This is a genomic window from Bradyrhizobium sp. Ken64 (assembly GCF_055807555.1).
In genome coordinates, this window is the sequence record NZ_JBVVPA010000029.1 from 1 (window position 1) to 56,036 (window position 56,036).

51 protein-coding genes and 2 pseudogenes (1 of these 53 running past the window's edge) are annotated in these 56,036 nt (G+C 63.8%); 30 read left to right on the forward strand and 23 right to left on the reverse strand.

Translation table 11 applies throughout. The features are described from left to right. The 3 genes and pseudogenes from AC0L2F_RS31400 to AC0L2F_RS31410 all read right to left on the reverse strand — a co-directional run. Nucleotides 1–527, reverse strand: a 527-nt coding sequence (locus AC0L2F_RS31400; protein WP_473251028.1) for an outer membrane protein, incomplete at its 3' end; no start/stop codon positions are given. 309 nt (nt 528–836) lie between these two features. Beyond that, nucleotides 837–1,265 (reverse strand): hypothetical protein, encoded by a 429-nt coding sequence (locus AC0L2F_RS31405; protein WP_473251029.1) that lies wholly within the window; start codon nt 1,263–1,265, stop codon nt 837–839. An 865-nt stretch (nt 1,266–2,130) separates the two neighbouring features. Next, nucleotides 2,131–2,571, reverse strand: a pseudogene (locus AC0L2F_RS31410) (ATP-binding protein); the annotation flags it as partial. A 312-nt stretch (nt 2,572–2,883) separates the two neighbouring features. On the opposite strand from AC0L2F_RS31410, the gene AC0L2F_RS31415 reads away from it, so the two are divergent. Together AC0L2F_RS31415 and AC0L2F_RS31420 are read left to right on the forward strand one after the other, a co-directional pair. Next, nucleotides 2,884–3,084, forward strand: a complete 201-nt coding sequence (locus AC0L2F_RS31415) for a hypothetical protein (RefSeq protein WP_157234033.1) — start codon at nt 2,884–2,886, stop codon at nt 3,082–3,084. After that, a complete protein-coding gene (locus tag AC0L2F_RS31420) occupies nt 3,065–5,134 on the forward strand; it encodes a recombinase family protein (protein WP_007606256.1) in 2,070 nt (689 codons plus the stop codon). Before AC0L2F_RS31415 ends, AC0L2F_RS31420 begins: the two co-directional genes overlap by 20 nt. 19 nt (nt 5,135–5,153) lie before the next feature. Here AC0L2F_RS31420 and AC0L2F_RS31425 read toward each other — a convergent pair whose 3' ends face one another. Beyond that, nucleotides 5,154–5,492, reverse strand: a complete 339-nt coding sequence (locus AC0L2F_RS31425) for an ATP-binding protein (RefSeq protein ID WP_473251030.1) — start codon at nt 5,490–5,492, stop codon at nt 5,154–5,156. Between the two features lie 18 nt (nt 5,493–5,510). Further along, nucleotides 5,511–7,052, reverse strand: a complete 1,542-nt coding sequence (gene istA / locus AC0L2F_RS31430; protein WP_473251031.1) for an IS21 family transposase — start codon at nt 7,050–7,052, stop codon at nt 5,511–5,513. Nucleotides 7,053–7,238: 186 nt separating this feature from the next. Between istA and AC0L2F_RS31435 the strand changes: the two genes are divergently transcribed. From AC0L2F_RS31435 to AC0L2F_RS31445, 3 genes are all read left to right on the forward strand, one after another. Continuing rightward, the gene (locus tag AC0L2F_RS31435) at nt 7,239–7,616 is read left to right on the forward strand and encodes a hypothetical protein (protein ID WP_473251032.1); all 378 of its coding nucleotides are present in this window, start codon (nt 7,239–7,241) and stop codon (nt 7,614–7,616) included. Nucleotides 7,617–7,696: 80 nt separating this feature from the next. Continuing rightward, on the forward strand, nt 7,697–7,861 hold the full coding sequence (locus AC0L2F_RS31440; RefSeq protein ID WP_473251033.1) for a hypothetical protein: 165 nt from the start codon (nt 7,697–7,699) through the stop codon (nt 7,859–7,861). Beyond that, the gene (locus AC0L2F_RS31445; protein WP_473251034.1) at nt 7,858–8,412 is read left to right on the forward strand and encodes a hypothetical protein; all 555 of its coding nucleotides are present in this window, start codon (nt 7,858–7,860) and stop codon (nt 8,410–8,412) included. Before AC0L2F_RS31440 ends, AC0L2F_RS31445 begins: the two co-directional genes overlap by 4 nt. A 242-nt stretch (nt 8,413–8,654) precedes the next feature. On the opposite strand, the gene AC0L2F_RS31450 is transcribed toward AC0L2F_RS31445, so the two are convergent. Further along, complete coding sequence (locus tag AC0L2F_RS31450; RefSeq protein ID WP_473251035.1) at nt 8,655–9,881, reverse strand: phenylacetate--CoA ligase family protein; 1,227 nt, start codon at nt 9,879–9,881, stop codon at nt 8,655–8,657. A gap of 86 nt (nt 9,882–9,967) precedes the next feature. Between AC0L2F_RS31450 and AC0L2F_RS31455 the strand changes: the two genes are divergently transcribed. Next, nucleotides 9,968–11,119 carry an AGE family epimerase/isomerase gene (locus AC0L2F_RS31455; protein WP_473251037.1) on the forward strand — a complete coding sequence of 384 codons (1,152 nt, stop codon included), beginning with the start codon at nt 9,968–9,970 and terminating at the stop codon, nt 11,117–11,119. 65 nt (nt 11,120–11,184) lie between these two features. Here AC0L2F_RS31455 and AC0L2F_RS31460 read toward each other — a convergent pair whose 3' ends face one another. From AC0L2F_RS31460 to AC0L2F_RS31485, 6 genes are all read right to left on the reverse strand, one after another. Continuing rightward, the gene (locus AC0L2F_RS31460) at nt 11,185–12,024 is read right to left on the reverse strand and encodes an ABC transporter ATP-binding protein (RefSeq protein ID WP_473251038.1); all 840 of its coding nucleotides are present in this window, start codon (nt 12,022–12,024) and stop codon (nt 11,185–11,187) included. A gap of 133 nt (nt 12,025–12,157) precedes the next feature. Continuing rightward, nucleotides 12,158–13,441 (reverse strand): ABC transporter substrate-binding protein, encoded by a 1,284-nt coding sequence (locus AC0L2F_RS31465; protein ID WP_473251039.1) that lies wholly within the window; start codon nt 13,439–13,441, stop codon nt 12,158–12,160. A gap of 46 nt (nt 13,442–13,487) precedes the next feature. Beyond that, nucleotides 13,488–14,561, reverse strand: coding sequence for a branched-chain amino acid ABC transporter permease (locus AC0L2F_RS31470; protein WP_473251040.1), 1,074 nt, complete (start codon nt 14,559–14,561; stop codon nt 13,488–13,490). Nucleotides 14,562–14,564: 3 nt separating this feature from the next. Then, nucleotides 14,565–15,458 carry a branched-chain amino acid ABC transporter permease gene (locus tag AC0L2F_RS31475; protein WP_473251042.1) on the reverse strand — a complete coding sequence of 298 codons (894 nt, stop codon included), beginning with the start codon at nt 15,456–15,458 and terminating at the stop codon, nt 14,565–14,567. A gap of 223 nt (nt 15,459–15,681) precedes the next feature. Then, on the reverse strand, nt 15,682–17,613 hold the full coding sequence (locus tag AC0L2F_RS31480) for an AMP-binding protein (RefSeq protein WP_473251043.1): 1,932 nt from the start codon (nt 17,611–17,613) through the stop codon (nt 15,682–15,684). Continuing rightward, the gene (locus AC0L2F_RS31485; RefSeq protein WP_473251044.1) at nt 17,610–18,431 is read right to left on the reverse strand and encodes an ABC transporter ATP-binding protein; all 822 of its coding nucleotides are present in this window, start codon (nt 18,429–18,431) and stop codon (nt 17,610–17,612) included. Before AC0L2F_RS31485 ends, AC0L2F_RS31480 begins: the two co-directional genes overlap by 4 nt. Before the next feature lie 332 nt (nt 18,432–18,763). On the opposite strand from AC0L2F_RS31485, the gene AC0L2F_RS31490 reads away from it, so the two are divergent. After that, entirely contained in the window at nt 18,764–19,438 is a 675-nt protein-coding gene (locus AC0L2F_RS31490; RefSeq protein ID WP_035975127.1) for a Crp/Fnr family transcriptional regulator, read from the forward strand. Nucleotides 19,439–19,451: 13 nt separating this feature from the next. Here AC0L2F_RS31490 and AC0L2F_RS31495 read toward each other — a convergent pair whose 3' ends face one another. Continuing rightward, the gene (locus AC0L2F_RS31495; RefSeq protein WP_473251045.1) at nt 19,452–20,714 is read right to left on the reverse strand and encodes an MFS transporter; all 1,263 of its coding nucleotides are present in this window, start codon (nt 20,712–20,714) and stop codon (nt 19,452–19,454) included. Nucleotides 20,715–20,837: 123 nt separating this feature from the next. Continuing rightward, nucleotides 20,838–21,680, reverse strand: coding sequence for a uroporphyrinogen-III synthase (locus AC0L2F_RS31500; protein WP_473251046.1), 843 nt, complete (start codon nt 21,678–21,680; stop codon nt 20,838–20,840). A gap of 155 nt (nt 21,681–21,835) precedes the next feature. Between AC0L2F_RS31500 and purU the strand changes: the two genes are divergently transcribed. Then, nucleotides 21,836–22,699, forward strand: coding sequence for a formyltetrahydrofolate deformylase (gene purU, locus AC0L2F_RS31505; RefSeq protein WP_473251047.1), 864 nt, complete (start codon nt 21,836–21,838; stop codon nt 22,697–22,699). Between the two features lie 39 nt (nt 22,700–22,738). Here purU and AC0L2F_RS31510 read toward each other — a convergent pair whose 3' ends face one another. Further along, nucleotides 22,739–23,023 carry a hypothetical protein gene (locus AC0L2F_RS31510; RefSeq protein WP_473251048.1) on the reverse strand — a complete coding sequence of 95 codons (285 nt, stop codon included), beginning with the start codon at nt 23,021–23,023 and terminating at the stop codon, nt 22,739–22,741. Nucleotides 23,024–23,546: 523 nt separating this feature from the next. On the opposite strand from AC0L2F_RS31510, the gene AC0L2F_RS31515 reads away from it, so the two are divergent. The 6 genes from AC0L2F_RS31515 to AC0L2F_RS31540 all read left to right on the forward strand — a co-directional run bounded on the left by AC0L2F_RS31515 (nt 23,547) and on the right by AC0L2F_RS31540 (nt 29,411). Beyond that, on the forward strand, nt 23,547–24,737 hold the full coding sequence (locus tag AC0L2F_RS31515) for an ABC transporter substrate-binding protein (RefSeq protein ID WP_063995649.1): 1,191 nt from the start codon (nt 23,547–23,549) through the stop codon (nt 24,735–24,737). A 166-nt stretch (nt 24,738–24,903) separates the two neighbouring features. Then, on the forward strand, nt 24,904–25,773 hold the full coding sequence (locus tag AC0L2F_RS31520) for a branched-chain amino acid ABC transporter permease (RefSeq protein WP_007612509.1): 870 nt from the start codon (nt 24,904–24,906) through the stop codon (nt 25,771–25,773). A gap of 8 nt (nt 25,774–25,781) precedes the next feature. Then, the gene (locus AC0L2F_RS31525; protein WP_473251049.1) at nt 25,782–26,810 is read left to right on the forward strand and encodes a branched-chain amino acid ABC transporter permease; all 1,029 of its coding nucleotides are present in this window, start codon (nt 25,782–25,784) and stop codon (nt 26,808–26,810) included. After that, nucleotides 26,807–27,562 (forward strand): ABC transporter ATP-binding protein, encoded by a 756-nt coding sequence (locus tag AC0L2F_RS31530; RefSeq protein WP_007612502.1) that lies wholly within the window; start codon nt 26,807–26,809, stop codon nt 27,560–27,562. Before AC0L2F_RS31525 ends, AC0L2F_RS31530 begins: the two co-directional genes overlap by 4 nt. Then, nucleotides 27,555–28,271 carry an ABC transporter ATP-binding protein gene (locus AC0L2F_RS31535; protein ID WP_473251050.1) on the forward strand — a complete coding sequence of 239 codons (717 nt, stop codon included), beginning with the start codon at nt 27,555–27,557 and terminating at the stop codon, nt 28,269–28,271. Before AC0L2F_RS31530 ends, AC0L2F_RS31535 begins: the two co-directional genes overlap by 8 nt. A gap of 21 nt (nt 28,272–28,292) precedes the next feature. Continuing rightward, nucleotides 28,293–29,411, forward strand: coding sequence for a cobalamin-independent methionine synthase II family protein (locus tag AC0L2F_RS31540; RefSeq protein ID WP_473251051.1), 1,119 nt, complete (start codon nt 28,293–28,295; stop codon nt 29,409–29,411). 143 nt (nt 29,412–29,554) lie between these two features. Here the strand turns inward: AC0L2F_RS31540 and AC0L2F_RS31545 are convergent, their stop codons facing one another. Beyond that, complete coding sequence (locus tag AC0L2F_RS31545) at nt 29,555–31,273, reverse strand: caspase family protein (protein WP_473251052.1); 1,719 nt, start codon at nt 31,271–31,273, stop codon at nt 29,555–29,557. A 174-nt stretch (nt 31,274–31,447) separates the two neighbouring features. Between AC0L2F_RS31545 and AC0L2F_RS31550 the strand changes: the two genes are divergently transcribed. The 6 genes and pseudogenes from AC0L2F_RS31550 (at nt 31,448) to AC0L2F_RS31575 (ending at nt 38,835) form a co-directional block, all read left to right on the forward strand. After that, nucleotides 31,448–32,803 (forward strand): hypothetical protein, encoded by a 1,356-nt coding sequence (locus AC0L2F_RS31550; RefSeq protein ID WP_007612489.1) that lies wholly within the window; start codon nt 31,448–31,450, stop codon nt 32,801–32,803. Nucleotides 32,804–32,864: 61 nt separating this feature from the next. After that, nucleotides 32,865–34,061 carry a methionine adenosyltransferase gene (metK, locus tag AC0L2F_RS31555; RefSeq protein ID WP_007612488.1) on the forward strand — a complete coding sequence of 399 codons (1,197 nt, stop codon included), beginning with the start codon at nt 32,865–32,867 and terminating at the stop codon, nt 34,059–34,061. A 202-nt stretch (nt 34,062–34,263) separates the two neighbouring features. Further along, nucleotides 34,264–35,685 carry an adenosylhomocysteinase gene (ahcY, locus tag AC0L2F_RS31560; protein WP_007601979.1) on the forward strand — a complete coding sequence of 474 codons (1,422 nt, stop codon included), beginning with the start codon at nt 34,264–34,266 and terminating at the stop codon, nt 35,683–35,685. Nucleotides 35,686–35,843: 158 nt separating this feature from the next. Next, nucleotides 35,844–37,304, forward strand: coding sequence for a flavin-containing monooxygenase (locus AC0L2F_RS31565; protein WP_473251053.1), 1,461 nt, complete (start codon nt 35,844–35,846; stop codon nt 37,302–37,304). A 313-nt stretch (nt 37,305–37,617) separates the two neighbouring features. Then, a complete protein-coding gene (locus AC0L2F_RS31570; RefSeq protein ID WP_007612486.1) occupies nt 37,618–37,773 on the forward strand; it encodes a hypothetical protein in 156 nt (51 codons plus the stop codon). A 132-nt stretch (nt 37,774–37,905) separates the two neighbouring features. Further along, a pseudogene (locus tag AC0L2F_RS31575) lies at nt 37,906–38,835 on the forward strand (aspartyl/asparaginyl beta-hydroxylase domain-containing protein). A gap of 6 nt (nt 38,836–38,841) precedes the next feature. Here AC0L2F_RS31575 and AC0L2F_RS31580 read toward each other — a convergent pair. Next, the gene (locus tag AC0L2F_RS31580; protein WP_473251054.1) at nt 38,842–39,384 is read right to left on the reverse strand and encodes a Spy/CpxP family protein refolding chaperone; all 543 of its coding nucleotides are present in this window, start codon (nt 39,382–39,384) and stop codon (nt 38,842–38,844) included. 131 nt (nt 39,385–39,515) lie between these two features. Between AC0L2F_RS31580 and AC0L2F_RS31585 the strand changes: the two genes are divergently transcribed. Continuing rightward, on the forward strand, nt 39,516–39,974 hold the full coding sequence (locus AC0L2F_RS31585; RefSeq protein ID WP_473251065.1) for a YybH family protein: 459 nt from the start codon (nt 39,516–39,518) through the stop codon (nt 39,972–39,974). A gap of 74 nt (nt 39,975–40,048) precedes the next feature. On the opposite strand, the gene AC0L2F_RS31590 is transcribed toward AC0L2F_RS31585, so the two are convergent. The 3 genes from AC0L2F_RS31590 to galE form a co-directional block, all read right to left on the reverse strand. After that, nucleotides 40,049–40,750: a fumarylacetoacetate hydrolase family protein gene (locus AC0L2F_RS31590; protein ID WP_007612477.1), complete on the reverse strand. Its 702-nt coding sequence runs from the start codon at nt 40,748–40,750 to the stop codon at nt 40,049–40,051. 35 nt (nt 40,751–40,785) lie between these two features. After that, on the reverse strand, nt 40,786–42,588 hold the full coding sequence (locus tag AC0L2F_RS31595) for an ABC transporter ATP-binding protein (protein ID WP_473251055.1): 1,803 nt from the start codon (nt 42,586–42,588) through the stop codon (nt 40,786–40,788). A gap of 118 nt (nt 42,589–42,706) precedes the next feature. Further along, complete coding sequence (galE, locus tag AC0L2F_RS31600; RefSeq protein ID WP_247290164.1) at nt 42,707–43,720, reverse strand: UDP-glucose 4-epimerase GalE; 1,014 nt, start codon at nt 43,718–43,720, stop codon at nt 42,707–42,709. A 125-nt stretch (nt 43,721–43,845) separates the two neighbouring features. Between galE and AC0L2F_RS31605 the strand changes: the two genes are divergently transcribed. The 3 genes from AC0L2F_RS31605 to AC0L2F_RS31615 all read left to right on the forward strand — a co-directional run bounded on the left by AC0L2F_RS31605 (nt 43,846) and on the right by AC0L2F_RS31615 (nt 45,738). Next, nucleotides 43,846–44,883: a glycosyltransferase family 4 protein gene (locus AC0L2F_RS31605; RefSeq protein WP_473251056.1), complete on the forward strand. Its 1,038-nt coding sequence runs from the start codon at nt 43,846–43,848 to the stop codon at nt 44,881–44,883. Between the two features lie 382 nt (nt 44,884–45,265). Beyond that, nucleotides 45,266–45,547, forward strand: a complete 282-nt coding sequence (locus AC0L2F_RS31610; RefSeq protein WP_007612471.1) for a DUF1902 domain-containing protein — start codon at nt 45,266–45,268, stop codon at nt 45,545–45,547. Further along, entirely contained in the window at nt 45,544–45,738 is a 195-nt protein-coding gene (locus AC0L2F_RS31615; protein WP_007612469.1) for a type II toxin-antitoxin system HicA family toxin, read from the forward strand. The genes AC0L2F_RS31610 and AC0L2F_RS31615 overlap by 4 nt, the downstream gene beginning before the upstream one ends. 9 nt (nt 45,739–45,747) lie before the next feature. Here AC0L2F_RS31615 and waaF read toward each other — a convergent pair whose 3' ends face one another. After that, the gene (gene waaF / locus AC0L2F_RS31620; protein WP_473251057.1) at nt 45,748–46,836 is read right to left on the reverse strand and encodes a lipopolysaccharide heptosyltransferase II; all 1,089 of its coding nucleotides are present in this window, start codon (nt 46,834–46,836) and stop codon (nt 45,748–45,750) included. Between the two features lie 173 nt (nt 46,837–47,009). Here waaF and rfaD point away from each other — a divergent pair, with 173 nt between their 5' ends. The 6 genes from rfaD (at nt 47,010) to AC0L2F_RS31650 (ending at nt 54,961) form a co-directional block, all read left to right on the forward strand. Next, the gene (gene rfaD / locus AC0L2F_RS31625) at nt 47,010–47,990 is read left to right on the forward strand and encodes an ADP-glyceromanno-heptose 6-epimerase (RefSeq protein ID WP_473251058.1); all 981 of its coding nucleotides are present in this window, start codon (nt 47,010–47,012) and stop codon (nt 47,988–47,990) included. A gap of 11 nt (nt 47,991–48,001) precedes the next feature. Next, nucleotides 48,002–49,486, forward strand: coding sequence for a D-glycero-beta-D-manno-heptose-7-phosphate kinase (rfaE1, locus tag AC0L2F_RS31630; protein ID WP_473251059.1), 1,485 nt, complete (start codon nt 48,002–48,004; stop codon nt 49,484–49,486). Then, nucleotides 49,483–50,772 carry an O-antigen ligase family protein gene (locus AC0L2F_RS31635; protein ID WP_473251060.1) on the forward strand — a complete coding sequence of 430 codons (1,290 nt, stop codon included), beginning with the start codon at nt 49,483–49,485 and terminating at the stop codon, nt 50,770–50,772. Before rfaE1 ends, AC0L2F_RS31635 begins: the two co-directional genes overlap by 4 nt. Nucleotides 50,773–50,880: 108 nt before the next feature. Continuing rightward, the gene (locus AC0L2F_RS31640; protein WP_035975124.1) at nt 50,881–52,794 is read left to right on the forward strand and encodes an SDR family NAD(P)-dependent oxidoreductase; all 1,914 of its coding nucleotides are present in this window, start codon (nt 50,881–50,883) and stop codon (nt 52,792–52,794) included. Between the two features lie 2 nt (nt 52,795–52,796). Beyond that, nucleotides 52,797–54,017: a glycosyltransferase family 4 protein gene (locus AC0L2F_RS31645; protein ID WP_473251061.1), complete on the forward strand. Its 1,221-nt coding sequence runs from the start codon at nt 52,797–52,799 to the stop codon at nt 54,015–54,017. Beyond that, nucleotides 54,014–54,961, forward strand: coding sequence for an NAD-dependent epimerase/dehydratase family protein (locus AC0L2F_RS31650; protein WP_473251062.1), 948 nt, complete (start codon nt 54,014–54,016; stop codon nt 54,959–54,961). Before AC0L2F_RS31645 ends, AC0L2F_RS31650 begins: the two co-directional genes overlap by 4 nt. On the opposite strand, the gene AC0L2F_RS31655 is transcribed toward AC0L2F_RS31650, so the two are convergent. Continuing rightward, the gene (locus AC0L2F_RS31655) at nt 54,949–55,968 is read right to left on the reverse strand and encodes an MraY family glycosyltransferase (protein WP_473251063.1); all 1,020 of its coding nucleotides are present in this window, start codon (nt 55,966–55,968) and stop codon (nt 54,949–54,951) included. The genes AC0L2F_RS31650 and AC0L2F_RS31655 overlap by 13 nt on opposite strands. Next, nucleotides 55,965–56,036, reverse strand: partial view of a lysylphosphatidylglycerol synthase transmembrane domain-containing protein gene (locus AC0L2F_RS31660; protein WP_007612458.1) — the 3' end only. The gene runs 888 nt beyond the window's last position; 72 of the gene's 960 nt are visible here — the last part of the coding sequence; its start codon lies off the right edge, out of view — the gene reads right to left on this strand; it ends in the stop codon at nt 55,965–55,967. The genes AC0L2F_RS31655 and AC0L2F_RS31660 overlap by 4 nt, the downstream gene beginning before the upstream one ends.

Consider the following 56,036-nt stretch of genomic DNA (forward strand, 5'->3'; position numbering starts at 1 on the left):
TTCTGGGCGAACATGTATTCGAGACCACCGCCCACGGTGTAGCCGTCGCGACCACCGCCGTTGTTGGTGAAGGTGCCGCCGCCGAAACCGTTCGTAAGGCGGGAGTCAGCCCAGGCATAACCGCCTTTGACGTACACCATCGCCGGACCCCAGGTGTAGCCGAGGCGACCGGTGACCGAACCGAGCCCACGATTGACGAACGGATTGTTATTGGTGTCGAGGAAGCTGTAGTTCGCTTCAATGCCCAGCACCCAGTTCGGTGAGAACTGATGGTCGTAACCGACCTGCGCGCCGCCCATGAACACACCGTCGTTGCTATTGGTACCGGTGAAGCCAGGGGCCAGAATGTTGTTGTCGCCGCCGAATGCGCCGCCGACGTGACCGCCGATGTAAAAGCCGGTCCAGTTGTAAATCGGCGAGGGCTGCATCGCTGGGGCTTTGGTGTAAGGACGCGCGGCCATATCAGCTGCCGATGCTGTACCCGCTAGCGCGGCAAAAGCGACAGTAGTTAGAAGGAACTTTTTCATTTCGAGTCTCTCAGGTTTCAAAGCTGTGCCAAAAGCTACTAACCCAACTCAACGAATTTGCTGTAGCGCGGCAGACACACAGCGGACTAGAATGCTGAAGCAGCACCCGTTTCCCGCACGACCGCAGGCAACGGCGCTTGATTGCGGAACTTCCGCGCTCAATCGCTGTCACTCCGCGCTTGCGAAGATCAAGCGAGTAAGGCTTGACCAGCTGATATTGGAACCTTGCCGTCGCTACGGCAAAGCGGACGTCGCGCTGCCAGGTCTGAAAGGCTACTCGAGGCTTGCGCAACGTGAGACCTCTGCATCTTAGGAACTGGCCGAGGCGCGCTGCGACTCCATAAGGAACCGCACCGTCATGGCCGTGGCAAGACCCGTGGCAATCAAGTACGCGGGGGACATGTTCCACCCGCTACCTGCGAGCACTAAATAGCTCAGCAATCCTCCAGTCGAAACGGTGAAGCCAAGCCAGGCAAGCTTTGGGAAATGAAATCCACATTCGCCGCGCCAAAGATCAAGCACGAGGTAGAACACGAGAAAAGTGTTGCCGAGCGCCGCCGGCAGCAAACCCATGATGATACCGCTCTTGAATTCAAGATAGGATAACACGCCGTCAACCTGAGCAATCACGGCGAACGACAAATAGCGCGGATTGATGCAGGCTGGGGCGATAGACGCGTGCTCAAAGGCATAGAAATAACGCTCATGCATCTTCGGAAGCAAGTAGGGCATGAGCATGAGCGAGACGCACGCGGCGAGCAGAATGAATTCTGGGCCCGTTCGTTTGGAACGCGCGCTGAACATTGACAAGGATGGCGATGCCCATCGCAATTGACCGGTCGATGGCCGGCAGCGTCATCTCTGGCAGTGCCAGAGAGTTTTCCCCAAGACAAGGTTACATTGCGCTTGCGAGCTACACTCGCAGAAGCGGCGTATTACCGGCGCGTCGGCTCTGCGCCACTCTCGGGAGAAAATCGATGAATTCGAGCGCAATGCTGGTTGGGAAGCTGAAGAGGCGGAACCACCGAACCTCACGTCGACAGCAGGTGACGAAATGATGAAGGCCGCGTCGCGTAGGCCTGTGCCCATCGTCGAACTCAATTCGGTTCAGCGACTCCGATACGCTAGCGACTGCGCGAGCGCGCAAAAGGCGACCGCGCCAACTTGATGTTGGTCCTTGCGATGGTGAGACGCGGCGCGACCTGCGCAGCGAAGGCCGCGCCCTACGTTCACCCCAAGCTCGCCTCGATGCCGGGCGCTGTTACCAAGACGGACCGGTGTTCAATGGACCTGACAAATTGACCGAGGAAGAGTTGGCCGCGTTCGAGCGGATGGCCGCAAAAGCGGCGGTGAAAGTGGAAGACCAAGTGGGAGACCTTAGACCTGCGGACGAGTATTTGCCCATCGTGTCGAGGCCGAACTCAAAGAGGACGGGCGCAAGCCGGCCGGCGAGACGGTCGATGAACCCGATGGGAAACGATGTGCGGATTCCGGGGATTGCGGCCAGAGATTCCGATTGAACGCGACCATGCATTCCGATCGAAGGCGGCCACCTGTTCCGACGAAGGCGGCCGGGGTGTCGTTGCCGGCATGAGGAGTTGGGTCAGGTTTTCTTCGCGGCGTCAAGATTGGCGCGTTGGGCAGTTATTTTCCGCATGCTGTCTCCTTTGAGGATGAGGCGGTGAGCGTTGTGGACGAGGCGGTCAAGGACGGCGTCGGCGATGGTCGGGTCGGCGATGATCTCATGCCAATTTTCGATCGGTACCTGGCTGGTGATGATGGTCGATCCGCGCTGGTGACGATCGTCGACGACTTCGAGGAGATCGCGACGCTGCTCGCCGGTAATCGGAGCGAGGCCCCAGTCGTCGAGGATGAGCAAATCGACCCTCGATAACGTCTTGAGGAGCCGCGCATAGCGTCCGTCGCCGCGGGCGAGCGCAAGAGCTTCGAACAGCCTTGGCAGGCGATGGTATAAGACCGATCGATTATCGCGGCATGCCTTGTGACCGAGCGCGCAGGCGATCCAGCTCTTGCCGACGCCGGTCGAGACAGCGTCACAATGCCGGGTGTCTGGCGTTCGAGGTTTTGATCCTCTATCCGTTCCATCCTCGGGCCGGGCAGATGGTGCAGGTCGAGCACCGCAAGCGCTTCGCCGGCGAGGACCATTTGGTCGTGGTGCAGCCCGACGGGACACTCGCCCTAATCCCGGCCTGGATGAGCGAGGATATTGCTCGCTCTGCAACGCTCACAGCAAGCCCGCGGTTGGCTGTCGAAAGGCTCGTCGAGCTGCGGGCGCGAATCGATGTGCTTATCGCCTCTCGAGGCGGGGCGTGGCCCCTGCGTGAAGGAGGGGATCATGCAACCAAGACGCTACTTGCAACGAAGCCTGTTCGAGGAGGATCGCCGGACGCCGGCGATTCCGGCGTCGCAGAGAAGCACTCTCGTCCGCCTGATCGAGAGGCTGCTGGTCGAGGCCCTCGCCGACGGCGCCAATATCGAGACGGGCACACCAACCGCAGAGACGAGGGAGGCCGCTCATGAGCAAGGTCACGCCTGAGCACCTCGCCCGTCAGGCCGTCGTCTACATCCGTCAGTCGACGCCTGATCAGGTCGCCCACAACCTGGAAAGTAAGCGCCGTCAGTACAATTTGCCGGAGCGCGCGCGACAGCTGGGCTGGAGCGATGTTGCCGTCATTGATGACGATCTCGGCCGCTCCGGCGGTGGCGTCGCGAGGCCCGGCTTCGAGAAGCTGCTGGCCGCCATCTGTGAGGTGCGCGTCGGAGTCGTGGTCTCGATCGAAGCGTCGCGGCTCGCACGCAACGGTCGCGACTGGCACACCCTGCTCGAGTTCTGCGGTCTCGTCGGCACACTGATCGCCGACGAGGACGGCGTCTACGATCCGCGACAGCCCAACGATCGCCTACTGCTCGGCATGAAGGGTACCATGAGCGAGATGGAGTTGTCGGTACTGCGCCAGCGTTCGCTCGAAGCGCTGAAGCAGAAGGCGCGCCGGGGCGAGCTGTTCATGACGGTCGCCGTCGGCTACGTGCGGGTCGGCCACAACCGTATCGAGAAGGACCCGGATCGGCGCGTCGGCGAGGCGATTGCGCTCGTCTTTGCCAAGTTCACCGAGATGCAGTCGGTGCGTCAGGTGCACCTCTGGTTCAGACACGAGCGCGTTCCGCTGCCGGCCGTCACCTATGGCGCCGAAGGCCACCTGGTTGATTGGAAGCTGCCGGTCTACAACACGATCCTACACATTCTGACCAACCCGATCTATGCGGGCGCGTATGCATTCGGGCGCACTGGCAGCCGCATCAGCATCGAGGCCGGCCGCAAGAAGGTGGTTCGCGGCTTCAAGAGGGAGCGCAAGGATTGGGAGGTGTTGATTCCGAACCATCATGAGGGTTATCTGAGCTGGGCGGACCATGAGAGGAACCTCGGCCTGATTGCGGATAACGCCAACGGCAAGAACCCGATGAGCCGCGGTGCCCTGCGCCGAGGTGAGGCTCTGCTCGCCGGCCTGCTGCGCTGTGGCCATTGTGGTCGCAAACTTCACGTCGCCTACTCCGGCAAGGACGGCAACACCGGTCGCTACCATTGTCGGGGCGGCGCCAACAATCATGGCGGTGACCCTTGCATCTCGTTCGGCGGCATGCGGATCGATCGTGACGTGGCCGCCGAGGTGGTCGAGCGCCTGCAGCCGCTCGGTATCGAGGCGGCACTCGCCGCGCAGGCTGCGCGCAGCCGTGCGAACGAAGACAAACGCGGCCAAGTCGAACTGGCGCTGGAGCAGGCTCGCTATGAGGTCGGGCGGGCGCGCCGCCAATACGATGCCGTCGATCCCGCCAATCGTCTCGTTGCCGCCGAGCTGGAAAAGCGATGGAATGACCGGCTGGCGGTCGCGCGCAATCTGGAGACCGAGCTGGACGCACTGACGGCTTCGCCCGCTGTTGATCTCACACCCGCCGACCGGGAGCGGCTGATGACGCTAGGCGCCGACCTGGAGCGTGCTTGGTCGAGTGCCAGCGTGGCCCCCGAGACGCGCAAGCGGATCGTGCGAACGCTGATCGACGAGATCGTCGTCCGCGTCGAGGACACCACGCTCGATCTGGTGATCCGCTGGCACGGCGGTGACCACTCCGCTCTCAAGGTCAAGAAGAATCGCTCCGGCCAGCACCGCTGGAGCGCAGCGGGAGAGACAGTCGATCTCGTGCGCGTGCTGGCGCGGCAGATGCCGGACAAAGCGATCGCGTCGGTGCTAAACCGCTCCGGTAAGACCACGGGGCGCGGCAATGGCTGGACCAAGTCGCGAGTGTGCAGCTTGCGCAGCCACAACGACGTCGCAGCCTATCGTGAAGGCGAGCGCCACGACCGCGGCGAGGTCACTCTGGACGAGGCGGCCGCGGCCCTCTCCGTCAGTCCATCAACCGTGCGACGTCTGATCAAGGACGACCAACTCGCGGCGGGCCAGCTTTGCAAAGGGGCACCTTGGATCATCAAAGCAGCCGATCTTGAGCGTGCTGACGTCAAACGAGCCGCCACCGCGCGGTGCCTCAGACGTCCGCCGTCCGGCACTCCGCTACAAAAAGAACTGGAACTCTAACGAGATAGAAAGGTGAGCATTATGAAGCGGGCTCGGTCGGCCCGGTGATGAGCAAATTTTGCTTGCGGCCGATCCAATCGCCATCGACGAGCTTGGCAAAGAAGGCGCGGTCGATGCCGCGCGGAGCGCGCAGATCGACATCTTCGACGATTGCGGCCTGCCGTAGCGAGGCAAACTTCAGGCGTACGATGAGCCTTTTGTTCTCTCGCTCAGTTGCTTCGCGATCGATCATCAGGCCGAGGCGCTGCTCGAAGGTCAGCGCGGTGACGTCCGGTTGGCGTTGCTGATCATCGAAGGCCTTGGCCATTCCGGCGAGCCCGAGAGCGGCGAGACGTTCGTGGGTATGATTGCTGAGCATAATGCCTCCTTGTTGCGGTCAGTGGTAGTAGCCGCGGCCACGGATGTTACCGTGCTGGATGGGATCGGCGTCGGGGGTGGTGTCGGGAAGGAAGGACTTGTCCAGGCCGGTCTTGAGAATCGAGGCAATCGACCGATAGCTCGCTGAGCCGATGCTGATCCCGCGGCGGCAAGCGGCTTCGAGACGTTGCGTCCCATAGGTCTTTTCCAACCGCAGGATGCCGAGACAGGATCGGAAGCCCTGCTCGGGATGCGGCTTTGTCCGCATGATCGCCTCGCACAGCGCGATTGTGGACGGACCGACTTTCTCAGCGGCGGCCAGCAGACGCGCCGGCGTCCAGAAGGCGTATCGGCGATGCGCGCTCGGCATGTGCTCGGGGATCGTGGTGTGGCGGCGCTTCACCCCCGAGCGTGCATGGCTGGCGATGCGGGTGCCGCGATGGAACACCTCGATGGTGGCTTCGGTGGCCCGAACCTCGACAACCTGGCGGATCATGCGGGATGGCACCGAGTAGAAGTGTCCCTGAACTTCGACATGGTAATCCGGCGCCACACGGGCACGACGCCATTCGGCGTACTGATAGGCCTCGGCCGGCAGCGGCATCAGGGCCGGACGATCGATGGTGTCGAAGAACTCGCGGCGGCTGGCACCGAGCTTGCGCATCAGGCGGGCGTTGAGTTGGTCGACCAGGATGCGGATCGCAACATTCAACTCGGCGAGCGAGAAGAAGCGCCGGTTGCGCAGCCGCGCCAAAATCCATCGCTGGACGATAAGAACCGCCGCCTCCACCTTGTCCTTGTCGCGCGGCTTGCGGGGCCGCGCCGGCATAATGGTGGTGCCGTAATGGGCGGCAAGATCTTGGTAGGTCCGGTTGACGCCTGGCTCGTAGCGGCTCACCACCGTCACCCCGGCCTTCAGATTGTCGCAGACGAGCGCCTTCGGCACCCCGCCCAGGAAGGTGAGCGCATCCACATGGGCGCCGATCCAGTCGGGCAGCGCCTCGCTGAACCGGGCTTGGGCAAAGGTGTAATTCGACGCTCCCATGACCGCGACGAAGATCTTGGCGGCGCGCACCTCCCCGGTGAGCCCGTCGAACACCGGCATGGTATCGCCGGCGAAGTCCACGAACAGCTTTTCGCCGGCCGCGTGGGTCTGCCGCATGGTCGCCGTGATGCCGTGGCGCCATTCGACGTAGAGGTCGCAGAACCGGCTGTAGCCGTAGCCGTCGGGATGATGGCCGCGGTATTCCTCCCACAGCAGTGCCAGCGTTACGCTGCGGCGCCGCAACTCGGCATGGACATGCCCCCAATCCGGAAGCGGCTTCGATCGTGGCGGGTTGTAGCCGGCCGGCGCAAACAGCTTGCGCTCCAGGGCTGTGTCGTCGAGCTCCTCCGGGATCGGCCAGGTGATGCCGATCACCGCGGCCCGGCGGACATACTCCGCGATCGCCGTGCGACCGATCCCGACCGATCGGGAGATCACCCGATCGCTCACCCCACAGGCATACTTCAGGCGTAGAACTTCTCGAATCTTCCGCATCGGCAATCTCTCGGCGGGCATCGGACCTCCCATTGCGTCAACCGCAAAAGGAGGGACCTTGCCCCGTTCAGATTGCCGACAACGCCCCCCGTCTCACCCTATCAACAGGGTGGCCGCATTCGTTCGGATCGGGTGGCCGCTTTCGATCGGAATCGGTGGCCGCCTTCCGTCGGAATCGGTGGCCGCTTTGCCCCGGATTCCGCAACGATGACGCAGCAGCGGAAGTTTGAAATGCCTTCACGATCGGAACGTAAGAAGACTGTACTACGCTCCACACCTCCCTTGTTGATCGGTGAATCCGAGCGCGAATTTGGCTGCTTGCACACGGCGCTTGAACTGGAAATCGGGCCGAAAGGAATCATCGAGGAGATCTATCTCGATGATATCACGGTGATCATCTGGGAGATCCGGCGCCTGCGCCTCTGCAAAAGCGCCATCATCAACAATGCTATCCGCAGCGCTTTGCAATCTCTACTCAGAGACCTGATGTGGTCCCCCGAGCAGCCGTATTATGAGAAGGCCGACGCTCTTGCGATCGAATGGTATGATAGTCAACAGGCCAAGGACAGGGTTCAGCAATATTAGGCCGCTTTCAGCTCGATGAGTCCGCTATTGTAGCGCAAGCGATCAGAGCAGTGCTCCCGGAACTTGAAAGGATCGACAGAATGATCGCGTCGTTGGAAGCACGCCGCGACAAGGTGCTTCGATGCGTCGCTGAGTACCGGTATAGCTTGGCTCAGCGGCTGCGGCAGACTTCAGACCGGATGCTTCAAGGCGATCATTTGCTCGGCCTTGAACATAGTGCCAGCAAGAAATCCACGGCAGGTTGACCGTGGCAAGCGAACGGCAACTTGCGGCCAATCGTCGAAATGCGCTCAAGAGCACCGGCCCTCGGTCCTGCGCGGGCAAAAAACGGGCGAGCCATAACGCCTATTACCACGGTCTAAGCTTAAGCATCCCGGTCGCGGCATTTACGAAGCAGCTCGAAGAGCGCGCCCGGAAAATCGCTGGCGACTGCAAGAACGAAATTGTTCTCGAGCACGCCCGCGCCGCTACGCAAGCGGAGTTCGATCTCGCACGCATTCGGCAGCTCAAGGTAGCTCTGATCGAGCGCGGATTCGCCCTTGGCGCAGTTATTTCTGCTCCGGTGCTTGCCCCTGCGGTCGCGGAAAGCCGCTACATTGAAACGATCTTGGCAGGAAAAGCGCCACCAGAACAACCCGAACGGATGGCCGCCTTGGCCATGCCGACCCACCAGCCGGAACGGACGGCTGAAGCCGTTCGGAGAGCGCTCCCGGAGCTTCGTAAGCTTGATCGATATGAATGCCGAGCCGCCGCTCGGCGTGATCGTGCAATCCGGGAGATTGTGAAAAGGCGATAGCGCGGAGCCGCTGATGGAGAAGGCAACTGGTGATCGACGCTGAGCGACGCTCTCTCTGAGGGGCAGGGGGAGAATATGCTCTTATGGGCGAATAGCTGGACGCTGCAACCAAAGATTGCAGTTCGTTTCATTGGTTTCGATCGCGCGGTAATGGCGAAAACAGCCCCAAGCTCAACCTGCCTATGTATTCGCCAGCACGTGAGCAAGAAATCTCGAAGCCGGTTTAGATAGGATTCACGTGATCAGCCCCGCTCGTCCGCGATCACCTTGCCGTCGTTCGGTAGCGCGCCGGGCCCCACCAGTTCAACGTCGCCTCCGAGTTTCGTCACTGCGCGCAAGGTGCCTGCAATCTCCTCGCGTAACGCATCGTTCGCGGCCGCCGTCTCGGCTTTCAGCGTCATCGCATCGGCCTCGCCCTGGCGCGTGACGACGAGGCGTAGTCTTCCGAGGGCGGAATGGCGCTTGCCGATCTCGGCGACCTGCTCGGGGCGGACGAACATGCCCTTGACCTTGGTGGTCTGGTCGGCGCGGCCCATCCAGCCCTTGATGCGCATGTTGGTGCGCCCGCAGGGGCTGGTGCCCGGCAGTGCTGCGGTGAGGTCGCCGAGAGCGAGCCGGATCCAGGGATGGTGCGGGTCGAGCGAGGTCACGACGATCTCGCCGACGTCGCCGGGTGCCACGGGATCGCCGGTGCCGGGCTTGACGATCTCCATGATCAGATCCTCGTTCACAACCATGCCGTCGCGTGCGCTGGTCTCGAAGGCGATGAGGCCGAGATCGGCGGTGCCGAAGGCCTGGTAGGCGTCGATGCCGCGCGCCTTGATCTCCACCTGGAGCGAGGGCGGGAAGGCCGCGCCCGAGACCAGCGCGCGCTTGATCGAGGAGACGTCGCGGCCCGAGTTTGCGGCAGCATCGAGCAGGATCTTCAGGAAGTCCGGCGTGCCGCTGTAGCCCACGGGACGGTAGGCCTCGATCAGCTCGAATTGCTGCTCGGTATTCCCTGGACCTGCCGGGATCACGGCGCAACCGAGCGCGCGGGCCGACGCATCGAAGATGAAGCCGCCGGGGGTGAGATGATAGCTGAAGGTGTTGAGCACGATGTCATCGGGCCGGAACCCGGCCGCGAACAGCGCCCGTGCGCCGCGCCACGGATCGGCCTGCCGCCCCTCCGGCTCGAAAATCGGCCCGGGGGAGGTGAAGAGGCGGGCGAACGAGCCGGGCGCCGCCGCGACGAACCCTCCGAAGGGCGGGGAGGCCTTGTGCAAAGCCGGCAGTTCCGACTTGCGCAGCACCGGCAGGCCCGCCAGTGCCGCCCTGGAGGTCACGGTAGCCGGATCCAGGCCTTTCAGCCGATCAGCATAGGCTGGCGCGGTCATCGCAGAGCGCAGCACGCCGGGCAGGCGGGCGAACAGATCGACCTCGCGCGCGGCTTGCTCGCGCGTCTCGAGGGCGTCGTAATGGGCGGTCATGGCTGATCTTTCCGGGTTGGCATCCGTTGCGCGCCGCCGCCGGCATGGGTATCAGACGGCCATGGACGAGGTTTGAAGGGGACGCGATGGCGGACGAGGGAATCAGTGCGGCGGACGAGGCCGCGGACGTCGTCGCGCGCCTGAAGCGCCGCATGATCGACGAGGCGCTGCCGCTGTGGTCGACGGTCGGCTGGGACCATGGGGCGGGTGGTTTCATGGATCGGCTGCACCGCGACGGCACGGCGGACGTGACCGCGCCGCGCCGGGTGTTCGTGCAGGCCCGCCAGATCTGGTGCTACGCCAAGGCTGCGCAGATGGGCTGGTACCCTGACGGACGCGCCATCGCACTGAAGGGCCTCGAGCATCTGCTCGCCAAAGCAAAGGCGCCCGACGGTCGGCCCGGCTACGTGCACCGGCTGACGCCGGAGGGCGCGGTGCTGGACGCCCGCCGCGATGCTTACGACCACGCCTTCATCCTGTTTGCGCTCGCGGCCGTCTATGCGCTCGACCAGGACGCACAGATTCGCGCCGAGATCGACGCGCTGCTCGCCTTCCTCGATGGCCATCTGCGCTCGCCGCACGGCGGCGTCCACGAAGGGCTTCCGGTCTCGCTGCCGCGCCGGCAGAACCCGCACATGCATCTGTTCGAGGCGATGATCGCGTGCTTCGACGCAACCCACGATTTGTCGTTCCAGAACCGCGCCGGCGAGTTCTTCGCGCTGTTCCTCGCCAATCTCTACGACAAGAAGACGCGTGCGCTCGGCGAATATTTCGAAGAGGACTGGTCGAAGATCGCGCCGGTCAGCGTCGAGCCCGGCCACCAGGCGGAATGGGTCTGGTTGCTGAAGGGTTTCGAACGCATCACGGGCTGCCCGACCGGACAGCGGCGCGCCGAGCTGCTGGAAACCGCGCTGCGCTATCGCGACGAGGCCACCGGCTGCCTGATCGACGAGGGTGACGACGCCGGCAAGATTCGCCGCAGCACGCGCCGGCTGTGGCCGCAGACCGAGATCGCGAAGGCGTGGATCGCGCAGGCCGAATCCGGCGAGGCCGGCGCCGCGGACGAGGCGCGCATGGCGCTGGCGCGGCTCGAACGCCATTATCTCAGCCATCCCGTGCGGGGCGGCTGGTACGACCAGTTCGAGCGCGACGGCAAATCGCTGATCGACACCATTCCTGCGTCGTCGTTCTATCATGTTCTCTGCGCAGTCACGGAAGCGGAACAGGTGCTGGAGTAAGAGTCTGCTGTCTTGACGCGTTTTCGTCACGCGAACCTGTTCCCACTTCGCTCCAAAATGCTAAGTCAAAGCCAACGCTTGCGCCGCTTGAAGCTCTTGAGGTTCTTGAAGCTCTTGCGCTGGTCGCCGGCGCCGCCGAGGTAGAATTCCTTGACGTCCTCGTTGTCGCGCAATTCGTCCGCAGTGCCGTCGAGCACGACCTTGCCCTGCTCCATGATGTAGCCGCGGCTTGCCACCGACAGCGCGGCGCGGGCGTTCTGTTCGACCAGGAGAATGGTGACGCCTAGGTCACGGTTGATCTTGTGGATGATCGAGAACACCTCTTTCACCAGCAGCGGCGACAGGCCCATCGAGGGCTCGTCCATCAGGATCATCTTCGGGCGCGCCATCAGCGCGCGGCCGATCGCGAGCATCTGCTGCTCGCCGCCGGAGAGATAGCCGGCCAGGCCGGTGCGCTCCTTCAGGCGTGGGAAATAGTTGAAGACCCTATCGAGATCGGCGGCGACCTCGCGGTCCCTGCGGGTGAATGCACCGAGCTTGAGGTTTTCCAGCGAGGTCATGTCGGCGACGATGCGCCGGCCTTCCATCACCTGGAAGATGCCGCGGCGGACGATCTTGTCGGGATCGATGCCGTTGATGCGCTCGCCCTCGAACAGGATCTCGCCGCGCGTGACTTCGCCGTCCTCGGTCTTGAGCAGCCCGGAGATTGCCTTTAGGGTCGTCGACTTGCCGGCGCCGTTGGCGCCGAGCAGCGCCACGATCGCGCCCTTGGGCACGTCAAGGCTGAGGCCGCGCAGCACCAGGATGACGTCGTCATAGACGACCTCGATGTTGCGCACGGCAAGGAGGGGCGGCGGGGGTACGATGCCGGGGGAGGGGCGCTCGATGTGAGCCGCTTCACTCATGGTCAGTTACTCTCTCGATGCCGTCACAGCTTTCTCCAGTCATTCCGGGGCGGTCCGCAGGACCGAACCCGGAATCTCCAGGTTCCGGGTTCGATGCTGCGCATCGCCCCGGAACGACGAACTGGCTACATGCTCACCACCCAAGCAATTCCGGCTTGCGCGGAAGCTCGACAGCCTTGACCTTCTCGAGCTTGATCGCGCCCTTGGCCATGAGGTCGTTGAGGTCGCCGTCGGTCGCGCCCGCAATCTTGGTGCGGTAGAGATCGACCTTCAGCGTGCCGCGGTGGTCCTTGTCGGTCCAGGTCGAGGGATTGCAGACGCCCTCCATGCCTGCCGGCACCCAGTCCTTCTTCTGGTAGAAGCCCTTGGCGACGTTCTCGCCGGTGGCGCCGCCGTTCTTGGCGGCCCAATCGATCGCCTCCTTCATGTAGAGCGCCGAGCACACCGCCGCGATGTAGTGCACGGGGCGATAGACCTTGCCGGTAGGATCGGACATCTTCGAGATCTCCATCACCGTTTTCATGCCGGGCGCATCGCCGCCCCAGCTCACCGCGGTGCGCAACGGGAAGATTACGCCATCGGCGGCATCGCCCGCGGTCTTGGCGGCGTTCTCGTCCATGCCCCAGACATTGCCCATGAACTGGATGTCGACGCCGGCAGTCTTGCAGGCCTTCATCACCGAGATGTTGGACGCGGCGGTGTTGCCGAGATAGGCGTAGTTGGCGCCCGAGGATTTCAGGCTCAGGCACTGCGCGCTGTAGTCACCCGGCGCGAGCGCGAACACCAGCGGCGGTAGCACCTCGAAGCCGAGCTCCTGCGCCATGGCTTCGCCGGCGGCCTTCGGCGCGTTCGGATAGGGGTGGTTGGCGCCCATGTGGACGAATCTCGGCTTGCCGGACTTGCCCTTGGCCTTCCAGTCTTCGGCGGCCCACATCAGCATCGCGCGCAGCGAGTCCGAATAGCTCGGACCATAGAAGAAATTGTAGGGCGCGGGCTTGGCCTTGCCGCTGACGCCTTCGGGATCGGTGAGGGCGGCGGCGTAGGAGCCGGAGAGATCAGGGATTTTATCCTGTGCGAGGAAGCCGGTCAGCGCTTCGGTGTCTGCCGTGCCCCAGCCCATGATCGCTGCGACCTTGGAGTCCGGCGCCGACCACTTCTTGTAGAGTGCGATCGCGCGCGGAACCTGGTAGCCATAATCGTTGGTATCGACGTTGAGCTGCTTGCCGCCGACGCCGCCGGTCTTGTTGACCCAGGCGAAGGTGTCGGCGACGGCCTGGCCGTAGGGCGTGCCGACGTCCGACGTGCCGCCGGAATAGTCTGCGAGATGCCCAATCGCGATCTGCGCCTGCGCGCATGACGAGAATGCGGCGATCGCCAGCGCAAGTGACGCGGTGCTCAAAAAGGATTTCGTCTTCATTGGTTGCCTCCTCCTGTTTATTTGTTGGTTAGAGAGTTGCCCGCGCTCAATGCGAGAACGGGTAGAGTTTCCAATACGCCTTGATCTGTCGCCAGCGATGGGCGAGCCCGTCGGGCTCGAACATCAGGAACGCAATAATGATCACCCCGATCGCGATCTCGCGCAGGAAGGTGATGTTGTTGTTGAGCGACAGCGCCTTGTCGATCGCGCCGCCCTTCAGCGCCACGCTGAGGAACTCCATCGTCTCGGGCAGCAGCACCACGAACGCAGTGCCCATCAGCGTGCCCATGATCGAACCGGTGCCGCCGATGATGATCATGGCGAGGAACAGGATCGAACGTTCAATGCCGAAACCCTCTTGCGACACCACGAGCTGGTAGTGCGCATAGAGCGCGCCGGCGATGCCGGCGAAGAACGCGGCGAGGCCAAATGACAGCGTGCGATACTTTGTGAGGTTGATGCCCATGATCTCCGCGGAGAGATAATGGTCGCGGATCGCCACCAGCGCGCGGCCGTCGCGGGTGCGCATCAGATTGGTGACCAGGACGTAGCTTGCAACCACGTAGGCGAGCACGACGTAGAAATATTGCCTGTCGCCGCGCAGCGTGTAGCCGAAGATCGAGAACGGATTGGCGCTGGCCGGCACCGAGCCGCCGGTGAACCACTCCGCGCGGGAGAAGAAGTCGAGCAGGATGTATTGTGCGGCGAGCGTCGCGATGACGAGGTAAAGCCCCTTCAGTCGCGCCGCCGGGATGCCGAAGATCAGCCCGACCAGCGCAGTGACGATTCCCGCGAGAGGGATCGCGAAGAACACCGGGATCGATGCGCTGTTGGAGATGTAGGCCGAGGTGAAGGCGCCGAGCAGGAAGAAGGCGGCGTGACCGATCGAAATTTGGCCTGTGAAGCCGACCAGGATGTTGAGGCCAAGCGCGGCGATCGAGAAGATGCCGATCTGGATCAGGATGCTGAGCCAGTACCCACCAAGGAATTGCGGCACGAGGCAGAGCAGCAGCACGCCGGCGATCGCAAAATTGCGGCTGGTCGTGGTCGGGAAGATCGTGGTGTCGGCCGCGTAAGAGGTGCGGAAATCACCAGCAGGGATGAGGGCGGGGCCGGCCATGGATCAGATCCGTTCGATGTCGTGGGTGCCGAACAGGCCGTAGGGCTTGATCATCAGCACGATGATGAGGACGTAGAACGGCGCGATCTCGTAGAGATTGCCCCAGTGAAGGTATTCGCTGTCGACATATTGCGCGATGTTCTCGAGTAATCCGATGATGATGCCGCCGAGCACGGCACCGCCGACGGAATCGAGCCCGCCAAGGATCGCCGCCGGAAACACTTTTATGCCGTAAGCGGCAAGGCCCGAGGATACGCCGTTCACGACCGCAACGACGACGCCCGCCACCGCCGAGACCGTTGCGGAGATCGCCCAAGCCATCGCGAACACGCTTTTCACGGAAATGCCGAGCGATTGCGCGACCTGCTGGTTGAACGCGGTGGCGCGCATCGCAAGGCCGTACTTTGAGGCGCGGAAGAACCAGGCCATGCCGATCATCATCGCGATCGAGACGACGAGGCTCATGACATAGACGGTCTGGATCTGCAGCCCGAGCAGGCTGACCGACTGGCTCTCGAACACGCGCGGGAATGGCTGCGGATTGACGCCGAACATCCATTTCAGCGTCGCCTGCAGCACGGTGGACAGGCCGATCGTCACCATGATGACCGAGATGATGGGTTCGCCGATCATCGGCCGCAGGATCAGGACCTGCACCGCGATGCCGAACACGAACATGAACACCAGCGTCATCGGCATGCCGATCCAGAACGGCACCTGGTATTTCGCGAGCAAGGTCCAGCACACCCAGGCGCCGACCAGCAAGAGCTCGCCCTGCGCGAAATTGACGACCTGCGTGGCCTTGTAGATCAGCACGAACGACATCGCGACCACGCCATAGAGCGTGCCGACCACGAGGCCGTTGACCAGGAGCTGGATAAGGAAGGCGGTGTTCATGCGGATGTCCGCGTAAAATGCAGAAGCGATGACGGTGCACCCTCTCCCCTTGCGGGAGAGGGTGGCTTCGCGAAGCGAAGCCGGGTGAGGGGTTTTCTCCGCAGCGATGGTGCGGAGAGAGGACCCCTCACCCGAGTGGGGTCTTGGCTAATAGCGGAGATGCCCTCTCCCGCAAGGGGAGAGGGCGCATCGACCCGCATCGCGCTCTCGGTTCGAAGTAGGCTCACTCCGCCGCCTCCGTCATGTGCCCGTGCTCGCCCAGATCCACGACCCTCAGCGTTGTTCGTACGCGCTGCGTGGTGCCGTCCTGGAACCGGATCACGGTGTCCACGGGGATGTCGGCCTGGCCGCGGTAGATCGCGTCGATGATGCCTTCGTATTTCTCGTTGATGACGCTGCGGCGCACTTTCCGCGTGCGGGTGAGCTCGCCGTCGTCGGCGTCGAGTTCCTTGTAGAGCAACAGGAAGCGCGAGATGCGCTGTGCCGGCGGCAGAGTGGCGTTGACGGTCTCGACTTCCTTCTTGAGCAGCGCATAGACCTCGGGCCGCGAGGCGAGGTCGCTGTAGGTCGTGAACGAGAGCCGGTTCTTCTCCGCCCATTTCGAGATGATGGAGTAGCGGATGCAGATCATCGCGGCGAGCGCGTCGCGGCCTGCGCCAAGCACCACGGCTTCGGCGATATAGGGCGAGAACTTCAGCTTGTTCTCGATGAATTGCGGCGAGAAGCGCTCGCCGCGCGAGGTCTCGGCGAGATCCTTGATGCGGTCGATGACCACGAGTTGGCGATTCGCGTTGAAATAGCCGGCGTCGCCGGACAGCATCCAGCCATCCCTGATGTCGGCGACGCTCGCCTCCGGGTTCTTGTAATAGCCGAGGAACATGTGGGGATGTCGCACCACGATTTCGCCGACCCCGTGAACGTCGGCATTGTCGATGCGGATTTCGATGCTGTCGGCCATCGGCACGCCGGTGGTGTCGGGATCGACCTTGCCCGCGGGATGCAGCGTGTAGGCCCCCAGCAGCTCGGTCTGGCCGTAGAGCGTGCGCAGCGGCACGCCCATGGCCTGGAAGAACTTGAATGTCTCGGGCCCGAGTGCAGCGCCGCCGGTTGCGGCCGAACGCAGGCGGGTGAAGCCGAGGCGGTCGCGCAATGCACGGAACAGGATCGCGTCGGCAAAGCCGGAACGCTCGCCCTGTCGGAGCGCGGCAAGCCCGCTCTTCATGCCGATGTCGAACAGGCGTTGCTTGAACGGCGTTGCGTCCATCACCCTGGCGCGAACGTCGGCGGCGATCGATTCCCAAACGCGCGGCGCAAATAGGATGAACGTCGGTGCGATCTCGCGCAGATCGTTCATCATGGTCTCGGGCTCTTCGACGAAGTTGATCTTCATCCGGCACAAGAGGCCTTTGCCGAGCACATAGACCTGCTCCATGATCCAGGGCAGCGGCAGCACCGACACGTACTCGTCATCCGGCCCTTTCGGGTCGAAAGCCAGATACGTCGCGCAATGGCCGAGCACGCGGCCGGCGGCGAGCATCGCAAGTTTTGGATGCGAGGTGGTGCCTGACGTCGTGCAGAGGATCGCGACGTCCTCGCCCTTGGTCGCGTCCACCAGCCGGTCGTAAAGCTCCGGTTCGCGCGTAGCCCGCGCCCGGCCGAGTTCGGCAAATTTCTCCGCCGACATCAAACGCGGATCGTCGTATTTCCGCATGCCGCGCGGATCGGAATAGATGATGTGCTTCAGCTTTGGGACGCGGTCGGCGAGCGTGAGCAGCTTGTCGACCTGCTCCTCGTCCTCGGCGAAAACGAGCTGCGCCTCGCCATAATTGAGGAGATACGAGGCTTCCTCGTCGAGCACGTCGCGGTAGAGCCCGAGGCTCAAGCCTCCAACCGCATGAGTGGCGATTTCCGCCGCGACCCAGTCCGGCCGGTTGTCGCCGATGATGCCTATGACGTCTTGGCGCCCAAGGCCCAGTTCGACGAGACCGAGCGCGAAATCGCGCACCCGCCTCTGGTAGGCGTTCCAGGTGAACGGGCGCCACAGCCCAAGATCCTTCTCGCGCAGCGCAATCTCGTTGCCGTACTCCTTCGCATTGAGCCGGAGCATCTTCGGATAGGTGTCGGCCTGCGCGACGCGGCCTGCGTAATCCATCATGCCGCGCTCTCCTGCGCCGGCGGAGCATCGTCAGGATCGACCAGCACCTCGTCCTCTTCGCCGAGATAGGCGCGCCTGACGTGGGGATCCGCTAGCACGGCGGCCGGATCGCCCTCGGCGATCTTGCGACCGAAATCCAGCACCATGACACGGTGCGAGATGTCCATCACCACGCCCATGTCGTGCTCGATCATCACCACGGTCATGCCGAATTCCTCGTTGAGATCGACGATGTAGCGGGCCATATCCTCCTTCTCCTCGAAATTCATGCCGGCCATCGGCTCGTCGAGGAGAATGAGGCGCGGCTCCAGCGCCATGGCGCGGGCGAGCTCGACGCGCTTGCGCAAGCCGTAGGAGAGGGTGCCGGCCGGCGCCTTTCGCACCGACTGGAGGTCGAGGAAATCGATGATCTCCTCGACCTTGCGGCGGTGCTCGAGCTCTTCCTTGCGCGCGCCGGTGAGCCAGTACAGCGAGCCCGTGAGGAAATTGTTCTTCAGGAGGTGATGGCGGCCGACCATGACGTTGTCGAGCACGCTCATGTGGTGGAACAGCGCCAGGTTCTGGAAGGTGCGGCCGATGCCGAGCGAAGCGCGCGCGTTGGGCGTCAGGCCGGTGATGTCGCGTCCCCGGTAGAACAACTGGCCTTCAGTCGGCTTGTAGCGGCCGGAAATACAGTTCACGATCGAGGTCTTGCCGGCGCCGTTGGGGCCGATGATCGAGAACAGCTCGCCTTCCCTGATGGCGAAGCCGACATCGGTCAGCGCACGAACGCCGCCGAATCGCAAGGACACGCCGCGCACTTCAAGACTGGTAGCCACCAAACAGATCCCTCCCGGTGATGGCGCATTCAGTGGCGCTCTTCGTCCGTTCTGTCGGGCGATCCTAGTACGACCGTGCCGGTGAGACCATGCAGCAGATGGTCTCGACCGGAGCCGCGCCACTCTCGTTCCCGCTTGGGATCAAAAGCCGCATCGCCCGAGGTGGTCCTCAATAGGGGAAAGCGCTATTTTGAAATGTCTCCCGCCTGACAATTCTGCGACAAAGTTTTCGGGTGGAAGCAACCTCCGTCTTTCGTCGGATGGTAGCCGAAACGGTCATGCTGCATTGCAGCAGAACAGGAGTGGCGAACGGTGCGGCTGGCTTCGGGATCATGATTTCAGAGGATCAACTGAAGCGCGTCGCTGCCTGGTCGCGCGAGCTCACGCAAGCGGAGATCGCGGTCGCTCGTGGCGGGATCACGGAGCGGTCCTACGGCACCGGCGAGACCGTCTTCATGCGCGGCGACACGTTCGACTATTGGGCCGGCATGGTCTTCGGCCTTGCCCGGATGGGCGGAGTCTCGCGCGACGGCAAGGAGACGAGTCTTGCCGGGCTGACGGCAGGGGCCTGGTTCGGCGAGGGCAGCGTGCTCAAGAACGAGCCGCGCCGTTATGACGTGGTCGCGCTGCGCAACAGCCGCGTCGCATTGATGGAACGCAGCGCCTTCATGTGGCTGTTCGAGAACAGCGTCGGCTTCAACCGCTTCCTGGTACGCCAGCTCAACGAGCGGCTCGGCCAGTTTATCGGCATGCTCGAGGTCAACCGCACGCTGGACGCGACTGCGCGGCTTGCCCGCAGCATTGCCTCGCTGTTCAATCCGATCCTCTATCCGGAGTCCACGGCGCATCTGGAGATCACCCAGGAGGAGATCGGCGCGCTTTCCGGCATGTCCCGCCAGAATGCCAACCGCGCGCTGAACCGGCTGGAGAAAGAAGGCTTGCTCCGGCTGGAATATGGCGGCGTCACCATCCTCGATATCGAGCGGTTGCGCGGGTACGGGGATTAGGATTCCTCGTTCGTCAGCGCGTATTGGCGGGGGCGTGCACCGGCCAGAGGTCAGCGCGCCAGCGCACCGCGATCGCCATCATTGCGATGAACCCCGATACGGCATAGAGCGACCCCGTCGCGGAATAGCCGATGATGTCGATCAGGCTGCCGGCCGCGAGCAATCCGAGCGGCAGACCGTAGATCACCATCATCCGCACGCCCATCACGCGGCCGCGAAGGTGTGCGCTGGCCGTGCGCATCAGGATGACGGCAGCTGATATCATCGACATGCTCTGGGCGATGCCGGCGAGCACGAGGCAGGCCATCGCCACCGGCATGGTCCTGATCTCGACGAACACCAGCAGCATGGCGTACCACGCCAGCGTCGCGCCGATCAGGAGCCGGGCAATGCGCACTCCGCTGACGAGGCTGAGCGTGATGGAGCCGATCAGCGAGCCGACGGCGAAGCTCGCGGAGAGATAACCGAGGCCGGTCTGGTCGGTATGAAAGATGTCCCGCGCGATGTAGGGCAGCAATCCGCCGGTGAAAGGAAATGCGGTCAGGTTGGCCAGGAAGGCGACGCACAGCGCCGCGCGCATCCCCGGACCATTCCAGGCGTAGACGATCCCTTCCTTCAAATCGCCCAGCAATCTTGAAACGACGCGGCTGTCTGCCGGAAGATCAGTTGTGGCAATGGTCCGTTCCGGCCGGGTCAGGCAGAGCATGAGAAGCGCGGCCACGAGATAGAGGCAGACGATCACCACGTAAACGAGGCCAATGCCGAGGACGGCAAACAGTCCGGCGCCTGTCAACGCGCCAGCGATGCGCGCGCTGTCCTGGGTCGTGCGCGCAACGCTGATCGCGCCCACCAGTTGCTCGGTCGGCATGATCTCGGCGAGCAGCGCGCCGCGAACGCCAAGGTCCGAGGGGCGAATCAGGCCCATGATTGCGACGATGATCATGACGCCTGGCGGGGTCAGGTGACCGGTCAGCGCCAGAGTCATGATGGTCGACGCCAGCACCATATAGGCAAGACGCATCGCGACCAGGAGATCGCGATGACCCATGCGGTCGCCGATCATGCCGAACACCGGCGCCACCAATGTCCCGACGAACTGGAGCGACGCAAGCACGGTGAGCAGCAGCACCGAGCCGGTCTCGACCATGATGTACCAGCCGAGCACCAGCGTCTCGATCTCGAATGCCCAGGAGGTGAGCAGATCGGACGGCCACTGGAAGCGATAGTTGCGGATGCGGAATGGCGCGAGCGCGGAGGGGCGTGCGGGTGTGCTCAAGGCGCGATGGCGCGTATCACGGCGATTCCCTTGCCTTGTTGTTTCTTCTTGCTGTTCGGCAACCTAGCGCTGACGGTGCGCGTGTCAATCGCAGTCGCCGCAGGCCGCCCCCGCGCTCGGCTGTTACCTCGCCGCAGGCCTCGGCTTCCGCTCCGCGAGCGCCGTAGCCATCGCTGAAATCAGCGGACGCATGAAATAAGCTTCATCCGGGGGCGAGACGTCCGTGCGCAAACCAAGCGCGGTGAGCTCGGCCGAGACCGCCGGTCCTACCGACGCGATCAGCGTCCGCTCGAGGCCCGCGCGCAGCTTCGCCTCGCTGCCATGGGCTCTCGCGGCTTCGATCAGCCGTCGGACCTGGCCGAGATTGGTCAGCGCGACCGAATCGATTCGCCCTTCGGCCATGTCGTCGATGGCGGCGACGATGCTGGCATCCGCCGCCTTGGAATCGTAGGCATAGGGCAGCACGGTATCGACTTCGGCACCTTGCGCCGAGAGCGCACCGGTCAGCGCGCTGTGATCCTTGTCGGGATAGAGCTGGAGGCCGAGGCGGTGTCCCTTCAAATCGAGATTGCCGAGCATCTCGATCACGCCCTCGGTGGTCGGCTTCTCCGTGGTCTGCTGCGCCTCGAGCCCGATTTCGCGCAATGCCTTGCCGGGCTTCGGACCGCGGGTGAATTTTCGCGATCTGGCAAGCGCCGCCACGAGAGCCTGGTCGAGTCCTCGCGCGACGGCGAGCTTCATGATCCGCCGCAGCCCTTCGCCGGTCATCAGCACGAGATCGTCGAAAGGCTTGTCGATGGCGCGGCGGATCCAGGCCTCGACCGGGGCGGGGTCCGGCGCATCCTGGATTGTGAACATCGGGCATTGCACGACCTCGGCGCCTTGCTCGGCCAGCAGCTTCGAAAACTGCGCCTCCTCGCGCGTTTCCAGGATCAGGATGCGGGTGCCGTTCAAGCGGTCGGCCATGGTGAACTCCGGTCAGTCAAAGCAATGGTGCGTTCATCCTGACTCGACGGTCGGGATTGGCGCAAGGTGGGGTCGGTGATAGAGCAGGGCGCAAATCGCGGGTCGTTCCGCAGCCGCTGCCCAAACCTTCATCAAGGCCCATTGTTTCAAAGACCATGCCCGATCATCAATATGTCCTGACCCTGTCCTGTCCGGATCGTCCCGGCATCGTCTCGGCGGTGTCGACCTTCCTGGCGAATTCCGGACAGAACATCCTCGACGCCCAACAGTTCGACGATATCGAGACCAACAAGTTCTTCATGCGGGTGGTGTTCACCGCCGCCGATCTCGCCGTAGAGCTGTCGGCGCTGCAGACCGGCTTTGCCGCGATCGCCGAGCGTTTCGGCATGGATTGGCAAATGCGAGATCGCGCCGCGCATCGCAAGGTGATGCTTTTGGTGTCGAAGTCCGACCACTGCCTGGTCGACATCCTCTATCGCTGGCGCACCGGCGAGCTGCCGATGACATTGGCCGCCATCGTCTCCAACCATCCGCGCGAGGTCTATGACGGGCTCGATTTCGGCCGAGTTCCGTTCCACTATCTGCCTGTTACGAAAGAGACCAAGCGCGAGCAGGAGGCGCAGATCCTCGACCTTGTCGCCAAGACCGGGACGGATCTCGTCGTGCTGGCCCGCTATATGCAGATATTGTCCGACGATCTCTCGGCAAATCTGTCGGGACGCTGCATCAACATCCACCACTCGTTCCTGCCGGGTTTCAAGGGCGCAAAACCCTATCACCAGGCCCATGAGCGTGGCGTCAAACTGATCGGCGCCACCGCGCATTACGTCACGCGCGACCTCGACGAGGGCCCGATCATCGATCAGGACGTCGAGCGCATCAGCCATCGCGACACGCCTGAGGATCTCGTCCGAAAGGGCCGCGACATCGAGCGCCGCGTGTTGGCGCGCGCGATCCGCTACCATCTCAACGACCGCGTCATCCTCAACGGCCGCAAGACCGTGGTGTTCGTGGATTGATTTGCTTCGCTCTCGCCGCAAGCGGCGAGGGGGCGCAACTTAACGCGCCGCGGTGCCGGACGCCGAGCCCGTTGCGCCCTTCTGCGCCTGCTCTTCCTTTTCGCGATCCGCTGCCGGCATCAGTCGCTTGCGCTCGCGCTCCTTCATGTAGGCATCGTATTGCGGCGTGCCCGCCCGCGGCGGGGCGTCCGCCGGCAAGCCGCCGGCCCATTGCGGGACGTAGTCGCCCATGCCGGACGAGAGCTTTTCGTTGACGGTGCCGCAGCCGGACAGGCCCGCCGAGAGCGCGAGAAGGATCAGGAGGGAACGCAAGGATCTGGGCATTGTATGGAGGGCGCGAGGTCAGTCGTGTTGGACGCCAGATAGGCTGTCGCCGGGAGAGTAGCTTTCAACAAGGTAAAATAGACTTATTCGAGGTAGGTAATTTAATACCGTGGTGTGCCGACCTGGACCCTGCCGATGTTCAAATTCTGCAAACAAAAGACGAAATCCTCCATCCACCCGGGTGGCAGCGTTTCTAGACTGCAGCAGGGCTTGCGACAAAGTCGCTTCATCCGAGATGGGGCTTTTTCGTTGACAGGTCCATTTTGTTTGTACAATCGTACAAAAGATAGCAATCACAGTCACGATGCCCGGGTTACCTGAACGTGACCCGATATCGCATCTGCCGTCGGCAATCGGAACGCTCGGCTTGCGCCGAAGGGTCGCCAAACGTCCGATTGACAATAAGGGCGCGAAAGACGCCATGTTGCGCGCGACATCACGCGTGCGTGAGCTAGACTTAAGGCAAGGATCGGGCACTCGGTCCGGCGCACAAGCGATCAGGAATGAAGGGGAGGGACATCTGATGTTCGAACGCAAACAACTGTCTCATAAGACTGCTTGGGCCGCGGCAGCTGCCGCCATCGCAGGCCTTGTGGCCGTCGCTCCGGCCAAGGCCGAGGACAGCGTCAAGGTCGGCCTGATCCTGCCGATGACCGGCGGCCAGGCCTCGACCGGCAAGCAGATCGAGAACGCGATCAAGCTCTACATGCAGCAGAAGGGCGACACCGTCGCCGGCAAGAAAATCGAGATCATCCTCAAGGACGATGCTGCGATACCCGACAAGACCAAGACGGCCGCGCAGGAGTTGATCGTCAACGACAAGGTCCATTTCATCGCCGGCTTCGGCGTGACCCCGGCCGCGCTCGCGGCCGCGCCGCTGGCCACGCAAGCCAAGATCCCGGAAGTCGTGATGGCGGCCGGCACCTCCATCATCACCGAGCGCTCGCCCTATATCGTGCGCACCAGCTTCACGCTGGCGCAATCCTCCACCATCATCGCCGACTGGGCGGTGAAAAACGGCATCAAGAAGGTGGCGACGCTGACCTCGGACTATGCGCCGGGCAATGACGCGCTCAACTTCTTCAAGCAGAACTTCACCGCCGGTGGCGGCGAGGTGGTCGAAGAGGTGAAGACGCCGCTTGCCAATCCCGATTTCGCACCGTTCCTCCAGCGTATGAAGGATGCCAAGCCCGACGCGATCTTCGTGTTCGTGCCGGCCGGCCAGGGCGGCAACTTCATGAAGCAGTATGCCGAACGCGGGCTCGACAAGGCCGGCATCAAGGTGATCGGACCGGGCGACGTGACCGACGACGACCTCCTCAACAACATGGGCGACGCCGTGCTGGGCACCGTCACCGCACACCTTTATTCGGCGGCGCATCCCTCGCAGATGAACAAGGATTTCGTCGCGGCCTACAAGAAGGCGTACGGAAACCGGCCGGGCTTCATGGCGGTGAGCGGCTATGACGGCATGCACCTGATCTACGAAGCGTTGAAGAAGACCAATGGCGACACCGACGGCACCAAGCTGGTCGAAGCCATGAAGGGCCAGAAGTGGGAGAGCCCGCGCGGCCCGATCTCGATCGACCCCGAGACCCGCGACATCGTGCAGAACATCTACATCCGGAAGGTCGAGAAGGTTGACGGCGAGCTCTACAACGTCGAGTTCGCGACCTTCGAGGCCGTCAAGGATCTCGGCAAGACCAAGAAATGACACGCGAAAGCCCGTCATTCCCGAGCGCGCACTAGCCGCGCATCGGGGATCTCGCCCGCCACTCTCGTCATGCCCGGGCTTGACCCGGGCATCCACGCGAGAGCCGAACCAGGAACGTGGATGGCCGGGACAAGCCCGGCCATGACGATAACGCCAAGCTGAGACGATGACCTCAATCCTCACCAACCTGTTCGATGGCGTTGCCTACGGCATGCTGCTGTTCGTGCTGGCTTGCGGGCTCGCGGTCACGCTCGGCTTGATGAACTTCGTCAACCTCGCCCATGGCGCCTTCGCCATGGCCGGCGGCTATGTCTGCATGGTGCTGGTCAACCGGATGGGCTGGCCATTCTTCGCTGCATTGCCGCTTGCCTTCGTCTCCTCTGCTGCGATCGGCATCGTGCTCGAGCGCACGCTGTACCGACACCTCTATGCGCGCAGCCATCTCGATCAGGTGCTGTTCACGATCGGCCTGACTTTCATGTCGGTCGCGGCAGTCGATTACATCCAGGGCTCCTCGCGGGTCTTCATCAACCTGCCGGCCGCGCTCCAGGGCCAGTTCGACGTGTTCGGCGTCGGCATCGGCCGCTACCGCCTGATGATCATCGTCATCTGCGGGCTGCTCACCATCGGTCTCCAAATGGTGCTGGCCAAGACGCGGTTCGGCAGCCGTCTGCGCGCCGCGGTCGACGATCCCCGCGCCGCGAGCGGCCTCGGCATCAACGTGCCACAGGTGTTCGCCTTCACATTTGCCTTTGGCTGCGGCCTGGCCGGTCTCGGCGGCGCGCTGAGCGCCGAGATCCTCGGCCTAGATCCGTACTTTCCGCTGAAGTTCATGATCTACTTCCTGATCGTGGTCACCGTCGGCGGCTCGTCCTCGATCACCGGCCCGTTTCTGGCCTCGCTGCTGCTCGGCATCGGCGACGTCGCCGGCAAATATTACGTCCCGAAGATGGGACCTTTCGTGATCTACACCATGATGATCGTGATCCTGATCTGGCGCCCGAACGGTCTGTTCGGCCGCACGGCCGCGCGTTGAGTTCGCCGATGAGCGCCTCCTCCGACGTCGGCTATCACGCCCAGCGCCAGGCACGCTGGCACTATGGCGAGGCCGCTTTCTGGCTGATCGTGCTGGCCTGCGGCTTCGTATTTCCGACGCGTTATTTGATCATGACGGATATCCTGCGGCTCGCGCTGTTTGCGATGTCGCTCGATCTGATCCTCGGCTACGCCGGCATCGTCTCGCTCGGCCATGCCGCCTTTTTCGGCGTCGGCGCTTACGCCGCCGGGCTTCTCGCGCTGCACGGGATCATCAACGAGCCCGTGCTTGCGCTTGTCGTCGCCGGCATTGTCGCGATGGTGCTCGGCTTCGCCACCAGCTTCCTGGTGATCCGCGGCGTCGACCTGACGCGGCTGATGGTGACGCTCGGCATCGCGTTGTTGCTTGAGGCGCTGGCCGAACGCTTCTCCAACATCACCGGTGGCACCGACGGTCTGCAGGGTATCGAGATGCAGCCGATCTTCGGCCAGATCCCGTTCGACATGTTCGGCAAGACCGGGTTCTTCTATTCGCTCGCCGTTCTGTTCCTGTTGTTCCTGTTCGCCCGCCGGGTCGTGCACTCGCCTTTCGGGCTGTCATTGCGCGCGATCAAGAACAACCCGCTGCGCGCGGCGGCTATCGGCATCCCCGTCAACCGTCGGCTGATTGCGATCTACACGCTCGCAGCGTTCTATGCCGGCATCGCAGGCGCGCTGTTCACCCAGACCACCGCGATCGCCTCGCTCGACGTGTTCTCCTTCGAGCGCTCGGCGGACCTGATGCTGGTGCTCGTGATCGGCGGCACCGGCTATCTCTACGGCGGGCTGGTCGGCGCAGTGCTGTTTCGCATGCTGCAGGAATTGTTCTCGACCATCACTCCGCAGTATTGGCAGTTCTGGATCGGCCTCGTGCTGGTCGTGATCGTCCTGGTCGGCCGCCAGCGCCTGCATCGCTGGATGCTCTATGTGCCCAATCTGGTCATCAGGCAGATAGCCGGGCGCAAGGCCGTCGTCGCCGTGCCGGAGAGCGACGCATGACCATCGCGCTCGAAACCCAGAATCTCGAAAAGCAATTTGGCGGTCTGCGTGTCACCCGCGACTTGTCGCTAAAGATCGAACAAGGCGCCCGCCACGCGCTGATCGGCCCGAACGGCGCCGGCAAGACCACGGTGATCAACCAACTTACCGGCGTGCTCAAGCCGAACTCGGGCCGTATCCTGCTCGAAGGCCAGGACATCACCGATCTGCCCGTGCACAAGCGCGTGTTGCGCGGCTTGTCGCGCACCTTCCAGATCAACCAGCTCTATCCCGACCTGACCCCGCTCGAGACCATCGGTCTCGCTGTCTCCGAGCGCCTCGGTCATGGCGGCGACTGGTGGCGGCGGATGGGCACGCGCAGCGACGTCAACGGCGAGATCGCCGACCTCCTCACGCGTTTCCACCTGCTCGACGTCATGAACGAGCAGACCGTGACGCTGCCTTATGGCAAGCAGCGTCTGCTCGAGATCGCGGTGGCGATCGCCGCCAAGCCGCGCGTGCTGCTGCTGGACGAGCCCGCCGCCGGCGTGCCCGAGAGCGAGCGCCACGACATCCTCGCCGTCGTAGGCAGCCTGCCGCGCGACGTGACCGTGCTGCTGATCGAGCACGACATGGACCTCGTGTTCTCCTTCGCCGACCGCATCTCTGTCCTGGTCTCCGGCGCGCTGCTCACCGAAGGCCCGCCCGAGCAGGTCGCGCGCGACCCGCAGGTCAAGGCGGTCTATCTCGGCGAGGAGGCGGTCAATGTCTGAGCTGCTCGCGATCGACTCGCTTCGCGCCGGCTACGGCGAGGCCGTGGTGCTGCCGAACATGTCCCTGCGTCTCGCCGAAGGCCAGGTGCTGGCACTTTTGGGGCGCAACGGCACCGGCAAGACCACGCTGATCAACTCGATCGTCGGCGTCACCCGTCGCTTCTCCGGCACTGTCGGGCTGGCTGGCACCGACGTCACGACCTTGCGACCCGACCAGCGGGCGCGCGCCGGGATCGGCTGGGTGCCGCAGGAACGGAATATCTTCCGCTCGCTCACGGTGGAGGAAAATATGTCCGCAGTGGCCCAGCCCGGTCCCTGGACCGTCGAGAGGGTCTACGAGATGTTCCCGCGGTTGAAGGAGCGGCGGAGCAATTTTGGCAACCAGCTCTCCGGCGGTGAGCAGCAGATGCTGGCAATCGGCCGCGCGCTGACCCTCAATCCGAAAGTGCTTCTCCTGGACGAGCCGACCGAGGGCCTTGCCCCCATCATCGTCGAGGAGCTCTTGAAGGCGATCGGGACCATCACGCGGGCGGGCGGCATCTGCTCGATCATCGTCGAGCAGAATGCCCAAAAGATTCTGGGGCTGGCCGACCGTGTTGTGATATTGGAGCGCGGAACGATCGTCCACGACGCCCCCAGCGCCGCGCTGAAAGCCGACCCGTCGGTCCTCGAGCGCCACCTCGGCGTTGCAGGGGCGGCGGCCCACTAAAAAATTCACGGGAGTTTAAGAATGCAGCGAACCAAAGCCCCCTTCCGCGCCGACGAGGTCGGCAGTCTCCTGCGCCCCGCCAAGATCAAGGAAGCCCGCGCCAGGCTGGAGAAGGGCGAGATCTCAGCCGACGATCTGCGCAAGATCGAGGACATGGAGATCGAGAAGGTCGTGCACAAGCAGGCCTCGCTCGGCCTGAAGCTCGCGACCGACGGCGAATTCCGCCGCTCCTGGTGGCATTTCGACTTCCTGGCCAAGCTCACCGGCTGCGAAATGTTCCACCCCGACACCGGCATCCAGTTCGCGGGCGTCGAGACGCGGCATGATGCGGTGCGGGTGATCGGAAAGCTCGACTTCCCAGATGACCATCCGATGCTGGATCACTTCCGCTTCCTGAAGAAGGTCGCCGACCAGGCTCATGTCACCGCCAAGATGACGATCCCGTCGCCGGCGGTGCTGCACTTCCGCGGCGGCCGCAAGGCGATCTCCAAGGACGTCTATCCGGATCTCGATGCCTTCTACGAAGACCTCGGCAAGACCTACCGCAAGGCGGTGAAGGCGTTCTACGACGCCGGCTGCCGCTATCTCCAGTTCGACGACACCGTGTGGGCCTATCTCTGCTCGCCGGACGAATTGCAGAAGGCGCGCGAGCGGGGCGACAATCCCGACGGTCTCCAGCAGATCTATGCGCGCGTCATCAACTACGCGCTGGCCGAGAAGCCCGCCGACATGGTGGTGACGACGCATGTCTGCCGCGGAAATTTCCGTTCGACCTGGATTTCTTCAGGCGGCTACGAGCCGGTTGCCGAGACCATGCTCGCCGGCACCAATTACGACGGCTATTTCCTCGAATACGACAGCGACCGTGCCGGTGGCTTCGAGCCGCTGCGCTTCCTGCCCAAGGGTAACAAGGTCGTCGTGGTCGGCGTCATCACCTCGAAGTTCGGTGAGCTCGAGAACAAGGACGCGATCAAGCGCCGTCTCGAGGAAGCCGCCAAGTTCGCCCCGCTGGAGCAGCTCGCACTCTCCCCGCAGTGCGGTTTCGCCTCGACGGAGGAGGGCAACGTCCTCTCCGAAGAGGAGCAGTGGGCCAAGCTCAGCCTCGCCGTGGAGATCGCGAAGGAAGTGTGGGGCAATTGAGCTCTACGCAGCCCGCCTCGTGAGTGGCGGTTAACTGGCGCAATACCCTCGGTGTCGTCCCGGCCTAGTGCGCAATTGCGCACGGCCGGGACGACACTGAATGTTAAGTACGACGCTTCGCCTCGCCGCGGCAGACATGCCCCTCACTTCTCCGCCAGATAAACCTCTCCCAGCAGCGACGAGTTCGACCACGGCACCTGCTTGTTCTTCGTGGTTGACACCACCTCCGCCCGCACACGTGTCAGCATTCGCTGCACTTCCAGGCCGGGCGTGCCGATGTGGCGGGAGAGCGCAGCGGAAAACGGCGAGTTGGCACCTTCGCCGTCGAGCGCGACCTGGCCCGGCGCAGTGGCGAAAGCGATCAGCGTGCCGGCGCCGAGCGTCGCGCCGGCGCCCAGGCTCGTTGGCGCTGCGAGGCCCGAGGCAGCTTCGATGGCGCGGTTGGTGCCGGCTGATGCGACCTGCTGTGCCATCGGATTATTGCGACAGGCATCGAAGATCAAAATGTTGGTGCGGACCTGGTCGTCGAGGCCGGCCATGATCGTGTCCATGTCGATCATCGCGTCCGTCATCCTCGCGCCCGGCTTGAGTTCGACGTCGACGGGAATGAGATAGTTGCGGCCGTCGACCTGCACGCCGTGGCCCGCATAGTAGACCACTACGACCTGCGCCCGCGCCGCTTCCCGCAAGAAGTCACGCGTCATCTTCTGCATCGCCGCGCGGTCGAGATCGACGCCTTCTGATACAGTGAAGCCGATGTTGCGCAGGCTCTTCGCAACGGCGCGCGCGTCATTGGGCGGATTGGGCAGCGCCTTGACATGCGCATAGGCGCCGTTGCCGATGATCAGCGCCATGCGCGTGCCGCGCGCGGCCGGGGCAGGCGAGGCGGGCGGCGCGGCACCGGTCTGCTGGGGAGCCGGTGCGTTTGCCGGCTCGGTCGTCGGTGACGGCGCATCGCGCGGGATCGGTGCGCTTGCGTCGGTGATCAGCGACAGCCGCACCTTTGCGGTGGCTTGATTGGCCTTGCTGCCGGCATCGGACGCCGCGATCGCCAGCGTGGCCTTGTAGTCGTCGCTCGCGTGCGCGTAATCGCCTTTCGCCTCATAGGCCAGCGCGCGATGGGTGTAGCCCGAGATCAGCACGCTGTTCGGCGGCGTCATGATATTGACGGGCGGTTTTTCCTTCGCGAGCCGGATCGCATCGCTGCCGTCGGCAATCGCGCGATCGTAATCGCCTCTGACACGCCAGATCGCGGTCCGGTTGATCAGCGGCTGCGGCAGTGTCGGGTCGAGCCGGATCGCCTGGTTGATGTCGGCCAGCGCGCCGTCGAGATCGCCAAGTGCCTCCTTCGCGATACCGCGGTTCTGGAACGAGAACGCCGATCTTGGATTGGCCTTGATCGACATGTCGTAGTCGGCGATCGCCTTGGCGTAATCGCCTTTGCCGCGCCAGGCATTGCCGCGGTTGTGGAAGATGGTGCCATCAGGCGGGCCAAGCTTCAGCGCATCGTCGAAATCAGCGACCGCGATCTCGTAGTCGCCTTTGTCGTAATACGCCGAGCCGCGCAGGTTGTAGACTGCCTGGCTCGGATGGAGCCGAACCGCTTCCGTGGCGTCAGTGATGACCTTGGCGTAATCGCCCTTCTTATTCCAGCCCACCGCGCGCCAGAAGTAGACCGTCGCGAGCTGCTCGCCTTTGAACACCTTCAGCGCGATGATCTTGCTGCAGGCGTCGATCATCTGGTCTGCCGGCGTGGTGTCGGTGGTGCAGAGCGGCCCAAGCTGGTTGCGCGCCTGCGCAAAAGCGGGCGCCGACCACAGGGTTGCGGCGAGCAGGCAGAGCGCGACGAGCAGGCGACGCATTGGCGGTGGTCCCGTAGAGGAGAGGCGTCTGTTTGTTGCCAGGGAGGGGAAGGTGGTTCACGGCCTCGCTGTTGTGCACACGGCAAACGGGGGGTGTCGCTATCCCTATTCCCTCAGTGGGCAGATTTTGCTAGGAGGCGCTACCCAATCCTTCTGCCCACCGCGTCCCACTCCATGAAGAATGACGAAATCCTGAGCCAAATCACCGAGTTCTGCCGTAAGGCGGACATGGCGGAGTCGACGTTCGGCCGGCGCGCGGTGAACGATGGGAAGCTCGTGCACCGGCTGCGCGAGGGCAAGCGCATCACGATCGACACGCTGGACCGGATCCAGGCCTACATGGCCGCATCGATGGCCGGCGGCGTGCCGCCACCGCGGGGGCTTCAGGTGCCGCCGGAAAAGCGCGATCCGCGCGGCAATTTCCGCTTTTTCGAGAATCGGCAGAAATACCTGCTGTTCGTCCACACTTGCAGTGAGAAGCGGGTGGTCGCCGAGCGCGTGGCCCTGGAGCTTGCCAGCATCCATCCCCGGCCGCCGGCGCTGCGCGTGTTCGATGCCGGCGTTGGCGACGGCACCGTGCTGGCGCGCGTGCTGCGCTCGATGCATCAGCGCTTTCCGCACATGCCGTTCTACGTCGCCGGCAAGGAGCTCAGTCTCGAGGACCTCCGCCTGACGCTGGACAAGGTGCCCGATCGCATTTTCGAGCATCCGGCCTCGGTGTTCGTATTTACCAACATGCTCTACGCGGAGGCGCCCTGGCTCACGCCGGCATCACCCGCGGCGGCGGCCGCGACCGTCTGGCATGAGGTTCCCCTGCGGGGTGCTTCCTCGGGCGAGTTCGAGACGCAAATCGCGGAATTGAAGCCGTTTTTGGAGCAGAACTGGCGCGCGGCGGTCAGCCCGCGCACGGGGATGCCTCTTTATGAGCGGCCTGTCGTGCTGGTGCTCTACCGTGAAGACCAGCGGTTTCTGCTTGATTCGACAATTCCACGGCCGGGCCAGGCCGAGGCCAATTTCGACCTCGTTATTGCATCCCAGCCATACCGCGCGCTGTCCTCGGTCAATTTTCGGGCAAAACGGATCATTGCGCCCCTGGCCCGGGCCTTGCGGGCAGGCGGCCGCCTGATCGGAATTCACTCCCACGGCCAGGATCCGGGCATGGAAATGATCCAGGCGATCTGGCCCGGAGAAAACCCTTTCTCTGTGAGCCGTCATGAGCTATTGCGCGCGGTGAAGTACGAGCTCGGCTCGGTGGGCCGCGACTTAAATTTTAATGCTTACGCAGATAACCGCTCGATCTTCAGGTATGATATGGAAGCTCTGCCCAACGAGGTGACAGGCTCTATCGGCACCTCGACGGCCTTTGCAGCGTGGAATGCGGCGGTTTACGTCGCTCAGATTGAGGACGACCGGTTGACGGAAATGACTCAAAACGGCCGCACTCTGGATGCCGCCAGGGACGTGCTGCGAAAGTACAATGGGCTCTGGTTTCTCGACGAATCCTACGTCATCTCGCGCCGGCGTGATTGACATCATTCAAAGCTAAATATCGCAAACGCCCGCCAGCTAGCGGCGGAACAAGGGGTTACTGATGCGCGCGTCCTATCTCTTCACCAGCGAGTCCGTGTCCGAAGGCCATCCGGACAAGGTGTGCGACCGGATCTCCGACGAGATCGTCGATCTGTTCTACCGCGAAGGACCGAAAGCAGGCATCGATCCCTGGCAAATTCGTGCCGCCTGCGAAACGCTCGCGACCACCAACAAGGTCGTGATCGCCGGCGAAACCCGCGGTCCCGCATCCGTCACCAACGAGCAGATCGAAGGCGTCGTGCGCGCCGCGATCAAGGACATCGGCTACGAGCAGGACGGTTTCCACTGGCAGAAGGCCGACATCGAGATCCTGCTGCATCCGCAGTCTGCCGACATCGCTCAGGGGGTCGATGCGCTGCAGCCAGGCGAAGTCAAGGAAGAGGGCGCGGGCGACCAGGGCATCATGTTCGGCTACGCCACCAACGAGACGCCCGATCTGATGCCGGCGCCGATCTTCTACGCCCACAAGATCCTGCGCCTCATCTCGGAAGCACGCCACTCCGGCCGCGAGAAGGTGTTGGGCCCGGACTCCAAGAGCCAGGTCACCGTCCAGTACGAGAACGGCAAGCCGGTCGGCGTGCGCGAGATCGTGGTGTCGCATCAGCATCTGGTCGAGGACATCTCGTCCAAGCAGATTCGCGACATCGTCGAGCCCTATGTGCGCGAGGCGCTGCCGAAGGAGTGGATTACGGCGAAGACCATCTGGCACATCAACCCGACCGGCAAGTTCTACATCGGCGGTCCCGACGGCGATACCGGCCTGACCGGCCGCAAGATCATCGTCGACACCTATGGTGGCGCGGCCCCGCACGGTGGCGGCGCGTTCTCCGGCAAGGATCCGACCAAGGTCGACCGCTCGGCCGCCTATGCGGCACGCTACGTCGCCAAGAACATCGTCGCGGCCGGTCTTGCCGACCGCTGCACGCTGCAGCTCGCCTACGCCATCGGCGTGGCGCGGCCGCTGTCGATCTACATCGACACCCACGGCACCGGTAAGGTGTCGGAGGCTGAGCTCGAGAAGGCCGCCGCCAAGGCGATGGATCTCACCCCGCGGGGCATCCGCAGCCATCTCGATCTCAACCGCCCGATCTACGCGCGCACCTCCGCCTACGGCCATTTCGGCCGTACGCCCGACAACGAGGGCGGCTTCTCCTGGGAGAAGACCGATCTCGTCGAAGCGCTCAAGCGCGCGGTCTAAACGCTCTTACCTCGCCCCGCTTGCGGGGAGAGGTCGCCGCGAAGCGGCGGGTGAGGGGGACTCTCCACTGGCTCAGTGCGCGGATGGAGCCCCTCACCCCAGCCCTCTCCCCGTAAAAACGGGGGAGAGAAAGAAGACTGTGCCGCAAGGCGCTTCGTTTGCTTCGTTACTGACACGCCAGACCCACCACTAGGAAACAGACATGAACGCGAAGCCCGGCTTCACCGATTACATCGTCAAGGACATTTCGCTCGCCGATTTCGGCCGCAAGGAGCTCTCGCTCGCCGAGACCGAGATGCCCGGCCTGATGGCCACCCGCGAAGAATATGGCCCGAAGCAGCCCCTGAAGGGCGCGCGTATCGCCGGCTCCCTGCACATGACGATCCAGACCGGCGTGCTGATCGAGACGCTGGCCGCGCTCGGCGCCGACATCCGCTGGGTCTCCTGCAACATCTATTCGACGCAGGACCACGCCGCGGCGGCGATCGCAGCCGCCGGCATTCCGGTGTTCGCCGTCAAGGGTGAGAGCCTGACCGAGTACTGGGATTACACCGCCAAGCTGTTCGACTGGCACGGCGGCGGTCACCCGAACATGATCCTCGACGACGGCGGCGACGCCACCATGTACGTCCATCTCGGCCTGCGCGCCGAGAACGGCGACACCAAGTTCCTGGACAAGCCGGGTTCGGAAGAAGAGGAAGTCTTCTTCGCGCTTCTGAAGAAGCAGCTCAAGGAGAAGCCGAAGGGCTACTTCGCCGAGATCGCCAAGAGCATCAAGGGCGTTTCCGAAGAGACCACCACGGGCGTGCATCGTCTCTATGACATGCAGAAAGCCGGCACGCTGCTATGGCCGGCCATCAACGTCAACGACAGCGTCACCAAGTCGAAGTTCGACAACCTCTATGGCTGCCGTGAATCGCTGGTCGACGGCATCCGCCGCGGCACCGACGTGATGATGTCCGGCAAGGTCGCGATGGTCGCGGGCTTCGGCGACGTCGGCAAGGGTTCGGCCGCCTCGTTGCGCCAGGCCGGCTGCCGCGTCATGGTCTCCGAAGTCGATCCGATCTGCGCACTGCAGGCGGCGATGGAAGGCTATGAAGTCGTGACCATGGAAGACGCCGCGCCCCGCGCCGACATTTTCGTCACCGCGACCGGCAACAAGGACATCATCACGATCGAGCACATGCGCGCGATGAAGGATCGCGCCATCGTCTGCAACATCGGTCACTTCGACAACGAGATCCAGATCGCGGGTCTGCGCAACCTGAAATGGACCAACATCAAGCCGCAGGTCGACGAGATCGAATTTCCCGACAAGCATCGCATCATCATGCTGTCGGAAGGTCGCCTCGTGAACCTCGGCAACGCGATGGGCCATCCGTCCTTCGTGATGTCGGCCTCCTTCACCAACCAGACGCTGGCGCAGATCGAGCTTTTCGCCAACAACAAGGACGGCAAGTACAAGAAGGAAGTCTACGTGCTGCCGAAGTCGCTCGACGAAAAGGTTGCGCGCCTGCACCTCGCCAAGATCGGCGTCAAGCTCACCGAGCTGCGCAAGGACCAGGCCGACTATATCGGCGTCAAACAGGAAGGTCCGTACAAGTCGGACCACTACCGCTACTGATCGCTGAGCGTATCTATTTTCGACGCAAAGCCCCGGAGCGATCCGGGGCTTTGTTGTCTTGAGCCCGACACACGTGTCTCTTCGCGGTTGTGTCAGGGCCGATTGCCAGTTGACGAGCGATGATCCCGGTCAGACAATCCTTGGCTGCGGAGGGGACAATGGCTCAAGACCATTTCGACGTGCTGATCGTCGGTGCCGGCCTGTCCGGGATCGGCGCGGGCTTCCACCTGCAGACCAAATGCCCGGGCAAGAGCTACGTCATCCTCGAGGGGCGCGATTGCATCGGCGGCACCTGGGACCTGTTTCGCTATCCCGGCGTCCGCTCCGATAGCGACATGTTCACGCTGGGCTATTCCTTCAAGCCCTGGACCGATCCGAAGGCGATCGCCGACGGTGCGCAAATCCTCAACTACGTTCGCGAAACCGCGGCCGAGAACGGCATCGAGAAGCACATCCGCTTCCGCCATCGTGTCAAGCGTGCGGCGTGGTCGACGAGTGAGGCGCGCTGGGCCGTCGAGGCCGAGCGCATTACCGGCGAGGGCGCAATCGAAACCGTGCGCTTCACCTGCAATTTCCTGTTCATGTGCTCGGGCTACTACAAATACGAGGAAGGATATACGCCGGAGTTTCCGGGCGTCGCGGATTTCGCCGGCCGCATCGTGCATCCGCAGAAATGGACCGGCGACATCGACTACGCCGGCAAGCGCGTCGTCGTGATCGGCTCGGGCGCGACCGCGGTGACGCTGGTGCCGGAGCTCGCCAAGACCGCCGCACAGGTCACCATGCTGCAGCGCTCGCCGACCTATGTGGTGTCTCGCCCGGCACAGGATCCCGTCGCCAACAAATTGCGCCGCAATCTCCCGACGCGGCTTGCCTATCACCTGATCCGCTGGCGCAACGTGATGTGGGGGATGTTCTTCTTCCAGCTCAGTCGGCGCCGCCCTGCGAAGGTGAAGGAGCTGGTTCTCAAGGGCGTGCAGATGGCGCTCGGCCCCGATTACGACGTCGCAACCCACTTCACGCCGCGCTACAATCCCTGGGACCAGCGGCTCTGCCTCGTGCCGGATGGCGATCTGTTCAAGGCGATCCGCGAGCAGCGCGCCTCGGTGGTCACCAAAGAGATCGACACGTTCACGCATGACGGTATCCGCCTCAAGGACGGCAGCGAGCTTGCGGCGGACATCATCGTGACCGCGACGGGACTGGTGCTCCAGGTCGTCGGCGGGTTGGAGGTGAGCGTCGACGGCCGCGCCGTCGATTTTGCCAACACGCTGACCTACAAAGGCATGATGTATGCGGATGTGCCGAACATGGCCTCCGCCTTTGGCTACACCAACGCATCATGGACGCTGAAATGCGACCTCACCTGCGAATATGTCTGTCGGCTCATCAACTACATGGACCGGCACAATTTCCGGCAGTGCATGCCGCATAATGACGATCCCACGATTACCGCGCAGCCGTCGCTCGATTTCACCTCGGGTTATGTGCAGCGCTCGGTCGCAAAGATGCCGAAGCAAGGCTCGAAGCAGCCGTGGCGGCTCTACCAGAACTACGCGCTCGACATCGTCTCCTTGCGGTTCGGCCGGATCGACGATGGCGTGATGCAGTATTCCTGATCGCCGCCGTCTTGTCTTGCGCGTGGTAAGCGCCAGCTTCAAATCGATCGCGAGCGCAAGACCAACTGCGTCGCCGCCGAGCCGGAACAGCACAAGATGGTCTCCTCCGCGGTGAGCGTCGCCGCACCCGGCGTCGTTCCCCTCCTGAAGAAGAGCATCGGCGCTCGCCAAGAATCGCAACCGCCAATGCGTTGTTTTGCGTATACGGCCGCTCGGGTGAATCGGCCATGTTCCCCGAACGGTTAACGCCGGATTAACCGCGGAGTCCTAGCCTGTCTCGGCCGGGGTTACTTGCAAGGCCGAGGTGAGCCCAATGGAAGCCCAGAGAATCGCGGTCGACGCCGTCGTCGCGTTGACCGATTGCGACCGCGACGCCGTCATCGCGTTCATCCGCCGCCTGTATCTCGCCGGCGTCACCGACCCCAAGCGCCTGACCTTCAAGGGTCTCCAGGCGCTGTCGCGGGCCTGATTCGGCTCGTTTCGGCCTCAAGTTGCCATCCCTGATCTCCGGAGCGTGATTGCAACCCTCCGGCGAATATCTTGCCGCTCGGGCCGCGTCGGGATAGATCACGTCCCCGGTTAAATCACCGGGGAACGGGGGATGTTAAAACAGCTTTTTGCGCCGCAACTCGTCATTCTCTGTGTGCTGGCGGCATCGACGATCTACGTTCATTTCCGCGGCAAGCAGCGGCTGCGCTTTACGCGCTAGCTCGGCGATCACTCCACCTATCTCGCGCCCTACAATGTGCTGATGTACGCGGGCTCGGCGGTGCCGAACAAGCCGGTGATCCCGGTGGAGCAGTTTCCGGAGCTGAAAGCCCTCAGCGAGAATTGGGAGACCATCCGCGACGAGGCCGTTCGCTTGTTCGACGAAGGCTTCATCCGCGCGGCGGCGAAGAACAACGATTGGGGTTTCTACTCGTTCTTCAAGAGCGGCTGGAAACGCTTTTATCTGAAATGGTATGATGACTTCCTGCCTTCGGCGCGCACGCTGTGCCCGAAGACGGTGGAGCTGCTCAACTCCATTCCGAGCGTACATGGTGCGATGTTCGCAATGCTGCCGCCCGGCGGCAAGCTCGGCGCCCACCGCGATCCCTTCGCCGGTTCGCTGCGATACCACCTCGGCCTTGTCACGCCGAACTCGAACAAGTGCCGCATCCTGGTCGACGGCGTCGAATGCGTCTGGCGCGACGGTGAGGCCTTCATGTTCGACGAGACCTTCATCCACAGTGCGGAGAATGCCACCGACGTCAACCGCATCATCCTGTTCTGCGACGTCGAGCGTCCGATGAAGTACGGCTTCATGACCGCGATCAACCGCTGGGTCAGCCACCACATCGTCAAGGCCTCTGCAACCCAGAACGTCGACGGCGAGAGCGTCGGCGTCCTCAACAAGGTGTTCGGAAAGCTCTACGAGATCCATCTTGCGAGCCGCAAGGTCAAGGCATGGAATCGCAACGTCTACTACACGCTCAAATATTCGCTGACGGCGCTGATTCTCGGCCTCATCGTGCTGTCGGCATTGCGGTGATTGCGTTTAGTGACGGTGCTTGTGTCCTTCGGAGCCATCAGGGCGTTGGTAACCGCGCAACTCAGCGTATCGCTGCTTCTGGCTCGGATCGAGCACGGCAGTTGTCGACAGATGATATTTGAGGTGGCTTTCGCGGAGCAGTGCCTGGGTTTCCGAAATGGCAACGAGGGTCGCCCTGAGTGACTCCGATGTCGCGACGCGGGTGGAGAAGAGCCGGTCCAACTCCGTCTCCTGCTCGACCAGCTTGTTACCCAGCGAAACCGCCTCTTGCTTCATGGCGTCGAAGAGGCGCTGAACCTGGATGCGCTGATCCGCGGTCAACTCAAGCCGATCACCTAATTCAAGAACATGGCTCGGACCGGGATATCCATTGAGCTCGGCGGCAAGCGCCAGGCCCATGCCACGTCCGGCCCGAAGATCGTCGATCTGCTGCTGCGACAGCGCCTTGATGGGGCGATGCTCAAGGCCAGCATAAGGCTGACTGGACTGCGCGCTGGCAATATTGCACGAGATGATAAGCGTGGCCGCGAGCAGGAGAAGGTGTCTCATGAGGCTGGCTCCATGACATCGGCCCGGCTCGTCGATCGATCTCCACCGGTGCTCTCCATATATCTTGCTGGACGGTTCGCCCCATGGCAACAAAGATTGCCGTGATTGAGTTGCCGAACATGGAGCAGGCGATGGCCTCGTTGCCAGTTGCGAACACTGAGCTGCTGCAATTCTTCCGCGCGTGGCTGGAGACCTTCGCGGGCTATGTCCGCGAGGTCGACTATGCTTCGGCACGGCCGCTCTTCCATCCGGATGTGCTGGCTTTCGGCACCCACAACGATGTCATCCCAGGTCTCGAGCAATGGGTCTCGACGCAATGGGACAACGTCTGGCCGAAGACGGCCGACTTCCGCTTCGTCGTCGACCAGGCCTCGATCCTGGCATCGTCCGATGGCACGATGGCGACCGTGATCGTGCCGTGGACGAGCACGGGCTATCATCCCGACGGCAGCGCGTTTCCGCGCCCCGGCCGGGCCACGATGGTGTTTTCAAGACATGGCGATGGTTGGCTGTGCGTGCATTCCCACATGTCGCTCAATCGCGGTGTGCCGCAGGCAAGCCACGCCAATCGGCCGGTGAAGGCCCGGTAGATCAGGCATCGTCCGCCTAATGCAAAAGGCCCCGGGGCATGCCCGGGGCCCTCATATTTGGAGCGCCGTCAGCCTTACTCGGGCTGGCCGATCGAGACCTTCAGCGTGCCGACGCCGTCGACGCCGCATTCGAGCTTGTCGCCGGGCTGGAGCTGCGACACGCCGGCAGGCGTGCCCGTCATGATGATATCGCCGGCGGCGAGCTTCACCTGCTGCGAGAGCTGCCAGATGATCTCGGGCACGTTCCAGATCAGCTCTGTGAGGTCGCCTTTCTGGGCTTCCTTGCCGTTGACCGTCAGCCAGATCTTGCCCTTGGCGGGATGGCCGATCTTCGATGCCGGCTGCACCGCTGAGCAAGGCGCCGAATAGTCGAACGACTTGCCGATCTCCCACGGACGCTCCTTCTTGCGCGAGGCGATCTGCAGGTCGCGCCGGGTCAGGTCGATGCCGACGGCGTAGCCGTAGACATGGTCGAGCGCCTTCTCGGCGGGAATGTTGAGGCCGCCGCTCTTCATTGCGACGATCAGTTCGACCTCGTGATGGAGATCCTTGGTCAGCGGCGGATAGGGAATGGTGGCGCCGTCGGGCACCAGCATGTCGGCGTGCTTGGCGAAGAAGAACGGCGGGGCGCGCTCGTCATTGCCCATCTCGCGGATGTGCTCGAGATAGTTGCGACCGACGCACCAGATGCGGCGCACGGGATAACGGCCACTCTCCCCGACGACGGGAAGAGAAGCCTGGGTCGGAAGCGGGATGACGTAGGAGGCGGCGTTCATGGTGCGATCTCGCTGCTCTTGAGGTAAAAGGAACTCTATGCGGTTGCGCTGATCGGCGCCAGAGCGCCGGCGTCGTGATGTTGCAGGCGGAAGAACGACGCGTAGCGCCCGCCGCGGCGGAGCAGCTCGTCATGCCGGCCCTGCTCGACGATCTCGCCGCCCTCGACCACCAGGATCGCATCGGCGTGCATGATGGTGTGCAGGCGATGCGCGATCACGATGGTGGTGCGGTTCTGGCAGAGATGCTCGATCGCCTCCTGCACCTGGCGCTCGGACTCCGAATCGAGCGCGGCGGTGGCTTCGTCGAGGAGGATGATCGGCGCGTTCTTGATCAGCGCGCGCGCGACCGCGATGCGCTGGCGCTGGCCGCCGGACAGTTGCGTGCCGTGCTCGCCGACGGGCGTGTCGTAGCCGAGGGGGAAGCCCATGATGAAATCATGCGCGCAGGCTGCTTTCGCAGCATCGATGATTTGTTCTTCGGTCGCGCCCGCGCGGCCGAAGGCGATGTTGTTGCGGATGGTGTCGCGGAACAGATAGACGTCCTGGCCGACATAGGCGGTCTGAGCCCGCAGCGATTTTCGCGAGACGGCGCCGATCGACTGGCCGTCGATCACGATGTCGCCTTGCGTCACCTCGTAGAAGCGCAGCAGCAACCCCAGCACGGTCGATTTGCCGCCGCCGGAGGGGCCGACCAGCGCAGTGACCTTGCCGGGCTCGGCAACAAAGCTCATGCGGTTGAGGACGGCCTCACCGTTGCGATAGGAGAAGCTGACGTCGCGCAGTTCGATACGGGCATTCGAGAGTTTCAGCGCCGGCTTGTCGTCGTCGGAATGCTCGCTCGCAGGGCTGTCGACGACTTCGAGCAGCATGCGGGCGCCGACGAGCTGGCTGTTGAGGTCGATGTTGAGCCGCGCCAGCCGCTTGGCCGGCTCGGTCGCCATCAGGAACGCGGTCATGAAGGAAAAGAAAGCGCCGGGCGTGGCGTTGAGGGCGACCACGCTATAGCCGCCATAAAGCAGGCAGCCGGCGACCGCGAAGCCGCCGAGCATCTCCATCAGCGGATTGGAGCGGTTGGCGACGCGGGCCATCTTGTTGGCGTTGCGCTCGACGATCGCGATGTTCTCGTCGATGCGGGTCTGCATGGTGTCTTCGAGCGTGAACGCTTTCACCGTGCGGATGCCCTGCAGCGATTCCTGCATCGTCTCCAGGATGTCGGCGGTGCCGGTGAACTGGTTGTAGGCGAGGCCCTTGATGCGCTTCACCAGCTTGCGTAGCACCAGCATCGCCGGCGGCACCGCGACGAGGCCGATGAACGACATCACCGGATCCTGCCACACCATCACGCCGATCATGGCGAGCAGCATCATGAGGTCGCGCCCGACCGCATTGACCAGCATGTTGAGGACATCGGTGATGGACTTTGCGCCGGCCGTCAGCCGCGCCAGAAATTCGGACGAATGCCGCTCGGAGAAGAATCCGACGCTCTCGCGCATCAGCTTGGCGAACAGCTGGCGCTGGTTGGTGGCGAGGATGGCGTTGGAGATCTTGGTCAGGATCACCATGTGGCCGTACGTCGCCACGCCCTTGATGAAGAGCAGGATCACCGTGATGCCTGAGAACATCGCGATGCCCGGGATGTTCTTGTCGACATAGGCCTGGTTGATGACCTGGCCGAGCACGTAGGTCGCGCCCGCGGTCGATCCGGCGGCAAGCGCCATCAGCGCGAAGGCGACCAGATAGCGCCGCCAGTAGAGAATCCCCTGTTCCGTGACCAGGCGGCGAATCAGCACCGCTGCCGCATAGGGATCGTCAGTGATTTTCTTTGGAAACTGAGCCATCCGTAGTCCATTGACGGCACAGGAATAAGCCTGCCCGCGCGTCAGGGATCGAACGGCCTCTGTGCCCGCTAAGCCAGCGCTTTTCAAGCCCAATTAAGGGCTTGCGCTGGAATGGAATCTAGGCCGAGGCGGCGTGGCGGAGCTCGCCGTGACGCTCACGGAACAGCTTGTCCTCCCAGGCCAGCGCGTGCGCCGCGATGGTCTCGAGATCGTCGTATTGCGGCTTCCAGTCGAGCAGGCCGCGGATGCGGCTGGTGTCGGCGACCATGGTCATGATGTCGCCGGGCCGGCGCGGGGCGTATTGCACGGCGAAGCTGCGGCCCGAAACACGACGCACCGCGTCGATGGTCTCCAGCACCGAGTAGCCGCGGCCATAGCCGCAATTGAGCGTCGTCGAGGCGCCGCCGTTGCGCAAATAAGCGAGCGCCGAGCGGTGCGCCTGCGACAGGTCCGTGACATGGATGAAGTCGCGGATGCAGCTGCCGTCCTGGGTCGGATAGTCGGTGCCGAACACGTCGATCTTGGCGCGCTGGCCGGTCGCGGCTTCCACCGCGATCTTGAGCAGGTGCGTGGCGCCGGCGGTGGCAAGGCCGATGCGGGCCTGCGGATCGGCACCCGCAACGTTGAAATAGCGCAGGGTGACGTATTGCATGCCGTAGGCGGCGGCGACGTCGTGCAGCATGATCTCGGTCATCAGCTTCGACGAACCGTAGGGCGACAGCGGCCGTGTCGGCGCATGCTCGGGCACCGGCACCTGGTCCGGATCGCCGTAGACCGCCGCGGTCGAGGAGAAGATGAAGCGGTCGATGCCGCGCTTGACCGCGACGTTGAGCAGGTTGCGCGCGGTCGTGAAATTGTTGCGGTAATAGCCGAGCGGATCGCGCATCGAATCCGGCACGACCACCGAGCCCGCGAAATGGATGATGCTCTCGATGTTGTGCTGGGCGATCACGCCTTCGAGCAGGTTCTCGTCGCCGGCATCGCCAATGAACAGCGGCACGCCTTCGGGCAGATAGGCCGAGAAACCGGTGGAGAGATCGTCGATCACGACGACGTCCTCGCCGGCTTCCGCCAGCGCCAGAACCGTGTGGCTTCCGATATAGCCGGCACCGCCGGTGACAAGCACAGTCATGGTCTCACCCGTCTTCGATCAACGCTCCAAGCTAACGTTTACGTGGTGAAGAGGGGGTATCGGCGCGGCTGAACTGGTCACTATGCTTAATGTTGCGTATAGGGACTTTCGAAACGGAGCGTGGCGTGGCGAATTCCCCAAGCGATCTCGAAGTGATCGTGCCAAATCTGCACAGGCGCTATTCCGGGGTCACCGCGACCAACCGGATGGTGGCGCCGCGGCTGGCAAAGCTGTTTCGCGCCGCGTGGTTCGGCTCCGACGCGCCGGAGGGGATCGCGCGCCTGAACGGTGCCGATCTCCTGAGATTGTGGCGCCGCAAGGCGCCGGTGATCTGGCACGCGCGCCGCAACAACGAGATGATCGCGGGCGTGCTGTTGCGCGCGCTCGGCTGGCCGCTGAAGCTCGTCTTCACTTCGGCGGCGCAACGCCATCATAGCTGGATTACGCGCTGGCTGATCCGGCGCATGGACGCGATCATCGCGACATCGGATCTTTCGGGCTCGTTCCTGAAAGTGAAGGCGACCGTGATCCCGCACGGCGCCGACACCGAAGTCTATGCGCCGCCGCTCGACCGCACTGCCGCCTTCGCGGAAGCCGCGCTGCCGGGCCGCCACGCGATCGGCTGCTTCGGCCGGGTGCGCGCGCAGAAGGGCACCGATGTGTTCGTCGATGCGATGTGCCGCTTGCTGCCGCGCTATCCGGATTTCACCGCTGTCATCGTCGGCCAGGTCACACCCGAGCAAACCGCCTTTGCAAACGACCTGAAGAAGCGGATCGAGGCCGCCGGCCTGCAATCGCGCATCGTCATCACTGGCGAACTGCCGATCGAAGACGTGCAGCGCTGGTATCAGCGGCTGACGATCTACGCCTTCACCTCACGCAACGAAGGTTTTGGCCTGACCTTGATCGAGGCGATGGCGGCCGGCAGCGCGCTGGTCGCCGCGCGCGCCGGCGCGGCCGAACTCGTGGTCGAGGATGGCGTGACCGGCGTGCTGGTCCCGGCCGGTGATGCCGATGCGCTGGCAGCAGCGCTGGAGCCGCTGATGCGGGATGCGGCCATCGCAATCGCGATGGGCGAGCGCGGGCGGGCACGGGTGCTCGAACGATTCAGCCTCGATGCGGAGGCGTCACGGATCGGGGACGTCTATCGGCCGCTGCTTTGAGCCACTGCCGTAGCGGCATCAAAAACAAAAACCGCGAAAACAACCCCATGCACAGTAGCCGGTGCTAGCGGAATCAATGGTTTGGCGGCCGGTGTAATGGGCTGCTGATTTTACGAAATGGATTTGACTCGTCGGGCAAAACAGGTCTAAAGTTCATCATCGCAGGTTCGCTGTCCCCGTTGTCAGCGTACGCCCCGTCGAGCGGGAAGCCCTTTTCCTCTCGACAGCAATCCAATATTGTTGCGCACAGAAAATGCGCATCAAATCAGTGTGTTATGTTGCGGGGCGGGTTTTCCTCACTTGGCGAGACTAACTAGGGTTTAATGCGTTGTCTGGCACTCTGCTTGCTATGCGGTTGCCATGACTAGTGAGGGCTGCTTTGATGAAAGAAATCGCCGCAGAGGGAATGCTGAAAATGGGCCATCTCATCGTCGTTCGAGCGAATTGGGATACCGAAGCGTCTGTGTGGACTGCCGAGAGTTCCGACCTCCCGGGACTCGTCACGGAAGCTGCGAGCCTTGATGAGCTCGATGCGAAGTTGCCCGATCTTATTCGCGATTTGTTGGAGGATGAAGGCGCCACTGAAGGGTATGAAGTCCCCGTCGAGGTGATTGCGAGCTTCTCCAAACGCATAAAGATCGGCTCCGCAAAAGAAGCCGCATGAATAGCTTTACTCCGGAATTGAAACGAATTCTGGAGAAGGCGGGATGCTTCTTCGTTCGACGTGGGCGCGGCGACCACGACATTTGGGAGAGCCCGGTCTCAGGTATCCGCTTTACGGTCGATAACAATATCAAATCTCGGCATACAGCGAACGCAGTTCTGAAACAGGCTGGGCTGCCCAAGCAGTTTTGACCTCCACGCTCAGGTCGAAGCCCTCATCCCCGCCTCTCGCAACACCCGCTGCGCAATCTCCACCACCTCGCTCGCCGCGATATCTCGCATGCAGCGGTGGTCGTTCATCCTGCAGGTCGTGCTCTGGCAGGGCTGGCAGGAGAGCACGCTCTTGTCCTGGACCACGGTCGCGGCGAGGCCGTTGAGGGGGGCCCAGAGATAGGGGCTGGTCGGGCCGAAGATGCCCATGGTCGGTGTGCCCAGGGCGGCTGCGATGTGCATCAGGCCGGAATCGTTGGAGATTGCGACGCCGGCCGCGGCCATGGCCAGCACGCCGTTGCGCAGATCATTGCCGGTAAGGTCCCGCACCCCAGGGCCGCCAGCGGTCCCGGCGCCGCCGGCCGCGACGATCTCCTGGGCCAACCCCTTTTCCCCGGGGCCGCCGACAACCCAGACCTCGAGGCCGCGCTCGGCGAGCAGGCGGGCGGCCTCGGGATAGTAGGTCCAGCGCTTTGAGACGCCGACCGAGCCGGGGGCGAGCGCTACGGCAGCGCCGGCGCTGAGGCCGTTGGCCTGCCGCCAGCGGACGATGTCCTCGGCCGGGACCCGCAATTGCGGCACCGGCCATTCCGGCGGCAGCGGGGCGCCATCGGGCTGGGCGAGGGCGGCGTTCTTGTCGATGAAGCGGGGCAGCTTCTTTTCGCCCCAGCGCCAGCGATTGAGCAGGCCGAACCGGAATTCGCCGACGAAGCCGACCCTTTCCGGAATCCCGGCCAAAGCGGGCGCGATGGCGGCCTTCCAGGTCCGGGGCAGCACCAGGGCGGTGCCGTAGTTCCGCTCGCGCAGGAGCTTCGCCAGGCCGAGCTGGCGGCCCACGGCGAGCCGGCCGCGCGGCAGGTCCCAGACGATCGCTTCGCGCACGCCCGGCATGTAATCGACCAAGGGCGCGCATAGGGAGGTCGTGAGCAGATCGACCGGCCGGTTCGGCCAGCGCTCATTGAGGACCCGCACGACGGTGTGATTCCGGACGAAATCGCCGATCCACATGTAGGGGACGATCAGGATCGGGCGCGTGTCGCCCCGATCTGCCTCGCCACAAAGTTGCGAATCTTGGTTCATTCGTTGATAAGGCCGGGGTGCGCTGATGTGGCGGTTCGGTTAGCCGCTCCGGGCCGGCAGGTAAAGCCGGCTGAGTGGCAATCCCAAAACCGCTTACACTTTGGCGGATCATGCGCTAGGGCAGAACCGGGCCGCAAAACTTCGGGCAGGCGGAATCTGGCAGGGAAGTTGGAATGTTGCTGGTGACCGGCGGGGCCGGTTTTATCGGATCGAATGTCGTCGCCGCGCTGAACGAGGCCGGCCGCAGCGACGTGGTGGTCTGCGATTTCCTTGGCAACGAGGGCAAATGGCGCAACCTCGCCAAGCGGCAGCTTGTGGACATCGTGCCGCCGGCTGAGCTGCCGGACTGGCTGAAGGGCTGCAAGCTCGATGCCGTGATCCATCTCGGGGCGATTTCCGCGACCACCGCGACCGACGGCGACCTGGTGTTCGAGACCAATTTCCGCCTGTCGATGCGCCTCCTGGACTGGTGCACGGCGAATGCGGTGCCGTTGATCTACGCCTCTTCGGCGGCTACCTATGGCGACGGCGAGGCAGGATTTGACGACGATTCCTCGGTCGCTGCGCTGAAGAAACTGCGGCCGATGAATCTCTACGGCTGGAGCAAGCACCTGTTCGATCTCGCCGTCGCCGAGCGCGCAGCGAACGGCGAGAGGCTGCCGCCGCAATGGGCCGGGCTGAAATTCTTCAACGTGTTCGGCCCCAACGAATACCACAAGGGCTCGATGATGAGCGTGCTGGCGCGCCGCTTCGACGACGTCAAAGCGGGCCGCGTCGTGCAATTGTTCAAGTCGCATCGCGAAGGCATCGCCGATGGCGACCAGCGCCGCGATTTCATCTATGTCGACGACGTCGTGCGCGTGATCATGTGGCTGCTGGCGGCGCCGTCGGTGTCCGGGCTGTTCAATGTCGGCACCGGCAAGGCGCGCAGCTTCAGGGACCTGATGCTCGCGGCCTATGCTACGCTCGGCGCCAGCCCCAACATCGAATATATCGACATGCCGGAGCAGATCCGCGGCAGCTACCAGTACTTCACCCAGAGCGAGGTCGATCGCCTCCACCGCGCCGGCTACAATGGCGGCTTCACGACGCTTGAGGACGCGGTGAAGGCCTATGTCGGGAATTATCTCGACCGGCCCGACCGCTTCCGCTGAGGCCCATGACCATGCCGACGCCCATTCTCGATTTCGATGCTCTCGCGCAAGCCATCTCGGGCCGCACGGTGCTGTGCATCGGCGACATCATGCTGGACGAGTTCGTCTATGGCGAGGTGTCGCGGATCTCGCCGGAAGCGCCGGCGCCCGTCATCGCGGCACAGCGCAGCGAGATCCACATCGGCGGTGCCGGCAATGTCGCGCGCAACGTCGCCGCGCTTGGCGCGCGCTGCATCTTCGTCGGCCTCGTCGGCGAGGACGATGCGGGCAGGCAGCTCGCCTCGACGCTTGCGGAGCAGGGCGCCATCGAAAGCGTGCTGGTGTGCGATCCCTCGCGTCCGACCACGCGAAAAGTCCGTTTCGTCTCCGAGCATTTTTCCACGCACATGCTGCGTGCGGATTGGGAACAGGCGCAGCCTGCTTCCGATACGATCGAGACCAAGCTGATCGAAGCGATCCTGCCGCAGATCGCGCGCGCCGACATCGTGCTGCTGTCCGACTACGCCAAGGGCGTGCTGACCGCCCGCGTCATCCGCCACACCATCGACGCCGCGCGAAAACTCGGCAAGCCCGTGATCGTCGATCCCAAGAGCCTGAACTGGGCGATCTATCGCGGCGCCACGCTGCTCACGCCCAATCGCAAGGAATTTTCGGAAGCGACCCGAAGCCGCGCCGACACCCCGCAGAGCATCGTCGATGCCAGCGAGGACGTGATGCGGCTCGCCGATTGCGAAGCGATCCTGGTCACCCAAGGCGAGCACGGCATGACGCTGGTGCCGCGCAACGGCGAGGCCGTTCACGTTCCGGCGTTTCCGGTCAAGGTGCGCGACGTCTCCGGCGCCGGCGACACCGTTGCCGCGGCGCTCGCGGTGTCGCTTGCCACCGGCGCGGACTGGGACACGGCGCTGCGCATGGCCAGTGCCGCGGCCGCCGTCGCCGTCGGCAAGCAGGGCACCGCCAGCGTGAGTGTGGCCGAGCTGAAGCGAAAGATCTTGCCGCATGCCTATCTCGCGGCCGAGGAGAAGATCGTGCTCGAGCCCGGTGCGCTCGACGCGCAGCTCGCGGAATGGAAGAAGCAAGGCCAGCGCGTCGGCTTCACCAATGGCTGCTTCGACATCCTGCATCCCGGCCATGTCAAGGTGCTGACAGCGGCGCGCTCCGCCTGCGACCGCCTGATCGTGGGCCTGAACAGCGACGCCTCGGTGCGGCGGCTGAAGGGCGCCGACCGTCCCGTTCAGGACGAGCGAGCGCGTGCGGAAGTGCTGGCGGCGCTCGAAGCCGTCGATCTCGTCGTCATTTTCGATGAGGATACGCCGATCGACCTGATCACTCGCATCAAGCCGAGCGCGCTGATCAAAGGGGGCGATTACACCCGCGAACAGGTGGTCGGCCATGAGGTCGTCGAGGCCGCGGGTGGGACCGTGGTGCTGGTCGACATTCTCCAGGGCTTCAGCACGACGGCGCTGGTTCATCGCGCGCGGGGAGAGGGCAAGTGACGACGCTCGCCGGGGAGACGACCGGCCAGCTGCTGTGGCGGCGTCTGCGCAGTCCGGCGGCCTGGTCCGAGACGGTCGATCTGTTCGCGATCCTGACCGCGGCCTCGCTGCCATGGTCGACGTCGCTTGCGGCGATCTTCAATGTCCTGATGCTGCTCTGCATGGTGCCGTTCCTCGACGGCCGTGAGTTCCTGCAATCGCTCAAGCGTCCGATCTGCGCGGCGCCGATTGCGCTGGTCCTGCTCGCGCTGGTCGGGACGCTATGGTCGGACGCGGCCTGGGGCGCGCGCTTCTACGCGGTCAACCCAACGGTCAAGCTGCTGGTGCTGCCGGTCCTGCTCTATCATTTTGCGCGCTCGCCGCGCGGACATTGGGTGTTCGTCGCCTTCCTGGTGTCCTGCGCGCTGCTGTCGGTGATGTCCTGGGTCGTCGCCTTCTACCCTGATCTTGCACTCAAATCCGATCGCGTCGAGCGCGGCATCTTCGTCAAGAACTACATCGACCAGAGCCAGGAGTTCACGCTCTGCGCGGTCGCGCTCGCCTATCCGATCGTGCAGTTGCTGCGCCAGAAGCGCTACTGGATCGCCGGGCTGCTCACGGCGCTTGCGCTCGCCTTCTTCGTCAACATGGTGTTCGTGGTGGTATCGCGCACCGCGCTCCTCACCATTCCGATCCTGTTCGGGGTGTTTGCGTTGCTTCATCTGAGATGGCGCAGCATCGCGATCATCTCCGCCGCCCTGCTCGTGGGCGCGGTTCTCGCCTGGCAGGCCTCGCCGCAATTGCGCAAGACCGCCGACAGCTTTGCCAGCGACTACACGCGCTATGTCGAGAAAGGAGCGCCGACCTCGGCCGGCTTGCGGCTCGAATTCTGGCGAAAATCCCTCGGCTTCTTCGCGGAGGCGCCGGTCAAGGGGCACGGCACGGGCTCGACGCGCGGATTGTTCGAACGTGCCGCGACGCCGGGCGATGCTCTGTATCAGGCATCCGCCGAGGTGATCGGCAACCCGCATAACCAGACGCTGAACGTGGCCGTGCAATGGGGCATCATCGGGGTAGCCGCTCTCTACGCCATCTGGATCCTGCATCTGCTGTTGTTTCGCGGCGACGGGCTCGCAAACTGGGTCGGCCTCCTGGTCGTCGTCCAGAACGTCTTCACCTCGCTGTTCAACTCCCATCTGTTCGACTTCCACGAGGGCTGGATGTACGTCATCGGTGTCGGCGTTGCCGGCGGCATGGTGATCCGGGCCAAGCAGGCCGGGGCGAAGCCGGCGGAAGCCGGTTCCTGAACGGCCGGCCGACGGCAAACCTTGACCGGCAAGCCTTGACTGGCATGTCCGGCCGAGATGGGTTATCAGCGCGATCAGGTTGCATCTTACTGGATTTTCGGTCAGCGGATGACGCGTCTTTCGCATCTCACCTTGCGCAATTTCATGATCGCGCTCCACGACCTGCTGGCGACCACGGCGGCGCTGTTCGCCGCCTTCTATCTGCGCTTCGAGGGCGGCGACGGCTTCTTCGACCGCCTGCCGCTGCTGATCCAGATCCTGCCCTATTTCCTCGCCTTCAGCGTGGTCGTGTTCTTCGTCTTCAACTTGACCACGACGAAATGGCGCTTCATCTCGCTGCCCGACGCGCTGAACATCATCCGCGTCGCGACCGTGCTGACGGTTGCACTCCTGGTGCTCGACTACATCTTCGTCGCCCCCAACGTCCGCGGCGCCTTCTTCCTCGGCAAGGTGACCATCGTCCTCTACTGGTTCCTCGAGATCTCCTTCCTCAGCGCGTTGCGCATGGCCTACCGCTATTTCCGCTATACGCGGGTGCGGCGTCACGCCCGCACCGGTGATGCCGCGCCGACGCTGCTGATCGGCCGCGCCGCGGATGCCGAGGTGCTGTTGCGCGGAATCGAGAGCGGGGCGATCAAGCGCATCTGGCCGGTCGGCCTGCTCTCGCCGTCGAGTTCCGATCGCGGCCAGTTGATCCGCAACGTCCCGGTTCTGGGCGGCGTCGACGACATCGAGGATGTCATCGCCGACTTCACCAAGCGCGGCAAGCCGATCGCGCGCGTCGTGATGACGCCGACTGCGTTCGAGCCGGAGGCCCATCCCGAATCGATCCTGATGCGGGCGCGCAAGCTCGGCGTGATCGTGAGCCGCATGCCCTCACTCGAGAGCGGCGATACGCCACGGCTCACGGCCGTCGCCGTCGAGGACCTGCTGCTGCGGCCGAGCGAAAAGATCGACTATGCGCGGCTCGAGGCCCTGATCGAGGGCAAGGCGGTGATCGTCACCGGCGGAGGCGGCTCGATCGGTTCCGAGATCTGCGAGCGTGTCGTCGCGTTCGGCGCCGCGCGCCTTCTGATCGTGGAAAATTCCGAGCCGGCACTCTACGCGATCACCGAAACGCTCGCGGCGCTCGGCACCGCTGCTTCGATCGAAGGGCGGATCGCCGACATCCGCGACCGTGAGCGCATCATGCGCCTGATGGCCGAGTTCAAGCCGGACATCGTGTTCCATGCCGCCGCGCTCAAGCACGTGCCGATCCTCGAGCGCGACTGGAGCGAGGGCGTCAAGACCAACATCTTCGGCTCGATCAACGTTGCCGATGCCGCGCACAGCGCCGGCGCCGAAGCCATGGTGATGATCTCGACCGACAAGGCGATCGAGCCCGTGTCGATGCTCGGCCTGACCAAGCGCTTCGCCGAGATGTATTGCCAGGCGCTCGACCATGATCTTGCGGCGGGCCACGGCGGCGCCAGGCGGTCGATGCGGCTGATCTCGGTCCGGTTCGGTAACGTGCTCGCGTCGAACGGCTCGGTGGTGCCGAAGTTCAAGGCCCAGATCGATGCGGGCGGTCCCGTGACGGTCACGCATCCGGACATGGTCCGCTACTTCATGACCATCCGCGAGGCCTGCGATCTCGTCATCACGGCGGCAACGCATGCGCTCGGAACGCAGCGCTCGGACGTGTCGGTCTACGTGCTCAACATGGGCCAGCCGGTGAAGATCGTCGATCTCGCCGAGCGCATGATCCGTCTCTCGGGCTTGCAACCCGGTTACGACATCGAAATCGTGTTCACGGGCATGCGGCCCGGCGAACGCCTGCACGAAATCCTGTTCGCCTCCGAGGAGCCGACCCGCGAGATCGGCGTCGCCGGCATCATGGCCGCGCAGCCGAACGAGCCGCCGATGCAGACGCTGCGCAAATGGATTGCGGCGCTGGAACAGGCGATCGCGCGCGACGATCGGGCCACCATCAGGACCATCCTGAAGGACGCGATTCCGGAATTCGGGTCGACCGCGGCCTGATCATGCAGCCTCGAGGCAAGATCGTCGTGGCGAGCCAGCATTACCCGCCTGATCCGAGCACGACGGCGGCGATCATGGCCGAGATCGCCTGCCGCATCGCCGGGGATCACGAGGTCGTGGTGCTGTCGGGCTCATCAGGCGCATTGCCGGCCTCGCAGACCGGCCCGGGCAAGCCGCGCATCGTCGCCGTCAAGAACCGCATGACGGGCAAGGCGGCGCTGGTGCGGCGCGGCGCCTCCGAGCTGCTGTTCGCGATGCGCACGTTCCTGGCGTTGACACGGGAGCTGAGGCGAGGTGACGTCGTGCTCACCGTCACCGCACCGTTCATGCTGCCTTACGCGGTCGCGGCGGCGGCGAAGCTGAAGGGCGCGCGTTCGGCGCTGATCATGCACGACCTTTTCCCCGACGTGCTGGTGATGGCGGGCCTGCTGAAGCCCGGTTCGATCATGACCATGACGATGCGCGCCGCCAACAGCCTGATGTTCCGCGCGCTCAATGCCGTCATCACCATCGGCCGCGATGCGGAACGGCCGCTGCTGAGCTATTCCGGCATGACGCGGAACAAGATCCGCTTCATCCCGAACTGGGCGACGCTCGCGGCCGCACCCCGGCCGGTGACGCCGGACAATCCGTTCCGCACTGCGCTCTCGGCGGATTTCGTTGTCGGCCTGTCGGGCAATCTCGGCTTCACCCATGATCCGGAGATCGTGTTCGAGGCGGCGCGCCTTTTGAGGGCCGAGCCTGGCATCCACTTCCTGCTCTCCGGTTGGGGCATCGGCTTCGAGCGGTTGAAGCAGTTGCAGACTGAGGCGAACTTGCCCAATGTCTCCTTCGTGGGGCGGGTCGAGGATGCCGAGCTCGAGGCCTTCCTGACGGCGGCCAATCTCTGGATCATTCCGTACCGGAAGGACGTTGCGGGGGTGTCGGTGCCGAGCCGGTTCTACAATCTGCTGGCGGTCGGCCGTCCCGTGGTGCTGGTCTCCGAACCGGAGGCCGAGGCCGCGTTGACGGTGGTGGAGAACGGGCTGGGCTGGGTCGTGACGCCCGGCCGTGCCGATCAACTGGCCGAGGCGATCCGCGCGGCGTCATGCTCCGACGGTGTCCCCATTGCGGAGCGCGCGGTGAAGGCGGCGGCGAAGTTCGATCGCGTCACCGCGATGAACGCCTATGCCGCCCTCATCGACGAATTGTTGCGCAACCCCGAACTGGCGGAGCAACGATGAACGAGCGCAAGCCAGTCGTGCTGGTGACGGGTGCGAGCGGTTTCGTCGGCCGTCATGTCGTGCCCGCGCTGGCGCGCGAGGGATGGTCGATCCGCCGCGCGGTGCGCAGACCGGAAGGCTTGGACGACGAGGTCGTGATCGAAACCGTCGGACCGGAAACCGACTGGCAAGCCGCGCTTCAAGGAGTCGACGCGGTCGTTCATCTCGCCGCGCGGGTGCATCACAAGCACGAAGAGCATGCGGTCCAGCTCTACCGCAACGTCAACATCGCCGGCACGCTGCACCTGGCGCGCAGCGCGGCCACAGCCGGCGTACACCAGTTCATCTTCATCAGCACCGTTCTCGTGCACGGTCGCAGCAACGAGGGCCGCGCGCCGTTCAGCGAGGACGATGTCCTGACGCCGCGCGGTCTCTACGGCATGTCCAAGGCCGCGGCCGAAGCGGGTTTGAAGACGCTGGCGCGCGACAGCGCCATGAAGGTCTCGGTGATCAGGCCGCCGCTGGTCTATGGTGCGGGCGCCAAGGGCAATTTCGCGCTGCTGACGCGCGCAGTGAACCTCGGGCTGCCGCTGCCCTTTGCCGCGATCCGCAATCACCGCGCCTTCCTTGCCGTGCAGAACCTGTCGTCGTTCATCCTGCGCCGGCTCTCTCATCCAGATCCCGCGAGCAATTTCGAGATATTCCTGGTGGCCGACAGGGAGCAGGTCTCGACGCCCGAGTTCATCGCACGGCTGGCCAAGGCTGCCGGCAAGAACTCGCGGCTGTTCGGCATGCCGCCGGAGCTGCTCAGCACGCTGCTGAGCGTGATGGGCCGGCAGGATACGCAGGACAGCCTGATCGGTTCGCTCGAGCTCAACCTCGCCAAGGCGATTGCGACCGGGTGGCAGCCGGAGGTGTCTCTCGACGAGGGGCTGCGGCTGGCGCTGCTGGCTCAGGACGCTTGAGGACGGGAGAATCGCCGCAGCACGATGCTGATCGCGATTGCGCCCGCCAGCAGCGCGATCAACGTGATCGTCGTCGAGCCGGCGCGAGCGGTGACGATGGCAAGCCCCGCGAGCACGAGATTGAGCGCGAACACCTCCCCGATCACGCGAGAGACCGTGAAGCCATGGTCGGTGGCGCGCTGGTAGAAATGCGAGCGATGCGCCGACCAGAATTGCTCGCGCCTGGCGACGCGCCGAAACAGCGTGATGGTGGAATCCACGAGGTAATAGGCCGGCAGCAACAGCGCTGCGGCGGGCTGCCCGCGCGAGGCCAGCTCGAGCAGGCACCAGCCGAGCAAAAGGCCGATCGGCAGGCTGCCGACATCACCCAGGAAGACTTTTGCGACCGGCTTGTTGAACGGCGCAAAGCCGAGCATGGCGCCGCACAGCGTCGCGGCGATCAGCGCGGCCGGCCACGACAGCTCGCCGAGCAATCCCAGCAGCAGCAGCGCCGCGGTGACGGGCACGACTTCCGCCACCGTCATCAAGTCGAGTCCGTCCATGAAGTTGACGAGGTTCACGAACCACACGCCTGCCAGCAGGATCAGTCCGCGCTCCAGCGCGAGCGGCAGCGCCGGCACGATGCGCGCCGTCTCGGGCGTGGTGAACACGACGGCGCCGACGGCTGCGGCCTGCAGCACGAGCCGTACCAGCACCGGCAGCGACACGATGTCGTCGGCAAATCCGACCACGGCGATCAACACAGTCGCAGCGATCAGCGTCGGCGGAATCGCGACGTTCGCCCAGACTGCCCAGGCTGATGCGACCAGCAGCGTCGCTGATATCACGGCGATACCCGCACCCTGCGGGGTCGGGATGCGATGAGAGGACCGCGCGTTGGGCCGCGCCAATGCGTAACGCTGGAGCATGGGGCGGCTGGTCCAGGTGATGACGCCCGATACCAGCGCGGCAATCGCAACGGCAAGCAGCGAGGGTACGGCGCCGAGCGCATCGATGGCCGCGCTCACTCCGGCACCCCGAGCGGCGCCGATCCCTGCGCGGCTTTCTCGGCGCTGAGGATCCAGACCAGGCCGCC

What these genes read in the sequence shown, in the direction of transcription:
- AC0L2F_RS31405 (WP_473251029.1), bottom strand. Translation starts at nt 1,265, where the DNA reads ATGCTCATGCCCTACTTGCTTCCGAAGATGCATGAGCGTTATTTCTAT.
- AC0L2F_RS31415 (WP_157234033.1), top strand. Translation starts at nt 2,884, where the DNA reads ATGCAACCAAGACGCTACTTGCAACGAAGCCTGTTCGAGGAGGATCGC.
- AC0L2F_RS31420 (WP_007606256.1), top strand. Translation starts at nt 3,065, where the DNA reads ATGAGCAAGGTCACGCCTGAGCACCTCGCCCGTCAGGCCGTCGTCTAC.
- AC0L2F_RS31425 (WP_473251030.1), bottom strand. Translation starts at nt 5,492, where the DNA reads ATGCTCAGCAATCATACCCACGAACGTCTCGCCGCTCTCGGGCTCGCC.
- istA (WP_473251031.1), bottom strand. Translation starts at nt 7,052, where the DNA reads ATGCCCGCCGAGAGATTGCCGATGCGGAAGATTCGAGAAGTTCTACGC.
- AC0L2F_RS31435 (WP_473251032.1), top strand. Translation starts at nt 7,239, where the DNA reads ATGACGCAGCAGCGGAAGTTTGAAATGCCTTCACGATCGGAACGTAAG.
- AC0L2F_RS31440 (WP_473251033.1), top strand. Translation starts at nt 7,697, where the DNA reads ATGATCGCGTCGTTGGAAGCACGCCGCGACAAGGTGCTTCGATGCGTC.
- AC0L2F_RS31450 (WP_473251035.1), bottom strand. Translation starts at nt 9,881, where the DNA reads ATGACCGCCCATTACGACGCCCTCGAGACGCGCGAGCAAGCCGCGCGC.
- AC0L2F_RS31455 (WP_473251037.1), top strand. Translation starts at nt 9,968, where the DNA reads ATGGCGGACGAGGGAATCAGTGCGGCGGACGAGGCCGCGGACGTCGTC.
- AC0L2F_RS31460 (WP_473251038.1), bottom strand. Translation starts at nt 12,024, where the DNA reads ATGAGTGAAGCGGCTCACATCGAGCGCCCCTCCCCCGGCATCGTACCC.
- AC0L2F_RS31465 (WP_473251039.1), bottom strand. Translation starts at nt 13,441, where the DNA reads ATGAAGACGAAATCCTTTTTGAGCACCGCGTCACTTGCGCTGGCGATC.
- AC0L2F_RS31470 (WP_473251040.1), bottom strand. Translation starts at nt 14,561, where the DNA reads ATGGCCGGCCCCGCCCTCATCCCTGCTGGTGATTTCCGCACCTCTTAC.
- AC0L2F_RS31475 (WP_473251042.1), bottom strand. Translation starts at nt 15,458, where the DNA reads ATGAACACCGCCTTCCTTATCCAGCTCCTGGTCAACGGCCTCGTGGTC.
- AC0L2F_RS31480 (WP_473251043.1), bottom strand. Translation starts at nt 17,613, where the DNA reads ATGATGGATTACGCAGGCCGCGTCGCGCAGGCCGACACCTATCCGAAG.
- AC0L2F_RS31490 (WP_035975127.1), top strand. Translation starts at nt 18,764, where the DNA reads ATGATTTCAGAGGATCAACTGAAGCGCGTCGCTGCCTGGTCGCGCGAG.
- AC0L2F_RS31500 (WP_473251046.1), bottom strand. Translation starts at nt 21,680, where the DNA reads ATGGCCGACCGCTTGAACGGCACCCGCATCCTGATCCTGGAAACGCGC.
- purU (WP_473251047.1), top strand. Translation starts at nt 21,836, where the DNA reads ATGCCCGATCATCAATATGTCCTGACCCTGTCCTGTCCGGATCGTCCC.
- AC0L2F_RS31510 (WP_473251048.1), bottom strand. Translation starts at nt 23,023, where the DNA reads ATGCCCAGATCCTTGCGTTCCCTCCTGATCCTTCTCGCGCTCTCGGCG.
- AC0L2F_RS31515 (WP_063995649.1), top strand. Translation starts at nt 23,547, where the DNA reads ATGTTCGAACGCAAACAACTGTCTCATAAGACTGCTTGGGCCGCGGCA.
- AC0L2F_RS31520 (WP_007612509.1), top strand. Translation starts at nt 24,904, where the DNA reads ATGACCTCAATCCTCACCAACCTGTTCGATGGCGTTGCCTACGGCATG.
- AC0L2F_RS31525 (WP_473251049.1), top strand. Translation starts at nt 25,782, where the DNA reads ATGAGCGCCTCCTCCGACGTCGGCTATCACGCCCAGCGCCAGGCACGC.
- AC0L2F_RS31530 (WP_007612502.1), top strand. Translation starts at nt 26,807, where the DNA reads ATGACCATCGCGCTCGAAACCCAGAATCTCGAAAAGCAATTTGGCGGT.
- AC0L2F_RS31535 (WP_473251050.1), top strand. Translation starts at nt 27,555, where the DNA reads ATGTCTGAGCTGCTCGCGATCGACTCGCTTCGCGCCGGCTACGGCGAG.
- AC0L2F_RS31540 (WP_473251051.1), top strand. Translation starts at nt 28,293, where the DNA reads ATGCAGCGAACCAAAGCCCCCTTCCGCGCCGACGAGGTCGGCAGTCTC.
- AC0L2F_RS31545 (WP_473251052.1), bottom strand. Translation starts at nt 31,273, where the DNA reads ATGCGTCGCCTGCTCGTCGCGCTCTGCCTGCTCGCCGCAACCCTGTGG.
- AC0L2F_RS31550 (WP_007612489.1), top strand. Translation starts at nt 31,448, where the DNA reads ATGAAGAATGACGAAATCCTGAGCCAAATCACCGAGTTCTGCCGTAAG.
- metK (WP_007612488.1), top strand. Translation starts at nt 32,865, where the DNA reads ATGCGCGCGTCCTATCTCTTCACCAGCGAGTCCGTGTCCGAAGGCCAT.
- ahcY (WP_007601979.1), top strand. Translation starts at nt 34,264, where the DNA reads ATGAACGCGAAGCCCGGCTTCACCGATTACATCGTCAAGGACATTTCG.
- AC0L2F_RS31565 (WP_473251053.1), top strand. Translation starts at nt 35,844, where the DNA reads ATGGCTCAAGACCATTTCGACGTGCTGATCGTCGGTGCCGGCCTGTCC.
- AC0L2F_RS31570 (WP_007612486.1), top strand. Translation starts at nt 37,618, where the DNA reads ATGGAAGCCCAGAGAATCGCGGTCGACGCCGTCGTCGCGTTGACCGAT.
- AC0L2F_RS31580 (WP_473251054.1), bottom strand. Translation starts at nt 39,384, where the DNA reads ATGAGACACCTTCTCCTGCTCGCGGCCACGCTTATCATCTCGTGCAAT.
- AC0L2F_RS31585 (WP_473251065.1), top strand. Translation starts at nt 39,516, where the DNA reads ATGGCCTCGTTGCCAGTTGCGAACACTGAGCTGCTGCAATTCTTCCGC.
- AC0L2F_RS31590 (WP_007612477.1), bottom strand. Translation starts at nt 40,750, where the DNA reads ATGAACGCCGCCTCCTACGTCATCCCGCTTCCGACCCAGGCTTCTCTT.
- AC0L2F_RS31595 (WP_473251055.1), bottom strand. Translation starts at nt 42,588, where the DNA reads ATGGCTCAGTTTCCAAAGAAAATCACTGACGATCCCTATGCGGCAGCG.
- galE (WP_247290164.1), bottom strand. Translation starts at nt 43,720, where the DNA reads ATGACTGTGCTTGTCACCGGCGGTGCCGGCTATATCGGAAGCCACACG.
- AC0L2F_RS31610 (WP_007612471.1), top strand. Translation starts at nt 45,266, where the DNA reads ATGAAAGAAATCGCCGCAGAGGGAATGCTGAAAATGGGCCATCTCATC.
- AC0L2F_RS31615 (WP_007612469.1), top strand. Translation starts at nt 45,544, where the DNA reads ATGAATAGCTTTACTCCGGAATTGAAACGAATTCTGGAGAAGGCGGGA.
- waaF (WP_473251057.1), bottom strand. Translation starts at nt 46,836, where the DNA reads ATGAACCAAGATTCGCAACTTTGTGGCGAGGCAGATCGGGGCGACACG.
- rfaD (WP_473251058.1), top strand. Translation starts at nt 47,010, where the DNA reads ATGTTGCTGGTGACCGGCGGGGCCGGTTTTATCGGATCGAATGTCGTC.
- rfaE1 (WP_473251059.1), top strand. Translation starts at nt 48,002, where the DNA reads ATGCCGACGCCCATTCTCGATTTCGATGCTCTCGCGCAAGCCATCTCG.
- AC0L2F_RS31640 (WP_035975124.1), top strand. Translation starts at nt 50,881, where the DNA reads ATGACGCGTCTTTCGCATCTCACCTTGCGCAATTTCATGATCGCGCTC.
- AC0L2F_RS31645 (WP_473251061.1), top strand. Translation starts at nt 52,797, where the DNA reads ATGCAGCCTCGAGGCAAGATCGTCGTGGCGAGCCAGCATTACCCGCCT.
- AC0L2F_RS31650 (WP_473251062.1), top strand. Translation starts at nt 54,014, where the DNA reads ATGAACGAGCGCAAGCCAGTCGTGCTGGTGACGGGTGCGAGCGGTTTC.